This window comes from Stenotrophomonas maltophilia (assembly GCF_006970445.1).
GTDB lineage: Bacteria > Pseudomonadota > Gammaproteobacteria > Xanthomonadales > Xanthomonadaceae > Stenotrophomonas > Stenotrophomonas maltophilia_AU.
In genome coordinates, this window is record NZ_CP033877.1 from 999,668 (window position 1) to 1,054,622 (window position 54,955).

The 54,955-nt window shown below is 66.6% G+C and carries 55 protein-coding genes, 2 tRNA genes and 1 pseudogene (2 of these 58 cut by a window edge); 29 read left to right on the forward strand and 29 right to left on the reverse strand.

The features are described 5' to 3' along the window. The 13 genes and pseudogenes from EGM71_RS04515 to EGM71_RS04570 form a co-directional block, all read right to left on the reverse strand. Positions 1–1,477: the 5' portion of an ATPase, T2SS/T4P/T4SS family gene (locus EGM71_RS04515; RefSeq protein WP_188488047.1), read on the reverse strand. The gene continues 248 nt to the left of window position 1, outside the view; the window shows 1,477 of its 1,725 coding nt (coding positions 1–1,477); it begins with the start codon at positions 1,475–1,477; its stop codon lies off the left edge, out of view. A 13-nt stretch (positions 1,478–1,490) separates the two neighbouring features. Next, positions 1,491–2,987: a type II and III secretion system protein family protein gene (locus EGM71_RS04520; protein ID WP_188488049.1), complete on the reverse strand. Its 1,497-nt coding sequence runs from the start codon at positions 2,985–2,987 to the stop codon at positions 1,491–1,493. Beyond that, on the reverse strand, positions 2,974–3,768 hold the full coding sequence (gene cpaB / locus EGM71_RS04525; protein WP_188488051.1) for a Flp pilus assembly protein CpaB: 795 nt from the start codon (positions 3,766–3,768) through the stop codon (positions 2,974–2,976). Before cpaB ends, EGM71_RS04520 begins: the two co-directional genes overlap by 14 nt. Next, positions 3,765–3,950 carry a hypothetical protein gene (locus EGM71_RS04530; RefSeq protein ID WP_014036171.1) on the reverse strand — a complete coding sequence of 62 codons (186 nt, stop codon included), beginning with the start codon at positions 3,948–3,950 and terminating at the stop codon, positions 3,765–3,767. Before EGM71_RS04530 ends, cpaB begins: the two co-directional genes overlap by 4 nt. Before the next feature lie 10 nt (positions 3,951–3,960). Next, positions 3,961–4,629 (reverse strand): hypothetical protein, encoded by a 669-nt coding sequence (locus EGM71_RS04535; RefSeq protein WP_188488053.1) that lies wholly within the window; start codon positions 4,627–4,629, stop codon positions 3,961–3,963. Further along, complete coding sequence (locus EGM71_RS04540) at positions 4,613–5,428, reverse strand: TadE/TadG family type IV pilus assembly protein (protein ID WP_188488055.1); 816 nt, start codon at positions 5,426–5,428, stop codon at positions 4,613–4,615. Before EGM71_RS04540 ends, EGM71_RS04535 begins: the two co-directional genes overlap by 17 nt. 15 nt (positions 5,429–5,443) lie before the next feature. Beyond that, complete coding sequence (locus EGM71_RS04545; RefSeq protein ID WP_075675203.1) at positions 5,444–6,229, reverse strand: hypothetical protein; 786 nt, start codon at positions 6,227–6,229, stop codon at positions 5,444–5,446. Then, positions 6,226–7,605 carry a hypothetical protein gene (locus EGM71_RS04550; protein WP_262975132.1) on the reverse strand — a complete coding sequence of 460 codons (1,380 nt, stop codon included), beginning with the start codon at positions 7,603–7,605 and terminating at the stop codon, positions 6,226–6,228. The genes EGM71_RS04545 and EGM71_RS04550 overlap by 4 nt, the downstream gene beginning before the upstream one ends. Positions 7,606–7,608: 3 nt before the next feature. After that, positions 7,609–7,755 (reverse strand): annotated as a pseudogene (locus tag EGM71_RS20980) (hypothetical protein); the annotation flags it as partial. Positions 7,756–7,867: 112 nt separating this feature from the next. Further along, on the reverse strand, positions 7,868–8,140 hold the full coding sequence (locus EGM71_RS04555; protein ID WP_014036176.1) for a hypothetical protein: 273 nt from the start codon (positions 8,138–8,140) through the stop codon (positions 7,868–7,870). A gap of 538 nt (positions 8,141–8,678) precedes the next feature. Continuing rightward, entirely contained in the window at positions 8,679–9,686 is a 1,008-nt protein-coding gene (locus tag EGM71_RS04560; RefSeq protein WP_223224536.1) for an OmpA family protein, read from the reverse strand. Between the two features lie 44 nt (positions 9,687–9,730). Continuing rightward, entirely contained in the window at positions 9,731–10,072 is a 342-nt protein-coding gene (locus EGM71_RS04565; protein ID WP_032958217.1) for a hypothetical protein, read from the reverse strand. A gap of 448 nt (positions 10,073–10,520) precedes the next feature. Further along, positions 10,521–10,613, reverse strand: a tRNA-Ser gene (locus EGM71_RS04570). Positions 10,614–10,774: 161 nt separating this feature from the next. Between EGM71_RS04570 and dnaX the strand changes: the two genes are divergently transcribed. The 4 genes from dnaX (at position 10,775) to EGM71_RS04590 (ending at position 14,279) form a co-directional block, all read left to right on the forward strand. Then, positions 10,775–12,814 (forward strand): DNA polymerase III subunit gamma/tau, encoded by a 2,040-nt coding sequence (dnaX, locus tag EGM71_RS04575; protein ID WP_188488061.1) that lies wholly within the window; start codon positions 10,775–10,777, stop codon positions 12,812–12,814. Between the two features lie 6 nt (positions 12,815–12,820). Continuing rightward, the gene (locus tag EGM71_RS04580; protein ID WP_004154630.1) at positions 12,821–13,141 is read left to right on the forward strand and encodes a YbaB/EbfC family nucleoid-associated protein; all 321 of its coding nucleotides are present in this window, start codon (positions 12,821–12,823) and stop codon (positions 13,139–13,141) included. A 111-nt stretch (positions 13,142–13,252) separates the two neighbouring features. Next, complete coding sequence (recR, locus tag EGM71_RS04585) at positions 13,253–13,852, forward strand: recombination mediator RecR (protein WP_049443379.1); 600 nt, start codon at positions 13,253–13,255, stop codon at positions 13,850–13,852. A 67-nt stretch (positions 13,853–13,919) separates the two neighbouring features. After that, positions 13,920–14,279, forward strand: a complete 360-nt coding sequence (locus EGM71_RS04590; protein ID WP_014036181.1) for a histidine triad nucleotide-binding protein — start codon at positions 13,920–13,922, stop codon at positions 14,277–14,279. Between the two features lie 89 nt (positions 14,280–14,368). On the opposite strand, the gene EGM71_RS04595 is transcribed toward EGM71_RS04590, so the two are convergent. From EGM71_RS04595 to EGM71_RS04610, 4 genes are read right to left on the reverse strand one after another with little or no spacing between them, the layout of a single operon-like run. Beyond that, positions 14,369–14,887, reverse strand: a complete 519-nt coding sequence (locus EGM71_RS04595; RefSeq protein WP_188488064.1) for a Slp family lipoprotein — start codon at positions 14,885–14,887, stop codon at positions 14,369–14,371. Then, a complete protein-coding gene (locus EGM71_RS04600) occupies positions 14,884–16,833 on the reverse strand; it encodes a transglutaminase TgpA family protein (RefSeq protein ID WP_188488066.1) in 1,950 nt (649 codons plus the stop codon). Before EGM71_RS04600 ends, EGM71_RS04595 begins: the two co-directional genes overlap by 4 nt. Continuing rightward, on the reverse strand, positions 16,826–17,749 hold the full coding sequence (locus EGM71_RS04605; RefSeq protein WP_188489745.1) for a DUF58 domain-containing protein: 924 nt from the start codon (positions 17,747–17,749) through the stop codon (positions 16,826–16,828). The genes EGM71_RS04600 and EGM71_RS04605 overlap by 8 nt, the downstream gene beginning before the upstream one ends. Before the next feature lie 23 nt (positions 17,750–17,772). Then, positions 17,773–18,726, reverse strand: a complete 954-nt coding sequence (locus EGM71_RS04610) for an AAA family ATPase (RefSeq protein WP_053496073.1) — start codon at positions 18,724–18,726, stop codon at positions 17,773–17,775. 42 nt (positions 18,727–18,768) lie between these two features. Between EGM71_RS04610 and EGM71_RS04615 the strand changes: the two genes are divergently transcribed. After that, positions 18,769–20,604: a glycosyltransferase family 39 protein gene (locus EGM71_RS04615; protein ID WP_188488068.1), complete on the forward strand. Its 1,836-nt coding sequence runs from the start codon at positions 18,769–18,771 to the stop codon at positions 20,602–20,604. A 103-nt stretch (positions 20,605–20,707) separates the two neighbouring features. Here EGM71_RS04615 and EGM71_RS04620 read toward each other — a convergent pair whose 3' ends face one another. Continuing rightward, positions 20,708–21,277: a Maf family protein gene (locus EGM71_RS04620; protein WP_188488070.1), complete on the reverse strand. Its 570-nt coding sequence runs from the start codon at positions 21,275–21,277 to the stop codon at positions 20,708–20,710. A 113-nt stretch (positions 21,278–21,390) separates the two neighbouring features. Between EGM71_RS04620 and EGM71_RS04625 the strand changes: the two genes are divergently transcribed. The 14 genes from EGM71_RS04625 to EGM71_RS04690 all read left to right on the forward strand — a co-directional run bounded on the left by EGM71_RS04625 (position 21,391) and on the right by EGM71_RS04690 (position 32,858). Beyond that, positions 21,391–21,900 carry a YceD family protein gene (locus tag EGM71_RS04625; protein ID WP_100439456.1) on the forward strand — a complete coding sequence of 170 codons (510 nt, stop codon included), beginning with the start codon at positions 21,391–21,393 and terminating at the stop codon, positions 21,898–21,900. Positions 21,901–22,007: 107 nt separating this feature from the next. After that, entirely contained in the window at positions 22,008–22,202 is a 195-nt protein-coding gene (gene rpmF / locus EGM71_RS04630; protein ID WP_004154640.1) for a 50S ribosomal protein L32, read from the forward strand. A gap of 91 nt (positions 22,203–22,293) precedes the next feature. Beyond that, positions 22,294–23,271, forward strand: coding sequence for a beta-ketoacyl-ACP synthase III (locus EGM71_RS04635; RefSeq protein ID WP_188488072.1), 978 nt, complete (start codon positions 22,294–22,296; stop codon positions 23,269–23,271). Between the two features lie 77 nt (positions 23,272–23,348). Next, complete coding sequence (locus tag EGM71_RS04640) at positions 23,349–24,131, forward strand: serine/threonine protein phosphatase (RefSeq protein ID WP_188488074.1); 783 nt, start codon at positions 23,349–23,351, stop codon at positions 24,129–24,131. A 160-nt stretch (positions 24,132–24,291) separates the two neighbouring features. Further along, entirely contained in the window at positions 24,292–25,236 is a 945-nt protein-coding gene (gene fabD / locus EGM71_RS04645; RefSeq protein WP_014036190.1) for an ACP S-malonyltransferase, read from the forward strand. An 81-nt stretch (positions 25,237–25,317) separates the two neighbouring features. Beyond that, positions 25,318–26,061, forward strand: coding sequence for a 3-oxoacyl-ACP reductase FabG (gene fabG, locus EGM71_RS04650; protein WP_049421577.1), 744 nt, complete (start codon positions 25,318–25,320; stop codon positions 26,059–26,061). A 152-nt stretch (positions 26,062–26,213) separates the two neighbouring features. Next, positions 26,214–26,453 (forward strand): acyl carrier protein, encoded by a 240-nt coding sequence (gene acpP / locus EGM71_RS04655; protein WP_005415509.1) that lies wholly within the window; start codon positions 26,214–26,216, stop codon positions 26,451–26,453. A 143-nt stretch (positions 26,454–26,596) separates the two neighbouring features. After that, entirely contained in the window at positions 26,597–27,859 is a 1,263-nt protein-coding gene (gene fabF / locus EGM71_RS04660; protein ID WP_188488076.1) for a beta-ketoacyl-ACP synthase II, read from the forward strand. 92 nt (positions 27,860–27,951) lie between these two features. Continuing rightward, positions 27,952–29,316: an aminodeoxychorismate synthase component I gene (locus tag EGM71_RS04665; protein ID WP_188488078.1), complete on the forward strand. Its 1,365-nt coding sequence runs from the start codon at positions 27,952–27,954 to the stop codon at positions 29,314–29,316. A gap of 305 nt (positions 29,317–29,621) precedes the next feature. Continuing rightward, positions 29,622–30,683 (forward strand): endolytic transglycosylase MltG, encoded by a 1,062-nt coding sequence (mltG, locus tag EGM71_RS04670; protein ID WP_188488080.1) that lies wholly within the window; start codon positions 29,622–29,624, stop codon positions 30,681–30,683. Continuing rightward, the gene (gene tmk, locus EGM71_RS04675; protein WP_053448942.1) at positions 30,680–31,345 is read left to right on the forward strand and encodes a dTMP kinase; all 666 of its coding nucleotides are present in this window, start codon (positions 30,680–30,682) and stop codon (positions 31,343–31,345) included. The genes mltG and tmk overlap by 4 nt, the downstream gene beginning before the upstream one ends. Continuing rightward, positions 31,342–32,298, forward strand: coding sequence for a DNA polymerase III subunit delta' (locus tag EGM71_RS04680; RefSeq protein WP_049443390.1), 957 nt, complete (start codon positions 31,342–31,344; stop codon positions 32,296–32,298). The genes tmk and EGM71_RS04680 overlap by 4 nt, the downstream gene beginning before the upstream one ends. Beyond that, positions 32,295–32,648, forward strand: a complete 354-nt coding sequence (locus EGM71_RS04685; RefSeq protein ID WP_005412452.1) for a PilZ domain-containing protein — start codon at positions 32,295–32,297, stop codon at positions 32,646–32,648. The genes EGM71_RS04680 and EGM71_RS04685 overlap by 4 nt, the downstream gene beginning before the upstream one ends. Positions 32,649–32,783: 135 nt before the next feature. Further along, positions 32,784–32,858: transfer RNA gene (locus EGM71_RS04690), tRNA-Val, on the forward strand. A gap of 85 nt (positions 32,859–32,943) precedes the next feature. Here the strand turns inward: EGM71_RS04690 and EGM71_RS04695 are convergent. After that, positions 32,944–33,507, reverse strand: coding sequence for a hypothetical protein (locus EGM71_RS04695; RefSeq protein ID WP_188488082.1), 564 nt, complete (start codon positions 33,505–33,507; stop codon positions 32,944–32,946). A 62-nt stretch (positions 33,508–33,569) separates the two neighbouring features. Next, complete coding sequence (locus tag EGM71_RS04700) at positions 33,570–33,977, reverse strand: hypothetical protein (protein WP_032127757.1); 408 nt, start codon at positions 33,975–33,977, stop codon at positions 33,570–33,572. 566 nt (positions 33,978–34,543) lie between these two features. Here EGM71_RS04700 and EGM71_RS04705 point away from each other — a divergent pair. Continuing rightward, positions 34,544–34,924, forward strand: coding sequence for a tautomerase family protein (locus EGM71_RS04705; protein WP_188488084.1), 381 nt, complete (start codon positions 34,544–34,546; stop codon positions 34,922–34,924). A gap of 34 nt (positions 34,925–34,958) precedes the next feature. Here the strand turns inward: EGM71_RS04705 and EGM71_RS04710 are convergent, their stop codons facing one another. After that, positions 34,959–36,056, reverse strand: a complete 1,098-nt coding sequence (locus EGM71_RS04710; protein WP_188488086.1) for an XVIPCD domain-containing protein — start codon at positions 36,054–36,056, stop codon at positions 34,959–34,961. A gap of 41 nt (positions 36,057–36,097) precedes the next feature. Further along, entirely contained in the window at positions 36,098–36,673 is a 576-nt protein-coding gene (locus tag EGM71_RS04715) for a hypothetical protein (RefSeq protein ID WP_188488088.1), read from the reverse strand. Positions 36,674–36,914: 241 nt separating this feature from the next. On the opposite strand from EGM71_RS04715, the gene EGM71_RS04720 reads away from it, so the two are divergent. The 3 genes from EGM71_RS04720 to EGM71_RS04730 all read left to right on the forward strand — a co-directional run bounded on the left by EGM71_RS04720 (position 36,915) and on the right by EGM71_RS04730 (position 41,095). Further along, entirely contained in the window at positions 36,915–37,310 is a 396-nt protein-coding gene (locus EGM71_RS04720) for a DUF2946 family protein (RefSeq protein ID WP_188489747.1), read from the forward strand. A 129-nt stretch (positions 37,311–37,439) separates the two neighbouring features. Further along, positions 37,440–39,578, forward strand: a complete 2,139-nt coding sequence (locus EGM71_RS04725; RefSeq protein ID WP_188488090.1) for a TonB-dependent receptor — start codon at positions 37,440–37,442, stop codon at positions 39,576–39,578. Between the two features lie 11 nt (positions 39,579–39,589). After that, a complete protein-coding gene (locus tag EGM71_RS04730; protein WP_188488092.1) occupies positions 39,590–41,095 on the forward strand; it encodes a PepSY domain-containing protein in 1,506 nt (501 codons plus the stop codon). Between the two features lie 9 nt (positions 41,096–41,104). Here the strand turns inward: EGM71_RS04730 and EGM71_RS04735 are convergent, their stop codons facing one another. Both EGM71_RS04735 and EGM71_RS04740 read right to left on the reverse strand, forming a co-directional pair. Continuing rightward, positions 41,105–42,238: an MFS transporter gene (locus tag EGM71_RS04735; RefSeq protein WP_188488094.1), complete on the reverse strand. Its 1,134-nt coding sequence runs from the start codon at positions 42,236–42,238 to the stop codon at positions 41,105–41,107. 11 nt (positions 42,239–42,249) lie between these two features. After that, positions 42,250–43,026 carry a DeoR/GlpR family DNA-binding transcription regulator gene (locus tag EGM71_RS04740; RefSeq protein ID WP_188488096.1) on the reverse strand — a complete coding sequence of 259 codons (777 nt, stop codon included), beginning with the start codon at positions 43,024–43,026 and terminating at the stop codon, positions 42,250–42,252. Between the two features lie 159 nt (positions 43,027–43,185). Between EGM71_RS04740 and smqnr the strand changes: the two genes are divergently transcribed. Then, positions 43,186–43,833 (forward strand): SmQnr family pentapeptide repeat protein, encoded by a 648-nt coding sequence (smqnr, locus tag EGM71_RS04745; RefSeq protein ID WP_049469250.1) that lies wholly within the window; start codon positions 43,186–43,188, stop codon positions 43,831–43,833. 3 nt (positions 43,834–43,836) lie between these two features. Here the strand turns inward: smqnr and EGM71_RS04750 are convergent, their stop codons facing one another. Continuing rightward, positions 43,837–44,511: a class I SAM-dependent methyltransferase gene (locus EGM71_RS04750; RefSeq protein ID WP_188488098.1), complete on the reverse strand. Its 675-nt coding sequence runs from the start codon at positions 44,509–44,511 to the stop codon at positions 43,837–43,839. A gap of 87 nt (positions 44,512–44,598) precedes the next feature. Continuing rightward, a complete protein-coding gene (locus EGM71_RS04755; protein ID WP_188488100.1) occupies positions 44,599–45,297 on the reverse strand; it encodes a glutathione S-transferase family protein in 699 nt (232 codons plus the stop codon). Between the two features lie 115 nt (positions 45,298–45,412). Here EGM71_RS04755 and EGM71_RS04760 point away from each other — a divergent pair, with 115 nt between their 5' ends. Further along, entirely contained in the window at positions 45,413–46,357 is a 945-nt protein-coding gene (locus tag EGM71_RS04760) for a LysR substrate-binding domain-containing protein (protein WP_188488102.1), read from the forward strand. Here EGM71_RS04760 and EGM71_RS04765 read toward each other — a convergent pair. Then, complete coding sequence (locus tag EGM71_RS04765) at positions 46,296–47,675, reverse strand: PLP-dependent aminotransferase family protein (RefSeq protein ID WP_188488104.1); 1,380 nt, start codon at positions 47,673–47,675, stop codon at positions 46,296–46,298. The two genes, EGM71_RS04760 and EGM71_RS04765, sit on opposite strands and share 62 nt — an antisense overlap. Positions 47,676–47,807: 132 nt before the next feature. Here EGM71_RS04765 and EGM71_RS04770 point away from each other — a divergent pair, with 132 nt between their 5' ends. The 3 genes from EGM71_RS04770 to EGM71_RS04780 all read left to right on the forward strand — a co-directional run bounded on the left by EGM71_RS04770 (position 47,808) and on the right by EGM71_RS04780 (position 50,626). Further along, complete coding sequence (locus tag EGM71_RS04770; protein WP_188488106.1) at positions 47,808–48,671, forward strand: DMT family transporter; 864 nt, start codon at positions 47,808–47,810, stop codon at positions 48,669–48,671. 156 nt (positions 48,672–48,827) lie between these two features. Next, positions 48,828–49,709 carry an SDR family NAD(P)-dependent oxidoreductase gene (locus tag EGM71_RS04775; RefSeq protein WP_188488107.1) on the forward strand — a complete coding sequence of 294 codons (882 nt, stop codon included), beginning with the start codon at positions 48,828–48,830 and terminating at the stop codon, positions 49,707–49,709. 38 nt (positions 49,710–49,747) lie between these two features. Beyond that, the gene (locus EGM71_RS04780; RefSeq protein ID WP_188488109.1) at positions 49,748–50,626 is read left to right on the forward strand and encodes a LysR family transcriptional regulator; all 879 of its coding nucleotides are present in this window, start codon (positions 49,748–49,750) and stop codon (positions 50,624–50,626) included. Between the two features lie 13 nt (positions 50,627–50,639). On the opposite strand, the gene EGM71_RS04785 is transcribed toward EGM71_RS04780, so the two are convergent. After that, positions 50,640–51,539: a LysR substrate-binding domain-containing protein gene (locus EGM71_RS04785; protein ID WP_188488111.1), complete on the reverse strand. Its 900-nt coding sequence runs from the start codon at positions 51,537–51,539 to the stop codon at positions 50,640–50,642. 107 nt (positions 51,540–51,646) lie between these two features. On the opposite strand from EGM71_RS04785, the gene EGM71_RS04790 reads away from it, so the two are divergent. Then, on the forward strand, positions 51,647–53,164 hold the full coding sequence (locus EGM71_RS04790) for an MFS transporter (protein ID WP_188488113.1): 1,518 nt from the start codon (positions 51,647–51,649) through the stop codon (positions 53,162–53,164). On the opposite strand, the gene EGM71_RS04795 is transcribed toward EGM71_RS04790, so the two are convergent. Then, positions 53,148–54,955 carry the 3' portion of a TonB-dependent siderophore receptor gene (locus EGM71_RS04795; RefSeq protein WP_188488115.1) on the reverse strand. 280 nt of this gene lie beyond the right edge of the window, so the window shows 1,808 of its 2,088 coding nt (coding positions 281–2,088); its start codon lies off the right edge, out of view — the gene reads right to left on this strand; its stop codon occupies positions 53,148–53,150. The genes EGM71_RS04790 and EGM71_RS04795 overlap by 17 nt on opposite strands.

The window sequence follows — 54,955 nt, forward strand, 5'->3', positions numbered from 1 at the left end:
GGTGCACGATCAGGTCCACCGCGGACGAGATCTGTTCGCGCACCACCGTCATCGGCAGTTCCATGCCGGACATCATGACCATCACTTCCAGGCGCGACAGCGCCTCGCGTGGATTGTTGGCATGGGCGGTGGTCAGCGATCCTTCGTGGCCGGTGTTCATGGCCTGCAGCATGTCCAGTGCTTCGCCGCCGCGGCACTCGCCGACCACGATGCGGTCCGGGCGCATGCGCAGCGCGTTGCGCACCAGGTCGCGGATGGAAATGTGGCCCTTGCCCTCCATGTTGGGAGGGCGCGCTTCCAGGGCGACCAGGTTGGGCTGCACGAGCTTCAGTTCGGCCGCATCCTCGATCGTGACGATGCGATCGGTATCGGGAATGAAGTTGGAAAGGATGTTGAGCAGGGTGGTCTTGCCGGAGCCGGTGCCGCCGGTCACGACGATGTTGCGCCGTTCGCGCACCGCAACGATCAGGAACTCCAGCATCGGCTGGCTGAGCGAGCCGAACGTGAGCAGGTCCTTTCCTTCCAGCTTTCGCTTGGCGAACTTTCGGATGCTGATGCTCGGGCCGCGCAGCGCCACCGGCGGAATGATGGCGTTGACGCGGGAGCCATCCTTCAGTCGCGCATCGACCATCGGCGAGCTTTCGTCGATACGGCGGCCGAGGGGCGTCACGATGCGCTCGATGGCAGAGAGCACCGCGCGGTCACTGGTGAAAACAATGGGGGACCGTTCGATCCTGCCGGCACGTTCAATGAAGATCTGGTCGTGCGCGTTGACCATGATTTCCGTCACCGTCGCATCGTCGATCAGGTCTTCCAGCGGGCCCAGGCCGATGGCCTCATCGAGCACTTCCTTGGCCAGCCTGCGCGGGTTGATCGTCTTGGGAAGCTCGGAAAACTCCCGTTGCATCACTTCATCGATCAGCTTGATGGTGGCGTTGCGCAGTGATTCATCGTCCATGCTGCGCACATCCAGCCGGCGCAGGTCCATCTGCTTGACCAGGGAGGCATGCAGCTTTGCACGATAGACGGCCATGTCCGGCGGCAGCTGCTCCGGTCGTGCCAACTGGCGTTCGTTGGATGGCTGCGCCGGTGCCGGTACCGGCGTCGGCGCGGACTCCACTGGCGCGTCGTTGGCCGCGCCTGCGTTGAAACTACCAGCGTCGGCGATGGGTTCGGCCGGAGGGTCATCGTCCACCACCTGCAGCAGGTAGTCACCGATCTGCACGCGGTCACGGCTGGTGAGCGGGCCACGGCTGCCTTTGACCTGTTCGCCATTGACCAGTACCGGCGAGCGGCCTCCCAGGCTTTCGATGAAGATGCCCTGATCCTCGCGCTTCAACGCCGCATGGCGTTGGGCGATGCTCCAACCCTGCAGGACCACCAGGTTGCCGTCGCCGCGGCCGATCCCGCATTCACGGTGCAGGCAGCGGACACGGCGCTGGTCGCGGTTGGGTGTGTCGATGAGGATGTTGAACATGCGCCGGCTCCGGTTACTGCACGAAATTCTTGTTCCGGCGCGGCATGGCCTGCTGGCCGCGCTCCTGGATCTGCCGCGCACGCTCCAGGCCATCGAGGTTTTCCTGCGAGCTCGGTGTCACGACGCGCGGGGTAACGAACATCACCAGCTCGGTGCGATTGCCACGAAAACCATCGGAGCGGAACAGTTTGCCGAGGATCGGGATATCGCCCAGCAGCGGCAGGCGCTTGGCATCCTGCTGCGCGCTGGAGTCGATCAGCCCGGAGATCACGATAGTTTCCCCCGCGTGGACATTGATTTCCGACTCGGTGCGGCGGGTGGTGAAGCCCGGCACGCCCTGTACCGTCACCGTCGGATCGACACGGCTGACCTCGGCCAGGATGCGGGTGGAGATGTCCTGGTTGAAGTTGACCAGAGGCTCGATGTCGAGCTTGATGCCGTATTCCTTGTAGTCGACCGTGACCTGGCCGAAACCCTGCGGAACCGGGATCGGCACTTCGCCGCCGGCCAGGAACTTGGCCTGCCCGCCGCTGCGGGCACTGAGCTGAGGCGAAGCAAGCAGGAACGCCTTGCCCTTGTTCATCATCAGGTTGATCGTCGAGCCGATCTGTGTGGCGATGCCAAAGAAGGCCTGGGTTCCCTGCAGCTTGTTCGGCAACAGCACGCCGTTGGCCGGGCTCTGCTCAGGGGTCATGCGGTAGTAGTTGTTGTTGGTGAAATCCTTGACGATGCCGGCGATCGGGCCACGGATGACGTTGTCCCACTGGATGCCGAGTTCTTCCAGCGCATTGCTGTCGAACTCCATGATCTTCACGTCCATCTGCACCATCGGGCGCATGCCGACCGGGTCGGCGGTGGTGAAGTTCAGCACCGTCGGATAGATCTTCTGGATCGCATCGATGCGGCTGCCGATGCCTGGGTTGATGTCCTGGCCGGTAATGACCACACGGTCGGCGACCGCATGCACATTGATCTTTTCCACGTCGGCCAGCAGGGTACGGATGGTCTCGGCCAGGCTGACGGCATCGTTCTCGGAGATGTCCACCTGCACCTGCAGCTGCTTGCCGTTCTGCAGCCACAGGTGGACCGTGGTGGAGCCGGGCTTCATGCCCATCATGATCAGGTCACGCGGGCCGACGTTGGTGACTTCGAGCATCTCGCCACTACCGACGGCCACGCGCTTGAGTCCGCTGGGCAGCGTGTAGACGGCAGCCTGGCCGGCATAGATGCGGGCGCGGGTGGGTAGCGGCACCGCAGGCATGGCCGATGCGCTGGTGCGATAGGCGGGATCGGCAACCGGCGCCGGGAAGGCGCTCTGCCCGCCCGGTACCGGTGCATGGTTGGTGCTTGCCTGGGGCTGTGCCTGGACGGCGGGGCGCGGTGCGACCGTAATCGGCACCGGGGTCAGCTGGGTGCCAGTGGTCTGTGCCACGGCCAGCAGTGGTGCGGTGGCAACAGCGATGGCCGCGGTGGCGGCGATGAGGCTGCGGATTCCATTATTGCTGCGCATTCGTCGACCCTTTGCCCCCAATGATGAATTGCACGCCAGCACGACCCTGCGTGCCGTTGCCGAGCAGTTCCCTCTGCGTCATGCCACTGAGGCCGAACGCACCACGATCCTCCACCTGGCGAAGCATCACCCGCATCGAACCCGCCTTGGCGGCGACCGTGAGTCGCTGCGCCTGCGCCGGTGTCAGTTCCAGGGTGATGTTCGAATAGCCCTGCTGGTCTTCCGAGGCCGGCGTCTCGCCGACGCGGTTGCCGGTTGCCAGTACGTTGATGTCCTCAAGCAGCGGCAGCACCCGGGCGCCGGTCTGTTCCTGCTCGACGGTGAGCAGGATGTCGACATGGTCACCGGGGGCGATCATTCCGGAGATCGAGTTCGTCTCGTCCACCTGAAGGGTGTAGCCCACGTTGCCCTTGGCGATCACGCGTGAGAACTGGTCGTACAGCGGTACCAGTGCACTGGCACCCAGCGGTGCACCTTCGCGGATCGGCGCGCGCAGCATGCGGCCGCTGTACTCGGACACATTGTCCGGCGTGATCGCATCGGCAGGCGGCAGGTCGGCGGGGACTTCGCGCACTGCAAGGTCGCCAACGGTGACGATGCTGCCCGGTTCCATGTCGGTCTTGGGCACGGCCACCGGCACCATTTCCACCGGCGGGGCGGCACGCTCGTTCACCGCCTTCTGCACGTAGCGCACGGCGACCAGGGCCGCGAACAGGCCAAGGGCGAGGGCGATGATGATGAAGACGACGTTGCGGTTGGCTTTCAGCGGGAGCGCCTTCATACGACTCCCATCGACAGCATGTAGGTGAACCCCTGGTACGCCTTGCGCAGTGAAGCGATCAGCTCGAGCACGATGTTCGGCTCGGCGACCAGGACCAGGACACCGACGGAAGCGACCACGGCGTACTCGATCAGTGCGGCCCCGCGCTGGCGGCGTAGGGACGGTGGAATGCGTTTTCTCATGGCGGTGGTCTCAGTGCTGCGACTGGTTGACGACAATCGAGGTTCCCTGCTCGTGTCGGTTGAAGGTCATGGTCATTTCCTGGCTGCCCTTGCTGTAGCGGACAACGCACTGCAGCGCGATCATCGAACACCCTGCTGGGCCGGAACTGCGGCTCCAGCCATCCGCTGGGAGGCGGCTGGCGTAGAAGGCATCGGTCTGGAAGGGAGACAGCGTGCTTTCCATGGACAGGCTGCGCCCGGGCGTGTCCAGGTAGGTGATGTCATTGATCACCTGCGTTCCGGACGGCTTCGGGAAATCGGCGCCGGCCGCCGCATCGGGCTTGCGCTTGAGCAGGCGTGTAATGCCGATCTGTGACTGGCTGCCACTGCCCTTGGCCGATACCTCGATGGTCACGTAGTGCTCGCCGTGTGCATGGCCGATCACGGTCTTGCCGCCGACCTCGTTGATCACGGTCTGCCCGGGCCATTCGCGGTTGTAGTAGCTGACGATGGACGACACCGGCAATGTGGACGTGAAGCGCGAGATGCGCATGGGCAGGCCGTTGTAGAGCATGTCCTTGGCCACCCACTCGCTCTGCGCACCCTCGGGCTCGGGAATGTCGGGCCAGGACGCGGCCAGCGCAGGCCAGGCGAACAGCAGCGCGGCCAGTGCCGCCAGGATGTCAACGCGACGGCGCATAGGCAGGCAACTTGTCGACAGGCACCACGTCGGGCGCGATGTAACCGGGATCAAGCCTGCTCAGCGTCCCGATCATCGGGATGCCGGAGAGGCCGTCAAAGGCCTTGGCGACGCCCGCCATGTGCTGGGACGGCACCAGCGGCTTGACCTGCGCGATCACCGAGCGTGACGAGTTGACCTTGAGCCCGGAGCCGGCGGCATTCCACGGGTCGGCCAGTACCACATGGGTGGCCTGCAGCTTCAGGCCCAGCGAATCGAAGGGTTCCAGGTAGGCAGCAGCACTGCCATTGGCACTTTTCAGATCCTGCACATCCAATCGCAGCTGGGCCTGGGTCAGGCCGTTGCGGTTGGGCGGGAACGAACCGAACATCGAGGTCACGTCGCCGATCTTCTTCATCATGCCGCCTGCCGACGTGCTGGTGTAGGAGACCAGGGCGAGGTCACCGCGCCGTACCAGCGGCTGGTTGGAGAAGGTGTTCATCAGAACATCGCCGACGGCTGCATCGCGTGCGCCGGTCTGCGCCTGGCTGACGATGGGGTCGTTGGCGCGCCCGAAGTAGCGGTCGACGGCGAGATCGCGCTGGCGGCCGCTGGCCGGCAGTTTGTAGTCCGGTGATACGGTGGCTTCCCAGGCGATCGCGCGCGCGGCCTGCTGGGTGGCCTGGCGGGCGTGGATGTACTTGGCGAGGATCGGGATCAGCAGGAAGATCGGCACCAGCACGGCGCAGAGCACTGCGACTTCGGTGAGACTCTGGCCGCGCTGGCGACGCGCGCCGCGGAATGGGCGTTCCCTGTCCATGGCTACCTCAGCAGGTCATCGTTGGGAGGACGGTTCGCGCGGTACCTCGAGGTCGCCGCGTTCAAAGGGCTGGCCCACCGTCATGCGCTGCGTGGTCAGGCGGGTGCCATTGCCGTCCAGGGGTTCCTGTTCCAGGACAATGGCGTAGCGGCTTGGCCGGTAGTCGTTCAGCGCACCGGGAGTGAAGCCCCAGCTGGCACCGGCCGACCACACGCACTGGCTGAACCGTCCGTTCTCATCCTTCCACGCGTTGCACGGTTGGCCGGCGACCCTGCGGTTGCCCGCGCGCTGGAAGCCCGGCGAGGCGGTGCCTTCGTCGGCCTCGGCGGCAAAGCGGGCGAGTCCGTCGCTGTCGGCAGGCGACTGGCTGCGCTCTCCGGTTGCCAGATCGACCTGCTCCACGCCGGAGGCGCTCTGGGTCTCCTGCAGGCCGGTGGTCTCCAGGCGGAACTGGCAACTGGTCGAGGGGCCATCGTTGAGCAGGCGCCACTCGCGGGTACGGAACACTTCTTCTTTGCTGGAAAGCCAGGCTTCGTAACGGACGGTCCCCAGGCGGGCGACATCGGCGTCTTCCAGTGCGCGGGTCGGCAGCCCGGCCGCCTGGCAGTCGCTCAGTGCCTGCTGGTAGCTGGTGCGTGCCGCATTGCGGCCATCCACCAGGGTCTCGGCGATCTGGTCAAGATGGATGCCAGGCATGTTTTTGGCAGCGGCCGGCTCACCGTTGTCCGCCGCGCTGCCACAGCCGCTGATCAGCAGTGTGGCGATCGACAGGTGCAGGCGATTGAATACAGCAAACGTCATGGCATCAGGGCTCCGGCTGCCGCCAGGGCAGCCTTGGTGGTGGCATCGGTCTTGACCAGTCGCGCCTGCCAGTAAGGGCTGAACAGATTTCCGGTCTCACGCTTGCGGTCATCGCGGCTGAACATGCGCAGCTGCACCGGGCGGTCGAAGAACACCTGTGCGGAGGAGAGCGCCGCGATCTTGTTGTTGGCCATCTTGTCCGGCAGTTCCATCTGCGAGCCGGCCGGGGCGCCAATGCCGGCGCCTGACGTGGTGCGCGCGCTGGTGCCGGCGGTCTCGGCATAGATGGTGAAGACCGGGCCGACCTTGTCGCGGTCACGGTCATTGTCGGCGTAGGGCTGCAGTGCCTGCCCGGCCTTGACGTCGTGATAGTCGCGCAGGCCGTTGTAGCCGGTGAAGAAGGCCTTGCGATGCTGGCCATTGGCGAAGCGGACATTGGCATCCTGGCTGCGGTCGACAATCCACGCCGCGCCACGATTGCGGCGCACCGCTTCGCCATACGGGCGGTAGCGGCGGCGGTCCCAGTCCGAGTACCAGCCGTTGCCGTTGCCGAAGCCATTGAGGAAACGCTGGTTGCGATAGCTTTCCACGGCCTGCGCGCCACCCCAGCCGACCGGAATATCGATATCGGGAAGCGGCCATGGCAGCGGGAGCTCGACGGCCATGGTGTCCAGCGCTGCCCATCGGTTGTAGTCGACCATGTCGGTGCCGCCGGACTGTACCAGGAAACCGAGGAAATCATCGCTGCGGCTCTTGCTGAAGCCATCACGCGATTGCATCACCACATTGCGGAAGCGATCGGCACCCTGGCGCTGCGTGGCCGAGCCACCGTTGGCGGTGCGGGGAATGCTGTAGCGCTGCAGCAGGCGGTTCTCGGCCGTGGCCAGCTGCGTGCCGAGCACCGCAGTTCCGATGGTGCCCAGCTGTGCCTGCGGTGAGTTCCGCTGCAGCACATCCTTGGCGATGGTGTAGCTGTCCAGCCGCGATACGCCTTCAATGACGAGCTGCACCGAGGCAGCGAACATCATGTTGAGCTTGTCGATGGCGATGATGGCCGCCTGCGCGACAGGCTGGAACGTCTGGCGGGTGACCTTGAGAATGCGTTCGGCGACCTTGAAGGCGGTTGCCAGTGCCTTGAACACCACGCCGATGTAGGGAATGGCGGAGAGCACATCCAGCGTGGTGCGGATGACGATCGACGTGGTGTGCATCTGGTTCAGCCACGAATAGAGGCTGATCGTCTGTGCCACGGCCACTTCGTTGGCAACCCGGGCACGGTTCATGTAGGCCGCGTAGTTCAGTGCGCGTGCCTGCTGGATCGCAACGCTGTAGGCGGCTGCGTCCGCCGCGTTGACCAGCTCCACCTTCTTGTTCACCACCTGCCCCGTGTTGAACAGCAGGACAATCCCGATGCACAGAACCAGAATGAGTGCCAGCCCGAGAACCATTGCTTGGCCGGCGACCGTTCGGTGGCTGGAAACGCCCCGGGCCGCACGGCTTCGTGCCAAAGCCAATGCGCTGCGCATAACGAATTCCTGGGCCGGAGGCCATGGCTGCCCGTCGCGCGCCGCGTGCGGTGCGCGCAGGGAGATTATGCTGGGAGGGCCCTGGCGGCTTCATGCCGCCAGGGCTGGGGTATTACTTGTTCTTGTACGCGTCCATGCCCTTGGTCTTGTCAGCTTCCTGCTGGGCGCTGTTGGCCTGGTTCTTGGCGCGGTTGATCGACTGCGTCGCGCTCTGGCCGGAAAGTTCTTTCGACATGCCTGCCACCTGGCTGCGAACCGTGCCTCCGAAGAAGGTGACGGCTCCGATCGCGGCAATGGCGATCAGCGCGGTGATGATGATGTACTCGGTCATGCCCTGACCGGCCTGCTTACGGGAAAAACGGATGTGACGACGGCTGCGTTCCATGTATTTCCTCCTTGATGGCAGGAATCCTCCCGGGTGTGCGGGATATTCGGCGTGTCCGCTGGGGGATCCTGATTAATGGCAGGGCGAGGTAAAGACAGGAAGCTCACACCCTGGTTCGTCGAAAATTTGTCGCTTGTTCGAGAACGGGGCCAAGCCTATCGACAGAAAATTGACGATACAAGTCAGGTTTTTCCGATATGCAATGAAATATTTGAAAATGTGATGTGCATTGCAGATTAACAATTGCCTGCACATAATCACGTCAAATTTGAGCTAGATGCACCCATTTTCGGTGAAGAAATTAACATTCAACTGACACATTTATGTCACGCGGGTGGCCGGGCGTGTCGGAATTCTGGCGCGTTCCGGTGGCGCGTGGAGAGCCCCGTTCGTATTGAATTCGAACGATGGATTCGAATGTATTTACTTCGCCGGATCTGCAATGAAACGAATGGCCGCGCGGCGCGGAAAAGAAAAAAGCACATGCAGGGCATGTGCTTTCTCCGGAGTGCTTCAGCGCAGTAACGTCGTGGTGATATCAGCGCTTGACCAGCTCCACGCGACGATTGGCACGACGCCCTTCTTCGGTTGAATTGTCGGCGACCGGCTGGCTCTGGCCATAGCCTTTGGCCGTCAAGCGATCAGTGGCGACTCCGCTGCCGACAAGACGCGTGCGTACCGACTCCGCACGCGCTTGCGAGAGCGTTTGATTGTGCGATTGGCTGCCACTGTTGTCGGTGTGCCCTTCCACGGAAAGACGAAGCTGTGGGTCGGCCTTCAACAGCTGGGTGACCTGTGCGATCTGTGGTTCCGAATCGGGCAGGATCTCGGCGGCGTCGGTTGCGAAGTTCACCTGGATGGACACCTTTCCACTGCTGTCCAGTGCCTGTTTCAGGGTGTCCGCTTCAATGACCTTGGCCGTGATCTGCACCGGCTTTGTCTCTGCGACGAGCAGGCCACCGGAGTTTCCACCCGAGCCCAGGTGAATCCAGATATCGCGATCTTCGCGATGGATGACATAGGTTTCTGCGGGTTCGTTGTAGATGTCGCCGATGCCACCGACATAGGTGGTCGCCGCCTTGCTGTTGCCGATGTCACGCGATGCATCGGCAGGAATGGTGCCGGAGAAAATACGCTTGCCACCCAGGGCCTCGACCAGGCTCTGCACATTGCGGCTGAGTTCCAGCTGCGAATACGGGTGATCTCTGCTGCTCTGCAGTACCGACGAATGAACCTTGCCTTCAATCCACTCCACACGATCACCGGTCCAGAACGGTACACGATCGAATTCGCTGTCTACGACATCCTGGCTGGTGTAGCCCTGTGGCAGACCGAGATAGGGGAAGCTGCCGATGGTTGCCTGCGATACGGGCAGCTCGGCAATATTGAAGGCTGCGGCCTTCTGGCTTCCATCCGCGGCCGAGGCAGCCTGCGGTGATGGTTCGGCTGCGGCGCCGGAAGGTGCGGCCGGGGAAGCGCCACCTTCTGCGGGCGCTTCGCCAGCGCGCTTGCAGGCACCCAGTGCCAGCACCAGGCTGGCGGCCAACAGGCTCGCACGCACTGCGGACATCGTCGATCCATGCTTCTGCATCATGAACGCACCTGCTTCATCAATTCGTTGCAGACTTCGCTGGTGGGCTTGTACTGGCCCTTCTTCCAGGCATCGGTGATCTTCTTCTGCGTCTGCGCTTCGGCCGTGTCATACGCCTGGTCGAAGCCTGCTTCGGCACCGAATACGGTTTTTGCCTGCGCTTTATGGCTTGCGCGCAGCTTGGCGGCCTGTTCCGGGGTTGCACCGCACGCCAGGGCGTTGCCTGCATGCGTGCCTCCCAGTGCGCCGAACTGCGCCGCACCGCCGCCTTGTGCGACTGCGGTGCCGCTGCCGATCAGCAAGGCGGAGGTGATCACTAGCTTCGTCATGAAATACCGCATGTTGATGTTCCTCATCCGGCCCGTTAGCGGGCATCAATCCCCTGTGGCCCGAGCATAGCAACAGGCAGTGAGTGCCAGCGTGTCGTTGCATCACCATGGCACGGCCAGTGGTCAGGGCGTGGACAGGAGGGTGGGCGGCCGTGACGTGGAGCAGATCCTGGCGTTGGACGGCCGTCGAACGTGGAAGCGGGGCGGTCGGCCGGGCATCCACGCATGGCGTGGATCTACTGATGGGTCTGACGTCCCTGCATGGCGGAGATCCATTGATGGATCTGGAGCAACAAGCCCCTCTGTTGAGGGGCTGCCCCGACAGGGGCGGGGAGAGGCCGGCAAGGGGAGGGGCCCGAACGTTGCTCAGCAACGTTTGGGGCGAAGCGCGCGCAGCGCACTTCGCGTCCCCAGCCAGCCAAATAAAAAAGCCGCCCAGAGGGCGGCTTCTTCATTTGTCTGGCGGAGAGAGGGGGATTCGAACCCCCGAAGCGCGGTTTAGACGCTTACACACTTTCCAGGCGTGCTCCTTCAACCACTCGGACACCTCTCCGGATCCCTGCCATCGGCAAACGCCTCAGCAGGGGCGCAGATTCTAGCGGGCGGCGCGGCCGGACACAAGCACCCCGATCAACGGCGTATCCATGGCCATGGGGGGCGAGGGGGCTGGACAGGCGTGGCACAATGGAACATCCGATGGAAAACGGTGGCCTGATGTCCTATCTCGTCCTTGCCCGCAAGTGGCGTCCGAAGCGTTTTGCCGAGCTGGTGGGCCAGGAGCATGTGGTCCGTGCGCTCAGCAATGCGCTGGACAGCGGCCGGGTCCACCATGCGTTCCTGTTCACAGGTACACGTGGCGTGGGCAAGACCACCATCGCGCGCATCTTCGCCAAGTCGCTGAACTGCGAGCAGGGCACCAGCGCCGACCCGTGCGGCCAGTGCGCGGCCTGCCTGGACATCGACGCCGGCCGCTACATCGACCTGCTGGAAATCGACGCCGCGTCCAACACCGGCGTGGATGACGTGCGCGAGGTGATCGAGAACGCGCAGTACATGCCCTCGCGCGGCAAGTACAAGGTCTACCTGATCGACGAAGTGCACATGCTGTCCAAGGCGGCGTTCAATGCGCTGCTGAAGACGCTGGAAGAACCGCCGGAGCACGTGAAGTTCCTGCTGGCCACCACCGATCCGCAGAAGCTGCCGGTCACCGTGCTCAGCCGCTGCCTGCAGTTCAACCTCAAGCGCCTGGACGAAGATCAGATTCAGGGCCAGATGACGCGCATCCTGGCGGCAGAAGAGATCGAGGCCGACGGCAGCGCCATCGTGCAGCTGTCCAAGGCCGCCGATGGCAGCCTGCGCGATGGCCTGTCACTGCTGGACCAGGCGATCGCCTATGCCGGCGGCGCGCTGCGCGAGGACGTGGTGCGCACCATGCTGGGCACCGTGGACCGCACCCAGGTGGCGGCGATGCTCGATGCGCTGGCCGAGGGCGATGGCCCGCGCCTGCTGCAGGTAGTGGGCGCGCTGGCCGAATTCTCGCCGGACTGGAGTGGCGTGCTGGAAGCACTGGCCGAAGGCCTGCACCGCATCCAGGTGCAGCAGCTGGTGCCGGGTGCCGCTGCCGCGGAAGGCCTGGATGTCGCGGCATTCGCCGAACGCTTGCGCCCGGAAGTGGTGCAGCTCTGGTACCAGATGGCCTTGAATGGCCGCCGAGACCTGCCGCTGGCGCCGAGCCCGCGTGCGGGCTTTGAAATGGCGGTGCTGCGCATGTTGGCGTTCCGTCCGGCCGCAGCGGTACCGCCGGTGCCGAAGGCCGTCGACGGTGCGGTGGGTGGCACGCCGGGCGGTAACGCTGCCGGTGGTGGCGCCGGTGCCGGTAGCCACGAAGCGACGCCGGCCGCGGCCGCCGCTTCGGCCAGTCCGGCCGCGGAGGCGCAGGTGGCCGCTCCGGTACAGGCAGCACCGCGCGAACCTGAACCCGAACCTGAGCCGGCCCCGCAACCGGAACCGGATCCGACGCCTGAGCCCGAGCCGGTTCCGGTGGAAGAGCCCGTGGCACCGCCGCCGGTGAAGGCAGAGGCGGAGGCCCCGGCGTCCGCCATCGCTGCAGAGTCAGGCGATGACCTGCCGCCGTGGGCCACCGAGGAAGCCGAGGCGCGTGATGAGGCCCTGGCGGTCGAGATGGCTGGCCCGGACGCCGCCATGGTCGCGCCCTGGCATGAACCGCCGGCGCCCGCCACGGTCCCCAGCGAGCCTGTGCCGCCGGAGCGCCCGTTCCGCGCCGAAGGCATTGCCATTGCACCGGCTGAACCGGCCCCGGCGCGTGATGCGGCGCCTCAGGAAGGTGTCAGCGAGCTGGCCACTGCCGAAGACTGGCTGGACCTGGTCGCCAACAGTGGTCTCAGCGGCCCCTCGCGGCAGCTGGCTGCCAACGCCGCCTTCATCAGCTGCCAGCACGGCACCTTGAAACTGGGCCTTTCGCCCGGATTTGAATACCTGCGTTCGGAGCGCGCATTGGCTGCCCTGGGCGAGATGCTGCAGAAGGCCCTTGGCCAGGCGCCGAAGATCGTGGTCGAGACCGTGGAAACCGAGCACGTTCCGGCCGAGACCCTGCACCAACGTGCCGATCGCCAGCGTGGCGAGCGGCAGCAGGTGGCAGAGGCTGTTTTCATGGACGATCCGGAAGTGCAGGTGCTGATCCAACAGCACGGTGCCCGGGTTGTTTCCGATTCCATCCGTTCTTTTGACGAGTAAGACACTATGCGCGGCAATATCGCCCAACTGATGCAGCAGGCCCAGAAGATGCAGGAAAACCTGCAGAAGGCCCAGGAAGAAATCGCCAAGATCGAAGTGACCGGCAGTGCCGGTGGCGGCATGGTCAGCGTGACCCTGACCGGCGCCAAGGAATGCCGCAAGGTGCGCATCGACCCGTCGCTGGCCAGTGACCCGGAGATGTTGGAAGACCTGATCGCCGCCGCCTTCAACGATGCGTCGAACAAGATCGATGCCGAGTCGAAGTCGAAGATGGGTTCGGCCACCGCCGGCATGCAGCTGCCGCCGGGCATGAAGCTGCCGTTCTGATTTCTGGCGGGGCGCCTGTTGCTGCAGGCGCCCGCTGCAACCCTCAGTCGAGCATGGCTCGGCTCCATACGTAGCTGTCGAGCCTGCTCGACGCCATGAAAGCATGAAGCCGTGTCCGCACCCCTGCTTGAACAATTGATCGACGCACTGCGGGTGCTGCCTGGCGTCGGCCAGAAGACCGCACAGCGCATGGCCTACCACCTGCTCGAGCGCGAGCGCGAAGGTGGCCAGCGACTGTCCGAAGCCCTGGCGTTGGCGGTGGAGCGCATCGGCCACTGTGCGCAATGCCGCGACTTCAGCGAAACCGAGCTGTGCCCGACCTGTGCCAACAGCAGCCGCGAGCGCAGCCAGCTGTGCGTGGTCGAATCGCCGGCCGACCGACTGGCCATCGAGAACGCCACCGGCTTCCGCGGTGTCTACTTCGTGCTGCAGGGCCGGCTGTCGCCGCTCGATGGCATCGGCCCGCGTGAGCTGGGCCTGGAACAGCTGGAGCAGCGGCTGGCCGAGGGCGAGGTGCAGGAGCTGATCATCGCCACCAGTGCCACCGTCGAAGGCGAAGCCACCGCGCATTACCTCGCGCAGCTGGCACGCGCGCGCAAGGTGCAGCCCAGCCGGCTGGCGCAGGGCCTGCCGCTCGGCGGCGAGCTTGAATACGTTGACCGCGGCACGCTGTCGCACGCGTTCGGAACGCGCAGCGAATTCCGCGATTGAGCGCCACCCGGGCATCGCCCGGCGCGGCCGGCCTACAATGCGGAAGACACTCCCGCCGAGGCCGACCATGAGCAACGAAACTCTCTTCAGCAAGATCATCCGTCGCGAGATCCCGGCCACCATCGTCTACGAGGACGACGAGGTGCTGGGCTTCAAGGACATCGCACCGCAGGCGCCGGTGCACGTGCTGTTCATTCCGAAGAACGAGATCATCCCGACCCTGGACGACCTGCAGCCGTCGCAGGCGCACCTGATCGGCAAGCTGGCCCTGGCCGCTGCCGAATACGCGCGCCGCGAGGGTTTCGCGCAGGACGGCTACCGCATCGTGATGAACTGCCGCGAGCATGCCGGGCAGACCGTGTTCCACATCCACATGCATCTGCTGGCGGGTGCGCCGCTGGGGCATTTCGGTACCCCGGGGCGTTGAGCGCTGGGCGTCCGCGTACGGTGTGGATCCACCAAATGAGAAAAGGCCGCCCGAGGGCGGCCTTTTCCGTCATGCCTGTGCGGTGGCGATCACCACCAGCCCCAACGGCCGTAGCCACCCCAGTACGGGCCCGGGCCCCACGGGCCATAGGGGTAGGGCACCACATCGACCTGGCGCTGTTCCGGCCACAGGTAGATCACATCGGCCGACAGCTTCGGCAGGCGATAGTCGTACTCGCCGATGCGGGTGTTCTGGTAGCCGTCGATCTTGCCGATGAAGGTCACGTCGCGGCCGGCTTCAAACACGGCCGGGTCGTAGAAACCGGCGCGGCAGGCAATGAAGCGGCCGTCGCTGGCGTCGGACGAGGTGGTGTTCGGGCGGCCACTGGCGTTGAGCGGGCGCGAGATCATCTGGAAGCAGGTCTCGCCCTGGCCGGGCTTGGTTTCGATGATGCGACCGCCCCAACGGACCGGCGTGCCGACCTGCTGGGTGGCGACCGAGTCGCGCGGGGAAACCAGGCTGAACTGTCCCTGCAGCGGCTTGGGGGCCGTGGCGCAGGCCGACAGGGCCAGCGTGGCCACAGCGGTGAGGAGGAACTTGGTGTTCATGGGGAGGCTCCGGAAGTCGGGCGATGCCTGCGCAGGTCCCGCAATAATGAAGCGAGGTCGGTGCAAGTTCCAGCGTAACGCGCGTCGGCGAAACGCTGGCTGAGTGCGAGCAGGGCTGGATCAGGGCGCTGGGCGTGTACCCGTCGAGACCAGTCGCGTGCGGTCTCGTGGGGCGCGCGGGCCAGGCCAAGGCGCGCATACCGCCGCCCGAGCCGGTGCCAGGCGCGCAGCAGCGGGTCGCGCTCGCGCTCGCCGCGGGCCAGTAACCAGGCCATCCACGCCAGTGCCAGCAGGGCGGCGGCCACGAAGCCGGTCACCAGCTGCGCCGGCCCGAGATCATCCATCCCGAACGGCTTCAGCAGTTGCTGCTGGCGGCGTGCGTCGAAGGACAGCACCAGGTCGTTCCAGCCGCGGCGCAGCCAGTCGCCCATCTGCCCCAGCTGCAGCCAGCGCTGCTGCAGCGGGGTCTCCGTGCCGGCCTGCAGGCGGTCGTCCAGCGTGTCCAGGATGCGTTCCGGCGCCACGGCCGCAGTCGGGTCGACCCGGACCCAGCCGCGCTGCGGCAGCCAGACTTCGGCCCAGGCGTGGGCATCCATGCGCCGCACCACCCAGTAGTCGCCGATGCGGTTGCGGGTGCCACCCGCGAAGCCGGTCACCACCCGGGCCGGAATGCCGGCGTTGCGCATCAGCACCACGAAGGCCGAGCTGAAGTGCTGGCAGAAGCCTGCCTTGTAGTTGAACAGGAAATCGTCGACCGGATCCCGTCCCGCCACCGGCGTTTCCAGCGTGTAGGAGAAGTCGCGGGTGATCCATTGCAGCGCACGGCGGACGATGGCCTCGTCGTCGTCGCCAGCCTCCTGCCGCCATTGCTGTGCGAGCTGGGCGGTGCGCGGATTGAAGCCGGGCGGAATCTGCAGCGCGGCGCGGCGCAGGTAGGGGGACAGATCGGTGTCGAACCGTTGCGGAGGTGCCGAATGCAACCGCCAGCGGCTGAGCGCGGACAGCGTGCGGTCGCTGCGCAGGCTCATGTCCGCATCAAAGCTGCTGCCCTCCGGTGCGCGGCTGGGCAGGTCCAGCGCCACCAGCAGGCGACGGTCGGTGGGCTCGTAGTCGATCTGGTAGTCCCATCCCTGTGCGGCAGCTTCGACCACCGGGGCGGGGCGCCGGGCCGTCGCGCGATCGCGGCTCCAGCGGTGGCCGTCGAACGACGTCAGCACCGGGCCGCGCCAGTAGCGCTGCGCGGGCTCGGGCACCGCACCGAAAAACTGCACGCGCAGCGCCGGGGTGTCGTCGGCCATCAGGTCCAGCCATTGGTCCGGCGCCATGCTGTCAGCCAGGCCCGGTGTACCTACCGCTCGCTCGGGTACGCCCCACAACGGCGTGGACAAGCGCGGGAACAGCCAGAAGCAGGCCAGGGCCAGCGGCAGGCCGATGCCCAGCAATCGGCCGACACCACGCAGTTGCCCGTGCAGCGGCAGGCGAGGGCTGTGGCCCTCGTCCTGGGCCAGGCGTTGCAGCGCCAGCAGTGCGGCAACCGCGGCCAGCGCCGCCAGTCCGGTGGTCAGCGGTCCCTGGTCGAGCAGGAAGGCCGCGAACGGCGAGAACAGCGCGAATCCCAGCAGGCTGCGTGCATCGCGCAGGCTGCGCAGTTCGCTGGACTTGATCGCCAGCATCGCCGCCAGCAGGGCACAGCCGGTATCGCGGCCCGGCCGCACCATGCCCATCTGCCAGACGATGGTGGCCAGCATGGCCAACACCAGCAGCAGGCGAACCGGCATCGGCAGCACCCGCCGCCACGAAAGCGCAGCGGTCAGCACGGCGGCGATCGCGATCACGATGGCCAGCACCGGCGGCAGCTGCAGCAGCAGTGGCAGCAGCGCCAGCGCTGCGCTGGCCAGGGTCCAGCTTCGGGCGTTGCGATCGAGCAGGACGGCAGGCTCAGTCATGGGGCATCAACGCCAGTGCGCGCAGGCACAGATGGTGGTGGCTGGCGCCCTGGCCGGGGCCGAACGGTGGATGGGCCGGAAGCAGCAGCGTGTAGCGACGGCCTTCGCGTTCGGCCATGTCGACCCAGCGTGCCAGCCGCGCGATGCGCGCTTCATGGCCCAACGGTGCCAGCGTGCGCCAGTCCAGTACCACTTCGATGCCGATCGGCTTCTCGTACTCGCGTACCAGCAGGCTGTCGCGGCGTGCCGAGTGTTTCCAGGCAATGCTGCGCGGGGCGTCGCCGGCACGATAGGGGCGCAGCTGGTGCAGCTCATCGCCACTGGCATGGGCGCGGGTGTGCAGTGGATCGCTGCCACTTTCCGGAAGCGACGGTGCCAGTGCCTCGGCAAGTGGATAGACCAGCAGTGGCTGCTCCGGCCACACCCACGACCATGCCCGCACCAGCCCCAGCGGCTGCGTGCTCGACAGGCGGATGCGGGGCAGTTCCAGCCAGCCGCGGCGCTCGCTGGGGACATCCAGTTCCACTTCGCCGCGACCGTGTGCAGGCAGTGTCACCCAGGTCTCGCTTGCGCCCAACTGGAGGTGCAGCCCATGGCGCGCGCGCGGGTCGCGCAGCGAAAGGTCCACGCGCAGGCGCAGGGGATGCCCGGCCGGTACCGGTTCGGCGGAGATTGCATCGATCTGTATGCCGGACAGCTGCAGGTGCGCGGCGATGGCGCTGGCGATCGCCGCGGCGGCCAGCAACAGGGCCAGCAGCAGGGCCGGGTTGTTGTTGTAGTTCAATGCGCCCAGCAGCATCGCCGACAGCAGGGTGGCGACGAACAGGCCGAAGCGGGTCGGCAGTACATAGATGCGATGGCGATCCAGTCGCTGCGGCAAGGCTTCGGGCCTGCGTGGGCGTGCCAGCAGCTGCATGCGTGCCCAGCGTGTGGCCACCTTCAGTCCACCGCGACGGTCTGCAGGATCGCCCGCGCCAGTGCCGGCCCGGAGCTGGATTCGGCCTCGGCCACCAGGCGGTGGCCGGCCACGGCCACGAACAGGGTCTGCACGTCTTCGGGCACCACATGCCCGCGGCCGAGCAGCAGTGCATGCGCCCTGGCGGCACGCAGCAGGGCCAGTCCGGCGCGCGGTGACAGGCCCACGCGTACACCGGCGTGCTGGCGGCTGCGGGTCAGCAGTGCCTGCACGTAGTCGATCAGTGCGTCGCTGGCATGCACCTGGCCAACCGCTTCACGCAGCGCACGCACCTGGGTGTCGTCCAGCTTCGGCACGGCGCGTGCGATCAGGTCGCGGCGATCGCTGCCACGCAGCAGCTCGCGCTCGGCCTGCGCGCTCGGGTAGCCCATCGCCAGCCGCAGCAGGAAACGATCCAGCTGCGAATCCGGCAACGGGAAGGTGCCGGACAGATCGACCGGGTTCTGCGTGGCGATCACGAAGAACGGGTCGGGCAGCGGATGCGTCTGTCCATCCAGGGTGACCTGCTGCTCGGCCATCGCTTCCAGCAACGCGCTCTGCGTGCGCGGCGGTGCGCGGTTGATCTCATCGGCCAGCAGCACGTGGGTGAACACCGGCCCCGGGTGGAACTGGAACTGGCGGCTGCCGGCCTCGTACACGGAAACGCCCAGTACATCCGCCGGCAACAGGTCGGAGGTGAACTGCACGCGCTGGAAGCTGAGGCCGAGGCTGCTGGCCAATGCATGTGCCAGCGTGGTCTTTCCCAGGCCAGGCAGATCTTCGATGAGCAGGTGGCCGCCGGAAAGCAGGGCGACAAAGGCCAGCCTGACTTCCGGCACCTTGCCCAGCACCAGTGCGTTCACCTGATCCTGTGCCTCCCGCAGGGCCTGGCGCAGTTGATCGGTTAGCATGCTGGGATTGGGGGACGAGGCTGGCATGATCGTCTCAGGTCTGGAATCCACTCGATTATCCATAGAGCAATGCAAGGCGAACAGCGCGCGCGGACAATTTTTCTCTGGTTGTGGACGCTGATCACAGCGGCCAAGCTGGTGGTGGCCGCGCGCCTGCCGCTGTTCGTCGATGAGGCGTTCTATTGGCAGGAAGGCCAGCACCTGGCCGCTGCCTATTCCGACCTGCCGGGGCTGACGGCGTGGCTTGCACGCCTGGGCGTGGAGATCGGTGGCCATCACGTACTCGCATTGCGCCTGCCGTTCCTGGCCATCGGTGCGCTGCTGCCGTTGCTGGTGGTGCGCATCGCCACACGCTGGTTCGGCAACGTGGCCGGTTGGCAGGCGGGCAGCCTGACCCTGCTGATGCCACTGTCGGCCACGCTGGGCCTGCTGGCGGTGCCGGATGTGCCGATGGCACTGGCCGCGGTGATCTGCCTGCATGCAGGCGCACGCCTGCTGCACAGCGTGGATGCGTCGTCGGCGATGAAGCTGGCGCTGGGCCTGCTGATCGGTGCGCTCAGCCACTACCGTTTCATCGGTGTCATCGGTGTCGGTTTCATTGCGCTGCTGGCGTTGCCGCAGGGTCGCCGCATGCTGGCCGACCCGCGCGTATGGGTGGCGCTGGCGGTGGGTGTATTGGCCTGGCTGCCGTTGCTGGCGTGGAATGCAGACAACCATGATGCCGGCCTGAAGTTCCAGGTGGTCGAGCGCCACCCGTGGACGTTCGAGTGGGAGGGGCTGTGGTTCCTGGTGATCCAGCCGATGCTGGTGACCCCGATCCTGTGCATCGCGATGTGGAAGGTCGCCCTGGCGGGTACCCGCAGTGGCGGTGGTGCGCGGGTGCAGTGGCGCTATTTCGGCCTGGTGGGCGGGGTGTCGACGCTGGGCATCTTCCTGCTGGGCTTCTTCACCGATGTCGAGCGGATCAGTTTCCATTGGCCGCTGCCGGGCTACCTGGCGCTGCTGGTGGCCGTGCCGGTGGTCCTCAACGGCTGGCCGCGCTGGCTGCGCCGTACCGGCTGGTGGCTGGCGGCTGCAGGCACCGTGCTGGCCTTTGGCTACTACCTGATGGCGTCCACGCCGGCGCTGCGCGAGCAGATGGCTGGCAGCAAGTATTACCCGCGCAACTTTGCCGGCTGGCAGCCACTGGCCGTAGCGGTGCGCGACGAACTGCGGCAGATGCCGCCGGGCACGCGTGTCCTGGCGGGCAACTTCAAGGTCGGTGCCGAGCTGGGCTTCCAGCTGGGCAATGGTGATATCGAGGTGTTGCCGCATCCGCTCAACGACAAGCATGGGCGGACCGCTCAGCTGGCGCAGTGGGGCCTGCTGCACGAGGGCCCGCGCAGCGCGCCGATGCTGCTGGTGTTGTCACCCAGCGACCAGCGCTACCGCGATCTGCTGGCGCGCTATCACGCCATCTGCGAGCAGGTGGGGCCGCTGCCGGCGCCGCGCGTGGTCAGCAGCGATCATGGTTTCCAGCGGTTCCTGCTGTTCCGGCTGCCGGTGCAGCGCGCGCAGGGGTCATGCGTGACGCCGGCGATGGCCTGGCTGGATGCGCCGTCCAACGGTGAAACGGTCTCCGGAACACTCGCCATCAAGGGCTGGGCATTCAAGGATGGCGTCGGGTTGGCGCGCATCGAAGTGCTGGTCGACGGCCGTCCGATCGGTGATGCCCGTTACGGGCGCGTGTTCGACATCCGCCAGGCCTGGCCGGACAGTACCGACCCGCAGCATCCGGCGGTGGGCTTCGACGCATCGCTGGATACCACCACGCTGGCGCCTGGGCGGCATTGGCTTGGCCTGCGCCTGCACGGGCGCGACGGCAGCGTCGAGGCGTGGCAGGAGCAGCCGTTCGAGGTTCGGTGAGGCCCTCTGGTCCTGTAGAGCCGAGCCGATGCTCGACTGCTTCTGATTCAGATGGCAGGCAGCCTCGAAAAAAGGCAGCCGAGCATGGGCTCGGCTCTACAGTTCAGGGCACCGCGTACCCGGCCTGGCGCAGCAGTCCGCACAGCGCGATCAGTGGCAGGCCGACCAGCGCGGTCGGGTCGCGGTTGTCGATTGCCTCGAACAGGCTGATGCCCAGGCCCTCGCACTTGAAGCTGCCGGCGCAGTCCAGTGGCTGCTCGGCGGCGACGTAGCGGGCGATTTCCTGCGGGCCCAGCACGCGGAAGCGCACTTCGGTCAGATCCAGGGTGGCGAGGGATTCTCCATCCCGCCTGAGACTGATCGCGGTGTGAAAGCGCACCGTCTGCCCGGACATCGCCGCCAGCTGCGCGCAGGCCGCCTGGACCGTGCCGGGCTTGCCCAGCGGCTGGCCGTTCAGGTCGGCTACCTGGTCCGAGCCGATTACCCAGGCGCCCGGATGGCGGGCGGCCACGTCGGCGGCCTTGGCGGCGGCCAGGCGGGTGGCCAGGGCCAGCGGAGCCTCCCCGTTCAAGGGAGTCTCATCCACGTCCGGACGTGCGCAGTCGAAGGGCAGGCCCAGCCGTTCCAGCAGTTCGCGGCGGTAGCGGGAGGTGGAGGCCAGGACCAGTGACATGTGACAATACCGGGGCAGGGCGCGGCAGTCTGGCCCGTCCATGGCGCCAGCAGCAAGTCCTGTAGGGCGGGCATTTGACAGCGGGCGGTGCGATCCTTAGTATTCAGCGGCTTATGTCCGCGAACGTGCCCGAAACGCTGGATGCCTGGCGGATGGTTGTAGCGCGAAGGCGCTTCGACGGCCAGGTCTCCCTGGCTGAATTGACCCGCCTGCAGGGGTTGGTCGCAGATACCGACGGCGAGTGTGTCTACTCGCTTGAATTCGGTCGCGACGACGTCTTGCGGGTATCCTATGTGGAACTGACCATCGACACCGCGTTGCCGCTGACCTGTCAGCGCAGCATGCAGCGATTCCTGTTGCCGGTGAAGATGACCCAGAGGCTTGGCCTGATCCGCGACGAGGACGAGGAATCGTCCCTGCCGGAGGAATACGAGGCGTTGCTGGTGCCGGAAGACGGCCAGCTCCGCCCGCTGGACCTGGTCGAGGACGAGTTGGTGCTGGCGGTGCCTGTGGTGCCGCTGTCGCCCGACGGTGAGGCAGTCGACAAGGACTGGGCACCGAGCGAAGAAGAAACGAAGAAGGCCAACCCGTTTGCGGCGTTGGCAGCACTGAAGAAACAATAGCAGCCGGATTGTCGTCGGCGGCTGCGGCGAAAGCGAAAGTGTGCTGGGCGCTGGCGTCCTGCGCGACGATACGACGAAGCAAATCGAACCGAGTTTGGAGCAATCCCATGGCTGTGCAGAAATCCCGTGTCACCCCGTCCCGCCGCGGCATGCGTCGTGCCCATGACGCCCTGAGCGCCAAGCAGCTGTCGACCGACCCGACCACCGGCGAAGTGCACCTGCGTCACCACATCACTGCCGACGGTTTCTACCGCGGCAAGAAGGTCATCCAGACCAAGACCTCGGCCGTCGAAGAAGATTGATGTGCCGGGAAGGCCGCTGCCTCCGGGCAGCGGCCTTTGCCTTCTTTCCCGGGCGTGCCGGTGATCGGCGGCCCGCGCAACAGGAAACATGATGAGCAAGCGGATCTATTCGAGGATCGCGGGCACCGGTAGCTATTTGCCGGAAAAAGTCCTGACCAACGCCGACCTGGAAAAAATGGTCGAAACCTCGGATGAGTGGATCCAGTCGCGCACCGGAATTCGTGAACGGCACATCGCGGCCGAAGGCGAAACCACCAGCGACCTTGGCTACAACGCCGCTCTGCGCGCGCTTGAAGCCGCAGGCATCGATGCCTCGCAGCTCGACATGATCGTGGTCGGCACGACCACCCCTGATCTCATTTTCCCGTCCACCGCGTGCCTGATCCAGGCAAAGCTCGGTGTGGCCGGGTGCCCCGCCTTCGACGTCAACGCAGCCTGTTCCGGCTTCGTGTTCGCGCTGGGCGTGGCCGACAAATTCATCCGTTCCGGCGACTGCAAGCACGTGCTGGTGATCGGCACCGAAACGCTGACCCGCATGGTCGACTGGAACGATCGCACCACCTGCGTGCTGTTCGGCGATGGCGCCGGCGCTGTCGTGCTCAAGGCCGACGAAGACACCGGCATCCTCAGCACCCACCTGCATGCCGACGGCAGCAAGAAGGAACTGCTGTGGAACCCGGTCGGCGTTTCGACCGGCTTCAAGGACGGCGCCAACGGTGGCGGCACCATCAACATGAAGGGCAACGACGTGTTCAAGTACGCCGTCAAGGCGCTGGACTCGGTCGTGGACGAAACCCTGGCTGCCAACGGCCTGGACAGGTCCGACCTGGATTGGCTGATTCCGCACCAGGCCAACCTGCGCATCATCGAAGCCACTGCCAAGCGCCTGGACATGTCGATGGACCAGGTCGTGGTGACCGTCGACAAGCACGGCAACACCTCGTCCGGTTCGGTGCCGCTGGCGCTGGACGCTGCCGTGCGTTCGGGCAAGGTCGAGCGTGGCCAGTTGCTGCTGCTGGAAGCCTTTGGTGGCGGCTTCACCTGGGGTTCGGCCCTGCTGCGCTATTGATAGTGCCAGTTACGACAATGTGAAGCTTTGTCGTTGCGGCCCCTCTGGGGCCGTAACGCGTTTAAGGAGGACCTGTCATGGTTGAGCCCATCGTCATCGAAGGGCAGCGCGCCTGGCTGAAGCAGTACGGCAAGGGAAGCCGAGCAATGGCCCTGGGCCTGCTCAATTTTGTTGCCCGCCGTTTCCATCTCGATGCCCTGCGCCCGCCGCCGCACCGCGGGGGTGACGCCGCACGCGAAACCGAAGCCCGCCGCCTTGCAGAACTGCAGGCGCAGGGTGTGAACGTGCCTGACGTGCTGGGCACCGGCCATGCCGCCCTGGTAATCGGCGACAACGGCAGCTCGTTCAGTACCTGTCTGCGCGAAGCCGACGAGGCCGGTCGCGATCGGCTGGTGATGGCGGCGATGCAGGCGATTGCCGAAGCGCATGCGCGCGGCGCCTATTTCGGCCAGCCATTGCCGCGCAATCTCACCTGGGATGGACAGCAGGTCGGCTTCATCGATTTCGAGGAAGACCCGCTGGAAGTGATGGATCTGTCCGAAGCGCAGGCCCGCGACTGGCTGATGTTCGGTTATGGCGTGGCCAAGTACTACGCCGACCGCCCCGAGCACCTGCAGGCGATGATGGCCGAGGCGATGGGCGAGGCCCAGGCGCCGGTGCGCGAGCACGTGCACGCGGTCAGTGGCCGCCTGCGCAGCCTGGCCCGGGTCTGCATGAAGCTGGGCCGCTCAGCGCGCGCGCTGGCCCATTCCATCTTCATTGCCCACGGCGCCAGCACCGCTGGCGTGTTGATGCTGGTGGGCCTGTGCGTGGATTTCCTCGCCGACGGCGATCTGGACGTCCTGCAGCTGTTCTGCTGATGGCTGACAGGGGTCAGATCCCTTTTCCCGTGGAAAAGGGATCTGACCCCGTCGCGCTTGCCCGGCCGCGCTCCATACGCCTGCATACGCGCACGTACAGACGACACAGCGGATTCGCCCTTATCATGGCCTGCTTCGATTGCAACAAGCGGATGACCGCGTGACCGTATCCACCCTCGCTTTTGTCTTCCCCGGCCAGGGCTCGCAGTCTGTGGGCATGGTGGCCGAGCTGGCTGAACTGCATCCGCAGGTGCGTGAAGCCTTCACCGAGGCATCCGATGGTGCTGGCGTCGACCTGTGGGCGCTGTCCCAGGGTGGCCCGGAGGAAATGCTCAACCGTACCGAATACACCCAGCCGGCCCTGCTGGCCGCAAGCATCGGCGTGTGGCGCGCCTGGAACGCCGTGGGCGGTCCGCGCCCGTCGGTGCTGGCCGGCCACAGCCTGGGCGAGTACACCGCCCTGGTCGCCGCGGGTGCGCTGAGCCTGCATGACGGTGCGCACCTGGTGCGCCTGCGCGGCCAGCTGATGCAGGAAGCCGCACCGGCCGGCGTCGGTGCCATGGCCGCCGTGCTCGGCGCCGAAGACCAGCTGGTGCTGGACGTTTGCGCCGAAGCCGCAGGCAGCCAGGTGGTGGTGCCGGCCAACTTCAATTCGCCGGGCCAGATCGTGATCGGTGGCGACGCCGACGCGGTCGACCGTGCGCTGGCGCTGTTGGCCGAGAAGGGCGTGCGCAAGGCGGTCAAGCTGGCCGTCAGCGTGCCCTCGCACACCCCGCTCATGCGCGAAGCCGCCAACCGGCTGGCCGAAGTGATGGCCGGCCTGTCCTGGCAGGCGCCGCAGCTGCCGGTGGTGCAGAACGTCGACGCCCAGATCCACAGCGGCATCGACGCGATCCGTACCGCGCTGGTCCAGCAGCTGTACCAGCCGGTGCAGTGGACCGGTTGCGTGCAGGCGCTGGCCGCGCGCGGCATCACCCAGATCGCCGAGTGCGGCCCGGGCAAGGTGCTGACCGGCCTGGTCAAGCGCATCGACAAGGCCATCGACGGCCGTTCGTTGGCCACGCCCGGCGACTTCGAAGCCGCCCGTGAGGCATGGTCGGCCTGATTTCCCTGTTCCTGCCGACCGTACCGGTGGCCGCTGCAAGCGGCACGGGTGCGGCGGCCGTCCCAGCCTGAGGAAAACATCATGAGCAAGCCCCTGCAGGGTGAAATCGCACTGGTCACCGGCGCCAGCCGTGGCATTGGTGCCGCCATCGCCGATCTGCTGGCCGCCCAGGGCGCCACCGTCATCGGCACCGCCACCACCGAATCCGGCGCTGCCGCGATCGGTGAGCGCCTGGCCGCCCACGGTGGCCATGGCCGCGCACTGAACGTCACCGACGCTGCCGCGCTGGATGCCGTGCTGGCGGACATCGCCAAGGAATTCGGCCCGATCTCGATCCTTGTCAACAACGCCGGCATCACCCGCGACAACCTGCTGATGCGCATGAAGGACGAAGACTGGGCGTCGATCATCGACACCAACCTGACCAGCGTGTTCCGCACCAGCAAGGCGGTGATGCGCGGCATGATGAAGGCGCGCAAGGGCCGCATCATCAACATCGCATCGGTGGTGGGCGTGACCGGCAATGCCGGCCAGGCCAACTACGCCGCGGCCAAGGCCGGCATCATCGGCTTCAGCAAGTCGCTGGCCAAGGAAATCGGTTCGCGCGGTGTCACCGTCAATGTTGTCGCACCTGGCTTCATCGACACCGACATGACCAAGGCGTTGCCGGAAGAAGCGCGTACCGCGCTGATCAACGACATCGCCCTCGAACGCCTGGGTTCGCCGGAGGACATCGCCCATGCGGTGGCCTTCCTGGCCGGCCCGGCTGCCGGTTACATCACCGGCGAAACCCTCCATGTGAACGGTGGCATGTACATGCCGTAAGCAAGGGGCGCAGGGATTGCGCCGCAAGTGGTTGATCTGCGAAGCTTTTTGCTGCAATGCAAGGCCGCGCCGGTTTCCACTACACTATCCCACGGCCATCGCCATTGATGGCGACCACTTTTGAACCACAACTCCATCTGGAGCGAGATCCCATGAGCACCATCGAAGAACGCGTCAAGAAAATCGTCGTCGAACAGCTTGGCGTCAAGGAAGAAGAAGTCACCAACAGCGCATCGTTCGTCGATGACCTGGGCGCTGACTCGCTGGACACCGTTGAGCTGGTGATGGCCCTGGAAGAAGAATTCGAGTGCGAGATCCCGGACGAAGAAGCCGAGAAGATCAGCACCGTGCAGGCCGCCATCGACTACATCAAGGCCCACGTCAAGGCCTGATGTCAGACGGCAGTGCGCGCGCGGGCCTACGCTCGCCGCGCACCGCACCCCATGGGGCCGCTGTTGCGGCCCCGTGTGTTTGAGCATCACACCGAAGCAAACCGAGTTGCCCGTTGAAATCATCCGGGTCAGGAGAATCAGCAATGAAGCGTCGCGTCGTCGTAACCGGCCTGGGTATCGTCTCGCCGTTGGGCAATGATCTGGCCAGCAGCTGGGAAGGCATCACCCATGGTCGTTCGGGCATCGGTCCGCTGACCAACGTTTCTGATGCCTACCTGGATCGGTTCACCACCAAGATTGCGGGTGAGGTCAAGGGATTCGACATCACCGCCGACAACGAACTGTTCGGCAAATTCCGGGTCAGCGGCAAGGATGCCAAGAAGATGGACCCGTTCATCCATTACGGCCTCGGTGCCTCGTTCATGGCCCTGCACGACTCGGGCCTTGAGATCACCGAAGCCAATGCCGAGCGCATCGGCGCCATCGTCGGCGCCGGCATCGGCGGCCTGCTCGGCATCGAAGAGCAGACCATCGAGTTCCACGAGGGCAAGAAGATCTCGCCCTTCTACGTGCCCAAGACCATCATCAACATGCTGCCGGGCCAGCTGAGCATCATCACCGGCCTGAAGGGCCCGTCGTTCTCGGCGGTGTCGGCGTGCGCGACCTCGAACCATTCGATCGGTACCGCGATGCGCATGATCCAGTACGGCGATGCCGACGTGATGGTGGTTGGCGGTGCCGAGCGTGGCTCGTCGCCGACCGCGCTGGGTGGCTTCTGCGCGATGAAGGCCATGAGCACACGCAATGACGCTCCGGAACAGGCCTCGCGCCCGTGGGACAAGGACCGTGACGGCTTCGTGCTGGGCGACGGCGCCGGCATCCTGATCCTGGAAGAGTACGAGCACGCCAAGGCGCGTGGCGCGAAGATCTACTGTGAACTGGCCGGCTTCGGCGCCAGCTCCGACGCGTACCACATGACCGCACCGAGCGAGAACGGCGAAGGCGCCGCGCGCTGCATGGCCATGGCCATGAAGGACGCCGGCGTGACCCCGGAACAGGTCGGTTACCTCAACGCGCACGGCACCTCCACGCCGCTGGGTGACCTGGGCGAGACCATGGCGATGAAGACCGCCTTCGGCGACCACGCCTACAAGATGATGGTCAGCTCCACCAAGTCGATGACCGGCCACCTGCTGGGCGCTGCCGGCGGCGTGGAAGCAATCTTCTCGGTGATGGCGCTGCAGGACAACGTCATTCCGCCGACCATCAACCTGCAGCAGCCGGGCGAAGGCTGCGACCTGGACTACGTGCCCAACGAAGCACGCCAGGCCAAGGTCGACGTGGTGATGTCCAATGGCTTCGGCTTCGGCGGCACCAACGGCACGCTGATCTTCAAGCGCGTCTGACCGAGGTGTAGCGTCGGGCCATGCTCGACGCCGCGTTCTACGGAGCCGCCGCAAGGCGGCTTCCGTGCATCTGAACTCCCGAACTGGCTGCCATGACCCACGCACCTCTGATCCACCCGCTGCCGCACCCGATCGATCTGCTGGTCCTGCAGCAGCACGACCCGGCGCGCTTTCCGCTGCTGATGGAATCCACCGCCTCGGGCACCGCCCAGGGCCGCTGGAGCCTGCTGCTGGCCGCGCAGGGCGATTGCCTGCGGCTGGATGCCGATGGCCAAGTGCGCGACCAGCACGACGCGGTACACGCTGGCAGCTTCCTGCAGTTGCTGGATCGCGCCTGGCAGCACGAACGCCTGCCGCACGACGGCAGCCACAGCCTGCCGTTCCGCGGCGGCTGGGCGTTGATGCTGGACTACGAAGTGGCCAGCCAGATCGAACCGGTGCTACCGGCGCGTGCGCGCGAGGACGGCCGCCCGACCGCGCTGGCGCTGCGCTGCCCGGCCGCAGTGCTGCACGACCATCACAACGATGCCAGCTTCGTCATCGCCGAAGCCGGCGAGCAGGTGTTGCTGGATGCGCTCGTGGCACTGGCCTCGGCCGCGCTGCCCGAAGCCGGGCAGGGCTGGCAGCCGCCGCAGTCGGTGGGCGAGGATGCGCCGCAGCGCTTCACCGACGGCGTGCGCCGGGTGATCGAATACCTGCGCGCCGGCGATGTGTTCCAGGTGAACCTGTCGCGGCGCTGGAGCGCACAGTTCGCTGCGCCGGTCAGCCCGCAGGCGCTGTACGCGCAGCTGCGCCGTGCCAACCCGGCACCGTTCGCCGGTCTGTTCAGCGCGCACGGCCGCCATGTGGTCAGTTCCTCGCCGGAGCGGCTGGTGTCGGTGCATGCCGGCTACGCGCAGACCCGCCCGATTGCTGGGACGCGTCCGCGCTTCGAGGGCGACGATGATGCCGCGCGCATCCAGGAGCTGGTCGGCCACCCCAAGGAACGTGCCGAGCACGTGATGCTGATCGACCTGGAACGCAACGACCTGGGCCGCATCTGCCTGCCCGGCACCGTGGTGGTCGATGAGCTGATGACGGTGGAGAGCTACGCCCATGTGCACCACATCGTCAGCAACGTCAGCGGCCACCTGCGCCCGGAGGTCACACCCGGCGAGGTGATCGCCGCCACGTTCCCCGGTGGCACCATCACCGGCTGCCCCAAGGTGCGCTGCATGCAGATCATCAGCGAGCTGGAGCAGGTGCCGCGCGGTGCCTACACCGGCGCGTTCGGCTGGCTGAACCGCGATGGCGACCTGGACCTGAACATCCTGATCCGCACCGCCGAAGTGGATGGCCACGAGGTGAGCTTCCGCACCGGCGCCGGCATCGTGGTTGATTCGGACCCGGACAAGGAACTGGACGAGACCCGCGCCAAGGCCCGCGGCCTGCTGCGCGCATTGGGCCAGCAGGGGTAGGCGTATTCCGGTGGTGCCGGCCAGCGGCCGGCAACCTCATGCACCCATGATCCGCGCGATTGCCGGCCAGCGGCCGGCACTACCGGTACCAGTGGGGCCATTGTTCGGGTGGGTGCCGACCGTTGGTCGGCACGGAGTCCTCCACGGCCGTTCATCCACGCATGGCGTGGATCTACTGATGGCCGTGCCGGATAGGGCTCTTGGTGGGTGTCGACCGTTGGTCGGCATGGAGGCGCCACCCCGGTCATGACCCCAATCCACCGGCACGGTATCCTGCACGACGGAATCGAGTTCAGAGGTAGTCCATGGCGGGAGCCAAGCGCGGGTGTCTGTTCGTGGTAACGCTGGTGGTGGTGCTGGCCGCCGTCGTGGCCGGCGCGGGCGCGTGGTTCTTCTACCAGCAGACCCGGTTCGCCGATGCCCCGATCACCCCGACCGCCGAGAGCATGGTCATCGCCAGTGGCGATGGCATGAACAGCGTGCTGCGCAAGCTGCGCGATGCCGGCGTGGACGAGGGCCAGGACACCCAGTGGCAGCTGCTGGCGCGCCAGCTCGATGCGGCCGGCAAGCTGAAGGTGGGCGAGTACGCGCTCAGCGCCGACCTGACCCCGCGCGAGCTGCTGCTGCGCATGCGCGCCGGCAAGGTGCTGCAGCACCGCGTCACGATCGTCGAGGGCTGGAACATCCGCCAGCTGCGTGCCGCGCTCAAGCGCGCCGAGCCGCTGCTGCACACCACCGACAATCTTGATGACGCGGCGCTGATGCAACGCCTCGGTTTCGGTGGCCAGCATCCGGAAGGCCGCTTCCTGCCGGAGACCTACGTCTACCAGCGCGGCGACAGCGACCTGGACGTGCTCAAGCGTGCCCACGCCGCGATGGAAAAGGCGCTGGATGAAGCCTGGGAAAGCCGCGCGCCGGACCTGCCGATCAACACGCCCTACGAACTGCTGACGATGGCGTCGATCATCGAGAAGGAAACCGCGCTGGCCAGCGAGCGCCCGCAGATTGCCGGCGTGTTCATGCGCCGCCTGAAGATCGGCATGCGCCTGCAGACCGACCCGACCGTGATCTACGGCATCGGTGCCGCGTATGACGGCAACATCCGCCGCCGCGACCTGACCACCGATACGCCCTACAACACCTACACCCGTGCCGGCCTGACCCCGACCCCGATCGCCATGCCCAGCCGCGATGCGCTGATGGCGGCCGCGCAGCCACTGTCGGGCGACGCGCTGTACTTCGTCGCCGTCGGCGATGGCAGTGGCGCGCACGTGTTCTCGCCCAGCCTGGACCAGCACAACGCCGCAGTGGCCCGCTACCTGCAGCAGCTGCGTCAGCAACGTACCAAGGAGACCCCGGCGCAATGAGTCCCGCGCTGCTTCGCCACCCGCGTTTCGTCAGCCTGGAAGGCGGCGAGGGCGCAGGCAAGACCACCGCCATCAATGCCATCCGTGACTGCCTGCGCAGCCACGGCCACGAGGTGGTGCTGACCCGCGAGCCGGGCGGTACGCCGCTGGCCGAGCGCATCCGCGGCCTGGTGCTGAAGCCCGATGCCGAGATCGCTGCCGAACCGCTCAGCGCCGAAGCCGAGCTGCTGCTGGTGTTCGCCGCACGTGCGCAGCATGTGCGCCAGGTGATCCAGCCGGCACTGCAGCGCGGTGCCTATGTGTTGAGCGATCGCTTCACCGATTCCAGTTACGCCTACCAGGGCGGTGGCCGCGGCCTCGATCCGCAGTGGATTGCCGACCTGGAGCGCCGCGCCGTCGGTCTGCTGCCGGGCCTGACCCTGCTGCTGGATGTGGATGTGGCCGTCGGCCGCGCACGCGCCAACGGGCGCGATCTGTGGCCGGATCGCATCGAAAGCGAACAGGACGATTTCTTCCAGCGCGTGCGCGCCGTGTTCCGCAGCCGCGCGCAGCAGGACCCGCAGCGCTTTGCGCTGATCGACGCCGGCCAGGTGCAGGAACGCGTGGCGGCCGATGTGGTCGCGCGTGTCGAGCGCTGGCTGCAGGATGGGGAGGGCGCATGAGCACATTCTCGCCCTGGCAGCAGCGCGCGTTCGATCAGACGGTTGCCGCGCTCGATGCCGATCGGCTCGGACACGGCCTGCTGATCTGCGGCCCGGCCGGGCTCGGCAAGCGCGACGTGGCGTTGGCCCTGGCCGACCACGTGCTGGCGCGCGGCGATGCCGCGCATGCCACGCGCACGCGCCAGCTGATCGCCGCCGGTACCCATCCGGACCTGCAGCTGGTCAGCTTCATTCCGAACAAGAGTGGCGACAAGCTGCGCACCGAGATCGTGATCGAGCAGGTGCGCGAGATCACCAACAAACTGGCGCTGACCCCGCAGTACGGCGTGGCGCAGGTGGTGATCGTCGACCCGGCCGATGCGATCAACCGCTCGGCGGCCAATGCGCTGCTGAAGACGCTGGAAGAGCCGCAGCCCGGCCGTTACCTGTGGCTGATCAGCAGCGACCCGGCGCGCCTGCCGCAGACCATCCGCAGCCGCTGCCAGCGCCTGGAATTCAAGCTGCCGCCGCAGCACGAGGCGCTGGCCTGGCTGCAGCAGCAGGGCCACAGCGAAGCATCGGCGCGCGAAGCGCTGGACGCCGCGCGCGGCCATCCCGGCCAGGCAGACAACTGGCTGCGCGAAGATGGCCTGAGCCTGCGCCGCGACGTGGGCCGCGAGCTGGAACAGCTTGCCGCCGGCAAGACCGGCGCGGTGGAGCTGGCGCAGAAGTGGTGCGCCGATGACAACGCGGCGCTGCGCCTGCGCTTCGCTGCCGACCTGGCGCTGGCCCAGGCCAGCACCGATGCCTTGACCACGCCGGAGCGATTGCACAAGCTTGCAGCCTGGTTCGATGCGGCCAACCGCACCCGCGACCTGCTGCGCACCACGGTGCGTGCAGACCTTGCGGTGGTCGAGTTGCTGCTGGCCTGGAACAAGGTGAACGAGCGGCCTGCCGCAAGGGGAAATCGATGAGTGCCAGCAACGCCCGCCAGGGCATCCTGTCCCTGGCTGTGAAGGACAAAGCCGCGCTGTACAGCGCGTACATGCCGTTCGTGAAGAATGGCGGCATCTTCGTGCCCACGCCCAAGCGCTACTTCCTGGGCGACGAGGTGTTCCTGCTGCTGACGCTGCCCGATTCCAGCGAGCGCCTGCCGGTGGCCGGCAAGGTGATCTGGGTGACCCCGGCTGGTGCGCAGGGCAACCGCACCGCCGGCATCGGCGTGCAGCTGGCCGACGGCGCCGAAGGCGAGGGCGTGCGCCACAAGATCGAGACCCTGCTGGCCGGCCTGACCGGCTCGGACAAGCCGACGCATACGATGTGAGGCTGCGCGCGCGGGGCCTTTCTGTAGCGCCGGGCCATGCTCGGCTGCATGCCCCGAAATGCCCGTGAACACGAATGTGAAAAACTGTTGACGGCCTCTGAAAAGCCCCTATAATGAGCGGCTCAGCAACACACCGGGCGGTTAGCTCAGCGGTAGAGCATTGCCTTCACACGGCAAGGGTCACAGGTTCGATCCCTGTACCGCCCACCATGTTGCAGAACGAAAAAAGCCTCCAGCAATGGGGGCTTTTTTGTTGCCTGTGATCCAGCAGGATCAGCTGGATGCGCACACCGTTTCAGCCGTGTCCGTCCAGCAGCTCGCGCGCAATCATCGACGTAGCATCCAGCAGGTCGTGGCCGCTGCCGGCCTGCACCACCACCGCCAACAGACTACGGCCCACCTCGGCATTGCCGCTGGTCAGCTCCATCTCGCCTTCAAAGCACAGGTCGGCCAACCACTCGTGGGCCTGTTGCAAGCCTCGCTTGCGGACGCGGCGGAACTCCGCGAGCAGCTTCGCCTGGCCGGCTTCCTGCTCACCATCGGCAAGCAGGCCGATGGCACCGCCGTGCGCGGCGCGCCAGATGGCTGGCAGCGGGCGACCGTTCGCGTCCACCACGTCCGCCGAGAACTGCGCGCAGTACATTTCGTAGCGCTTGCCCGCTGTGCTGCGGGGCACGATGCCGGCCTCGGCCAGCAGGCGTTCGGCTTCATCCAGTTTGCTGAACTTCAAGCGCAGCAGTGCAGGGCGGCTCAGGTGTTGTGCCAGCGCCTGCTGGTTGGCGGTGAACCAGACGTTCCAGCCCACGGCTGCGCGGCCTTCCAGTGCGGCTTTGAAGTACTCCAGGTGTTCGGCGTCCATTGCGGTCTCCTGCGGTCTCCTGCGCTCCCTGCGGGATTGTAGAGGGAGCATATCCGGGCCGGTCAGGCGTCGCCGCCGGAGAGGCAATGGTGTGCCTCGCGCACCAGTTGTCGTGCGGCCACGATCAGTCCGTCGATATGGAAGGCGCCCAACTGCTCGTTCGGACCGCCTTCGTTGCGCGCCCGGTCGGCGGCCTGCAGCAGATCGAGCAACGCCCCGAGCCCAGACAGCGAGCGGCGCAATGAAGCGTGATTGCCGGCACCGAGGGTGAGGTTGTTGCACGGCTGTCCGTCATCACCGTCGGCACGGTTGATGGCATTGAGGCAAGTGAAGAAGGTGGCCGACTGCGCCGGCAGGTTCTGTTCGTTCAGGGCGCACTCGATCTCGCGTGCGAGGTCCCCGGGCACGTCGGCTGCGACGTCGCCGATAAGCGCGTGCAGGCGGGGATGGATGGCTGTGCGGTTGGTCATGGCGAAACCCTCACTGGCGTAGGGCCACCTTCCAAAGTGAAGGTGGCGGACGGTGCGGGTTGGCGTACCAAGGCAAACAAGCTTCAGGGGAGAAGAATGCCTGGCGGATCTGGCGATCCCCACGCACCGGCCGCCATTGAGGGCAGTCGGTGCATTCTCTCTGCTGCGATTGTTCTTGCAGCCCCTAAATCTTGTTTGTTTATTCGAGACGCCAATCCCGGCCAAGGCGTCTTGCCTCGGCGCGGCGATCTTCAAGCCGGGCAATCACATCGGTCTGTAAGGAAAATTCTCAACTGTCCCTAGGCAGGCCAGGCGTTTCCCGTTGTGTGTCGTCCAACACCCGCGAGTAGTGCCGCCCATCACTGATGGCGCACATCGCCGCCCCTACCGACCGTGCATATGACGACTCCGGAGGGCCACTGCCACGGCAATCGCGTCACCCCGCGCGGCGGAGGCGGGACCATGCCACGCATGGGGCCAGAGGGTTCCATCCCTGCGCTGTCCCGCCGCCCCGGGCAGGCGTAGTCTCAGCCCGTTGCCGTGCCCATCCACTCTGGAGTGCCACCATGCCGCTCGCCCGTATCGATCTTCGCAAAGGTAAATCAGCCGACTACCTGCAACGCGTCGGCGAAACCATCTACCAGGCCATGCGCGCGGTAGGCGTGCCGGAGAATGATCGCTTCCAGATCTTCCAGCAACACGAGCCGGGCACGCTGATCTACGACCCCGGCTACCTGGGCGTGGATCGCACCGATGACTTCATCTGCATCCAGATCACCTGGAACGAGGGGCGCACGCTGGAGCAGAAGAAGGCGTTGTACGCCGGCATCGCCGATGGACTGCACGCGGCGGTGGGTATCCGCCGCGAAGACGTGTTCATCAATCTGGTGGAAGTGAAGAAGGAGAACTGGTCCTTCGGGAACGGTCAGGCGCAGTACGTGAGTTGATGCGGGAACAGTGTCTGCGCCCGACGCGGTTTGGTCAGGCCATGCGCGGCGATGCCTGCTGTTGTGCCTGTTGCTCGTCCTGCACCAGCCGGCTTGCGTCGCGGGATTGCTGCTGCACGTTGGCCTGCTGATACAGCGTATCGGCGTCGCCCAGCTGCGTATCGAGCAGGGACAGACGCTGGCGATTGGCGGCCGGGTCCGGCGAGGCGGTGTCGCCGTTGCGATGCAGGAATACGTAGCCGGGTACCTCGGCGGTGCTGTTTGAACTGAATGCCACGTGCAGCGTGTCCTTTTCGCTGAAGCCGGCCTGCACCGCCGCGTGGGTCAGATGGCCGGCCAGGCGTTCATGCTCCTGTCCGGGGGGCAGTCCCTGCTGTTCGCTGGCCTGGGCGAGTGCGGTGCGCACCTTCTGGTCCAAGGCATGAAGGCTGTGCCCCGGTGCGCGCGCGTCCGCAGCCAGACGCTCGCCCAAGGGGCCATCAATGCCATCGGTTTCGCTGAGCAGACGCTGCTTCAAGCTGCGCTCGGGCAGGGGATGAGTGATGGTGCGGTTGAGTTCGCTGTTGGGGAAAGGGGGCTCAATGCTGTCCACGCCATGGATGTTGCGCAGCGGACGATAGCCGTCCTTGCCCTGTGACTGGACGCCCAGCGGAATGCGGACATCGGGCAGCAATTGCCCAACAGGGCCGCCGATGCTGTTCACGTCCAGGCTCTGCTTGCGCTGGATACCCGCATGATTCAATGCGCCCCAGGTGAAGTCCACGCAGTTGTGACGCACGTCGGCATAGTGCTTGCTGAAGCCGTGCGCTACTGGATCGTCGCCGAACGCTTTGAGCTTGTTGTACTGTGCTTCGGTGATTTCCAGAGAGCGCGTGTAATGCGGGTTCTTATAGGTCTTTGCATCGTTGTCCACGATGTCACCTGGGCCGTTCATGCTGCCGTGCTCGATCGGTGCAAAGCCGTAGCTTGCCGGATCCTTTCCCGGTGCTCGAAGGACGTAGAACATGTGTCCCGGCCCGGACGTCTGCGCCGAGCCATCAGGATTGCGCAGCGGTTGCTGCGTAACGGGGTGGAGAAGCGGTGTTCCCGGTGCCGCAATGACGATATCGACGATGTAGCGTGGCTTGTCCATGTGCGTGGTGATCCTCCTGGAAGGTGTACGAAGGCGCTGCGCTACTTGGCGAGCGGACGCGATTCGTGAATCAGTATCTTGGCGCTTGTGCCACGAAGTGGTGCGATGTCTTCAATCGTGCTGATCTGTACGCGGTAGCGACTTTGCGCCTGCAACGGCAGCAGCGCGACATGGAGTCGATAGGCCCCATCGCTGCCTCGCTGGGTCTGGGCGTAGTTCAGACCCTTACCGCGGTGCCAGTCTGGCAGAGGCTGGCCAGATTGCGACTGTGCGATCTGATACGCGTCGGGGCTTGCCAGCGGCTGCCAAGTGCCGCCTGACCATTGCTGAAGTCCTACGCGTAAAGGAATGTGCAGGTCGCGCGGAGAAGCAGTGTCTGGTGATGGGGGAACGTGCTGCAGATCCAACTCCACCGCATATGTACGGTAGCTGGCAAAATTGCGCGCCGTGGTTTCGAACTCGAACTGCACCTGCTGGCCGGGCGCGTCCACGGCGATGGGCTGTGAGAGTTCCAGTGGCTCTGGCGGTAGGGGCGGCCCCTTGTCGGCGCAGGCGGCAAGCAGCGCGGTCAGGCCGAGGAGGCTGATGCGCAGCCGGTGTGTGATGCGGGTGGTCATGCGGATCCCTCTGGCTCCTTGCCGTGACCATCTGAACCCTAACGTTGGCGAGGCGGAGCCTGCAAGCGCCGGGACCGCGGTGCGGTGCATTCACATGTCGCCGCCGGAGGCGAGCCCCTGCGTCACCGTGTCGCAGGGGGTAAACCCTGAACGGGGTCCAAGGTTGACCGTGGGCCCGTAGAATGGCGGCGTGCGCCGTTCTGCTCTCCACCGCCGGTTCCAGGCCCTGGCATGGCTTGCCATGCTGCTGGTGCTGCTCGCCCCGCTGGTGAGCCGCTGGCTGGCGCATGGTCACGTGGCTGCCGCTGTACCGGTGGCGGCGATGGACCACGCAATGCACGCAGAGCATGCGCAGCACGCGATGGAAGGGCACCACGACCATCACGCGATGGCGATGCCGCACGGCGAGGTCGCAAAGAAGCCGCCCGCCGATCCACACGCCGATCATGAGATGGGCGTGGACTGCGATTACTGCCTGATCGCTGCACGGCTGATCACCCTGCTGGTGGCGGCAGTGCTGCTGTTGGCGCCGATGGCACCGGTGTGCCGCGCACTGCGCGGTGCGGTGCAGACGTTGCCGCAACGGATCAGCGGCACATTGGGAGCGCGTGGGCCGCCAGCCATGATGGCCGCCTGAGCCGCACGCGCGTTGCATTGATCGTTTTTCCATGAGGTTGCCGGCCACGGCCGGTGCCCGCACGCGCGTGTTTGTCCCTTTCTGATTGCTGCCCTGCCATTGCGGGGTGGCCTTGCATGCCGTGAATAAATGAAAACGAACCCCAACTCCGCGCGCCTGCGCCGGGCGACGCTGCCTGTCCTGTGCGCGTTGCTCCTGCATGCCGCGCCCCTGCTTGCCGCCGACGCGGCACCCCCGACCACGCTGGATACCGTGCGGGTGGTCGATACCCGCAGCGGCGAGCTGTCTTCCACCGCCAGCGCAGGCTCTGCGTTGGGCCTGAGCGTGCTGCAGACACCGGCCAGCCTGACGGTGATTTCGCGCGAGCAGCTGGAGCAGCGCGGCGACAGCAACCTCAACGATGCGATCAGCCGGGCAGGTGCGATCAGTGCCATGCCGCACCCGGGCAATGGCCTGAGCGCGCTCTCCAGCCGCGGCTTCACCGACGGTGCCTCGGTGATGCGGCTGTACGACGGGCTGCGTCAGTACGGCGGCGTGGGCATCACCTTCCCGTTCGATACCTGGTCGATCGAGCGCATCGAAGTGCTGCGCGGGCCGGCGTCGGTCATCCATGGCGACGGTGCGATCGGCGGCGTGATCAACATCGTGCCGAAGAAGCCCTCGCGCGGTGCCATCGAAAACGAGATCAGCCTGACTGTGGGCAGCGAGGACACCGCGCGGCTGGGCTTCGGCAGCGGTGGCGCGCTGACGCCCGAGCTGGCCTACCGGCTGGATGTGAGTGGCAACTACAGCGGTGGCTGGGTCGACCGCGGGCGCAACAGTGACGCGACGTTCTCCAGTGCATTGCTGTGGCAGCCGCGTGCGGACCTGCAGCTGACCCTCACCCACGCGCAGGGCTACCAGCAACCGATGCGCTACTTCGGCACGCCGCTGGTCGAGGGCCGCCAGCTGGAGGCGCTGCGCCACCGCAACTACAACGTGGACGACAGCGAGATCCGCTATCGCGACCGCTGGACCCAGCTTGATGCGCTGTGGACACCGAACGCGAACGTGGAATGGCGCACGCGCCTCTACCAGATCGACAGCCAGCGCGACTGGCGCAATGCCGAGGCCTATGTCTACAACCGCGCTACCGGCTTGATCGATCGATCTGGCAATACCGAGATCACCCACAACCAGGACCAGACCGGACTGACCTCGACGCTGCGTGTGCAGGGAACGGCGGGTGGCCTGCAGAACAACTTCGCGGTGGGCCTGGACGCCAACCGCGCGCACTTCAAGCACACCAACAACACCTATGCCGGCAGCTCGGGCCCGGTCGATCCGTTCGATCCGGTGCCGGGCCAGTTCGCCAGCGACGCGCCGAACCTGCCGCGCTACCGCAACCGTGCCGAGCAGTACGCGTTGTTCATGGAGGACCGGCTGGCGCTGAGCGAGCGCTGGTCGGTGCTGGGTGGCCTGCGCCACGACCGCGCGCGCATTGATCGCACCGATCTGATCAGCGGCCAGAATGCGTTCTCGAAGACCTACAGCAGCACCGGCTGGCGTGCAGGCACGGTATTCGCGCTGCAGCCGACGCTGAGCCTGTATGCGCAGTACTCACAGGCGGCGGACCCGGTCAGTGGCCTGTTGATGATCAGCCCGGCCAACGGCGCGTTCGATCTTGCCAAGGGCCGGCAGATCGAGGTGGGCCTGAAGCAGGCCTTCGACGGCGGCGAGTGGACGCTGGCGGCGTACCGCATCCGCAAGACCGGGCTGCTCAGCCGCGATCCGCTGGTACCGGATCGCCGGGTGCAGGTGGGCGCGCAGACCTCGCGCGGTATTGAAGCGTCCTTGAACTGGAACTTCGCGCCGCGCTGGTCGCTGGATGCCAACGCGACGGTGCTGAAGGCCGAGTTCGAGGACTTCCTGGAAACCACCGGGTCGCCGCCGATGCTGGTGTCGCGTGATGGCAACGTGCCGCCGAACGTGGCCGAGCGCCTGGCCAGTGTGTGGTTGAGCTGGCAGTTCGCACCGGACTGGAGTGCGGCGGGTGGCGTTCGCTACGTCGGCAAGCGCTATGCCGACAACGCCAACACATTGGAACTGCCCGGCTATAGCACCACCGACCTGGCACTGACCTGGCAGGCGGCACCGCGCACGCGGCTGTCCGCGCGATTGTTCAACGTATTCGACAAGACGTACTACGCCACCGCGTACTACACCAGCACGCAGTGGTTGCTGGGTGCGGACCGGCGCGTCGAATTCACCGTCGACCATCGCTTCTGAGGACGCGCATCATGTCGCTGCGATCCACCGCCAAGCGCTGGACCTACCTGGTGCACCGCTGGCTGGGCATCGGCGGATGCCTGCTGATGCTGCTGTGGTTTGTCAGCGGCATGGTGATGCTGTTCATTGGTTACCCGAAGCTGACACCCGGTGAGCGGCTGGCGGCGTTGCCGGTGCTGGGTGAGGCCCGCGATCTGCAGGGGCTGTCGATACTGCCTGCCGCCGTGCAGGCCGAGCCGGAAAGCGTGGCGCTGACCACGCTGCGTGGCGAGCCGGCGTATGTGGTGCGCAATGGCAGCAACGTGGGCGCCTGGTCGGCGTACACCGGCCAGGCCCTGCTGCCGGTGTCGGCACAGCGTGCCGAAGCGTCCGCTGCACAGTTCGCCGGCGGCCAGGCCTTCGTGGGTGCGATGCGCGTGGACGAGGACCGCTGGACGCATTCGCGTGCACTGGATGTGCATCGGCCGCTGTATCGGGTGGAGGTGGGCGGTGCACAGCCGGGCGACCTGTATGTGTCATCGCGTACCGGTGAAGTCGTGCTGGACGCCCCGCATGTGCAGCAGCGCTGGAACTATGTGGGCGCCTGGCTGCACTGGCTGTACTTCCTGCGTATGCAGTCGGTCGACCCGGTGTGGACGTGGGGGGTGATCGTGCTGTCCGCACTGTGCACGTTGGCGGCGGTCAGCGGCATCGTGGTGGGCGTGTGGCGCTGGCGTTTTCGTGGGCACTATCGTTCCGGTGCGAAGACGCCGTACGTCGAGCCGTGGATGCGCTGGCACCATCTGATCGGGCTGGTGGCTGCGGCCTTCGTGTTCACCTGGATCTTCAGTGGGCTGATGTCGATGAATCCGCTGGGGGTCTTCAGCAGCACGCGTGAAGCGATCGACAGCGGGCGCTATCGCGGTGGCGCGGTGACGGTGGATGGCGCACTGGGTGAGCCGGCGAAGCTTATGGCGGTGGCCGATGCTGGGCGCTTCCGGCCGGTGGAGATCCAGTGGCGACGGATCGGTGGCGAGCTGTTCGCGGTGCTGCTGGATGGGCAGGGCGAGACCTGCATCGTGTCCAGCGGCAATGGGCACTTGCAGGTTGCGCGGTTGCTGCCGGCAGCGTGGCTGCAGCAGAAGGTGCGTGCGCTGTCCGATGCACCAATGCAGGATTTCGTGGTGCAGCAGGCAGCGGATGCCTACTTCTATCCGCGTGCACCGGAAGCCATGAACGGCGCAGCGGTTCGCCGCTTCCCGGTGGCGGTGGTGGACTTCGGCGATGCCGAGGCGACGCGCGTCTATCTCGACCTGGCTACCGGCGATCCGTTGTTGATGATGGGGCATCGCGAGCGGGTCGGGCGCTGGTTGTTCTACTTCCTGCACAGCTGGGACCTGCCGGCGATGCTGCGCCAGGAAGGTGCCCGGCTGGCGGTGTTGCTGCTGCTGAGCGCTGCTGGCACCGCGCTGTGTGCCACGGCGACGGTGATCGGCTATCGGCGTTTGCGGATGAAGCTGCGGCGCAGGCGGCGCTGATGCCCTGGACTACACCCGCAGCCAACGCGTGGACACGGCCACCAGCAACAAGGCCGTGGCCACGCCGATGAAGGCGGCGATCAGGCCGAAGTGGTTGGCAGCAAATCCGATCAGCGCCGGTCCGGCAAGGATGCCGGCAAAGCCCAGCGTGGAAACGGCGGTGATGGCCAGCGCGCCAGGCATGCGGGTCTGGTGGCCGGCCAGCGAGAACAGCGCGGGTGCGATGTTGGCGCAACCGAGGCCGACCAGCACATAGCCGATCAGCGACGCCTGCCACGGCGTGACCAGGGTCAGTACCAGTACGCCCGCGGCGGCGAGCAGTGCGCCGAACACGATCGCGCGCTCACGGCCTACGCGCGCCACCAGTGCATCGCCGAACAGGCGCGCCACGGTCATGGTCAGGGTGAAGGTTACATAGCCGATGCCGGCGAGGCTGGCATCGACGCGACGCACATCGCTGAGGAAGACCGCGCTCCAGTCCAGCATCGCGCCTTCACCGAGGAAGGCGACGAACGCCAGCACGCCGATGAACAGCACGATGCCATGCGGCAGGGCCAGCATCGGTGTGTCGTGTGGCATGCGTTCGCTGTGCCAGTGCGCTGCCGACAACAGCATCACCAGCAGCATGGCGCCGACGCCGATCAGCACGGATGCCAAGGGAGGCAGCTGTGCGGACAGCAGCACGGTCATGGTGGCCGCGCCGAGGAAGCCGCCGATGCTGAAGAAGGCGTGGAAGCCGGACATCATCACGCGCCGTGCTTCGCGCTCGACGATGACGGCCTGCACGTTCATCGTGCAGTCCGTCGCGCCCACGGCGGCGCCGAACACGAACAGCACCAGCCCCAGTGACCAGGCCGAACCGGCCAGCGCCAGGCCGGGCACGGTCAGGCAGATCAGCAGGCTGCTGGCCACCATCACCCGCCGGCAACCGAGGCGTGCGGCGAGAACGCCGGACAAGGGCATTGCCAGCAGCGAACCGGCACCGAGGCAGAGCAGCACCAGCCCCAGCGTGGCGTCGTTGATCTCGGTGCGTGCCTTTGCGAACGGCACCAGGGTGGCCCACAGCGCGGTGGCGAAGCCGGGAATGAAGAACGCAGCGCGGGTCGCGTGCTGTTCGGCACGCGCGCGGTTGGCAAGGGACATGAGCGGTACGGTCAGGGGGGAGTGGGGTGTACCGCGATGCCTGCGGCGCGGAAGCGTGCCGCCAATGCGGGGGGCGCGGTGGTGGTCAGCACCAGGTCGTCGATCTCGTCCAGGCTGGCGATCTGCCAGTTGCCGCGGGCACCCAGCTTTTCGGTGGTGGCGGCGACGATGACACGACTGCTGCAGGCCACCATCGCGCGCTTCAGCGTGGCTTCTTCGGCATCCATCGCCCACACGCCGGTGTCGCCGTCCACCGCGCAGGGGCCGGGCAGGTACACGTCGGCACGCAGGCGCTGCACCTGGGCCAGTGCTTCTGCGCCGACCGCACCACCGCCACGGGCCAGGCGCCCGCCGATCAACTGCACTGAGGTGCCTTCAAGCAGGCTGGCGGCCGTGGCGATCTGTGGCGCGTTGGTGATCACCGTCAAGCCGAGGGCGGCCGGCAGCTGCTGGGCGATCGCAAGGTTGGTTGAACCGGCATCGAGCAGCACGACCTGGCCGGGTTGCAGCAGCGCGCAGACGCGGGCGGCCAGTTCGGCCTTGTCGCCGCGATCGCGGGTCAGGCGCTCGCGCAGCGGGCGTTCCTTGGGGGGCGGCAGCACGGCGCCGCCGTAGACGCGCTGGCACAGGCCTTGGGCGGCCAGTTCGCGCAGGTCGCGGCGGATCGAATCTTCAGAGACGGCATAGCGGCGCGCCAGTTCGGCGGCGACCACGCGGCCCTGCTGGCGCAGTTCCTCGAGGATCTGCCGGGTGCGCTGGGCGGGGAGGGGGCTGGGATCGGAGCTCATGTCGCAAGTCTGCACGTTCGTGCATTAACGTGCAACAACGTGCATGTGGGGTTGGGGGACACACTGCGGCTGGACTGCTGGTGAATTCGCCCGCGCCCACGTCTATGGATCGCCCTCGCGGCCCGGCATGATGGCGGGGCACTTGGCATGGAATCCCTGATGTCCCCCACCGTTCACCGCAAGCTGCGCATCGGCGCGGACCAGTACACCGGCCAGAAGGTGGTCGACCAGCAGTTCCACGAATGCGATTTTTCCGGCGTGGACCTGACCGCCACCGAGTTCATCAACTGCAGCTTCTACGATGCCGACAGTCGCGCCGGCTGCCGCTTCAACGGCGCCACATTGAAGGAAGCCAGCTTCCGCAGCTGCGACATCAGCATGTGCCACTTCAATTTCATCAAGGCGCTGGGCCTGGAGATCAGCGAGTGCCGCGCGCAGGGCGCGGATTTCAGCAACGCCAGCTTCATGAACCAGATCACCACGCGCAGCTGGTTCTGCAGCGCCTTCATCAAGAAGTCGAACCTGCGCTATGCCAATTTCTCGCGGGTGACGCTGGAGAAATGCGAACTGTGGGAAAACCGCTGGGATGGTGCGAACGTGAGCGGCGCCAGCTTCGCCGGCTCGGACCTGTCCGGCGGCCAGTTCGAGGGCATCGACTGGAACAGCGCCAACTTCACCGACTGCGACCTGACCAACTCGGAGCTGGGTGAGCTGGACCTGCGCAGCACCAACCTGCGCGGCGCCACGCTGGACGTGCAGCAGGTGGCGCTGTTGATGCAGCGCATCGGCATCACCGTGGTGCCGTAGGCATCACCCGGCGTAGGCGACCCAACCCTTGAAGCTGAAGCCTGCATAGAACAGCTCCACGCCGTCGAAGCCGGCCTCCTGCAGCAGCGCCACTTCCTGTTCGGGGGCCAGCAGCGGCAGCCGCTCGGCAATGGCGTCGATCGCGCGCTGTGCATCGGCGTGGGCAACGCCCGAGGCTTCGGCGAACGCTGCGTAGCGCTGCAACCAGCGCAGCTTGCCGGCCAGATCCTGCGGCACGCTGTGGTGGGCCACCACCAGCGGCGCACCGGGCTGCAGGCGCCGGTGCAGCTCGCGGAGCGTGTGCAGGCGCTGCGCGGCGTCAAGGAAGTGCAGGGTCAACAGGCAGCTGGCACCGTCGAAGCGCACGTCCGGGGCATCGTCGATGTAGCCTTCCAGCAGTTCGACGCGTGCGTTCAACGGGCCCAGTGTCTGCTCCGCCAGGGCCAGCATCGGCGCGGCCGGGTCCACGCCCAGCAACTGCCAGCCCGGCTGCGCCTCGGCGAAGGCTTTCAGCTCCAGCCCGCCCCCGGCACCCAGCACCAGCACGCGGCCCTGTGCGGGAACGCGTTCGGCCAGCAGCAGGCGGCTCATCTGCTGCAACGCGAGGAAACCGGGCACCTGGCGCAGCGGTGCTTCGGAATAGCGGGCCACCGCCTGCGGATCGGAGAACGTGGACATGCGCGGATTCCTGCGGCGGGGGACATACCACTGTAGCGCGGCGCGCAAGGGGCATTGCGCGCCGCTGCCGCACAGGCAGGGCAGGGCTCAGGCCGCCGCGGCCCCAAGCACGTCGTGCAGTTGCACCTCGCCGAGGAAGCCGCCGCTGCTGGTTGCCGGCCGCTGCGCTTCAACGGCGTGGGCGAACTGCACGCCTGCGTCGTCCTGCAGGCGCTCGAACAGCTGCTGCACCCTGGGGAACTCGCGGCGGTCGACCACTTGGTGGTAATCGTTCCAGCGCGCGATGCCGGCGAAGTAGGCGTCGGCGAAGCTGCGCTGCTCGCCCAGCAGCCAGGGGCCTGTGCCGATCATCTGCTCCAGCGCCTGATGGGCGTGGCGCACCTTGGTCGTGCCATAGGCACGCAGCGCCTCGCCTTCATCGCCTTCCGCATGCTCCAGTGCGTGCCAGAGTGGCGCGTAGGCACCGAAGAAGCTGGTGTTGAGATAGGCCAGCCGGTGGTTGAGACGATCAAAGCCAGACGTGCCCTGTGCGAAGCCCAGCCCCTGCGCGATGCCCTTCGCGGCCAGGTGGTTGAGGATGGCCAGGCTCTCGCTGAGCTGTTCGCCCTGCGCAGTGCGCAGGGTCGGTGTTTCGCCCAGTGGATTGAGGCGACGGTAGTCTTCGCTCTGCACCTGGCCGGGCATGTCGATGCGGCACAGGTGATACGGCTGGCGCAGCCATTCCAGGGCGACGATGGAGCCGAACGAGCAACCCGAGGGCACGCCGTAGAAGAGGATCGGGGTCATGGCAGGTTTCCGGTTCAAGCCGCGATGCGGCGGGTGAGGAAAGCGTGCCTGCGTGGACATTGCCACGGAAGTAGTTCGAATGGCATCCTGAAGTCCACATTTGTGGACGTTGCGCATGCTCAACCTCAACGATCTGGCCCTGTTCGTGACCGCAGTGGAGCAGGGCGGGTTCGCTGCAGGCGGGCGCCATCTGGGCCTGCCGCGCTCGACGTTGAGCAAGCGTGTGGCGCTGCTGGAAGAACACCTCGAGGTGCGGCTGCTGCAGCGCAGTTCGCGCCGCTTCGCATTGACTGAGGTCGGTCAGGAGTTCTTCGAGCGTGCACGCGCGGCGTTGTCTGAGGTAGAGGCGGCCGAGGCCATTGTCCGCGACCGCCAGGCCGAACCCAGCGGCACCGTGCGCATCAGTGCTTCGATTCCGGTGGTGCAGGGCGAGCTCGCCGCATGCCTGCCTGCACTGGCCCGCCGCTATCCACGGCTGCGCATCGAAGTCGAAGTGAGTGATCGTTTCATCGATCTGGCGCAGGAAGGCATCGACATCGCCTTGCGCAGCCATTTCGGTCCGCTGCCGGATTCCGGGTTGGTGCAACGCTCGCTGGGTAGCGAGCGCATCGTGCTGGTGGCGTCCCCTGGCTATCTGGCGGCCGCGCCGGCAGTGGATACGCCCGAGCAGCTACGCGCACATGCCGGCCTGCTGACCGCGCGCCACGCAACGCGCTGGACGCTGCACAGCGCCGACGCCCGCACCGTGCAGGTGGAGCCGCAGGTGGCGCTGGTCGGCAATGAGTCGCAGCTGCTGATCGCGGCGGCCGAGGCGGGCCTCGGCATCACCGTGTTGCCGCACGGCCTGTGTGCTGCGGCGATTGCGGCCGGCCGCCTGCAGCAGGTCCTTCCGGCATGGCATGCCGGCGAAGTCACCACCAGCGTGCTGCTGCCGCATCGTCGCGGCCTGCTGCCGGGCGTACGCGTGGTGGTGGATGCGCTGGTCGCGCATTACCAGCTCAACGCAGCGCCCGCGCCAGCACCTGCCAGATCCGTGCGTCCTGGCACTGCGATACGTTGAAGCGCAGATAGTCGGCCGCGCGCTGCGACTGGCTGAACGCGTTGCCCGGTGCCAGCACGATGCCTTCGCGCAGGCACTGCCGCGCCAGCGCGGCGGAATCGCGGCCATCCGGCAGCTGGCACCACAGGAACAGGCCGGCTTCCGGTTGCAGCCACGGGGTGATGCCCAGCGTGTGCAGCTTGCGCAGCGTGTGCCGGCGCGCATCGGCCAAGCGCGAACGCACCGATTGCATGTGGCGTCGGTAGCCACTGTCGGTCAGCGCGATGTGCATCAGTTGCGCGGCCAGATGGCCACCGCCGAAGCTGGTTGCCAGCTTCAGGTCGGTCAACGCTTCGATCCAGTCATGGCGTGCAGCGATGTAGCCGCAGCGCGAAGCTGCCGACAGCGTCTTGGAGAAACTGCCGACGTGGATCACACGTGACAGCCCGTCGAGCGCGGCCAGCCGCGGCGCCGGCTGCAGTTCGAAGTCGGCGAAGATGTCGTCCTCGACGATGATCAACTCGCTGCGTTCGGCCAGGCCCAGCAGGCGGTGCGCGGTGCTGGCCGAAAGTACCGCACCGGTCGGGTTGTGCAATCCGGAATTGGTGATGTACAGCCGCGGCGAATGGTCCTGCAATGCACGTTCGAACGCTTCAAGGTCCGGGCCGGTGGGCGTGTACGGCACACCCACTGCCTGTACCTGGTGCGCCTTCAGCAGCGCGTGGTAGTTGAAGTAGCTCGGGTCATCGACCAGTACGCAGTCGCCGGGCTTGAGCAGGAAACGGCAGATCAGGTCGACCGCGTGCGTACCGGATTCGGTCAGCAGGATCTGCTCCATCGGTGCATCGATGCCCAGCGTCGCGCTGCGCCTCTGCAGCAGCTGGCGCAACGCGGGCAGCCCGAGTGGGCCGGCGTAGTCGACCAGATGGACTGCATCGGCACGCGCCAGCCGACGCAGGCCGCGGCGCATGCCATCGTGATACAGCCAGTTGCTGGGCATCCAGCCGCACCCCGGCTTGAGGTGGCCCGGCGGGGTTTCCAGCGATTGCCGCGACACCCACAACGGATCCACCGCGCGGTCCAGCCGGGGTTCCATCTCGGCCAGTGCCAGCGGTGCGGCCGGCCCGCTGACGTAGAAGCCGGATCCTGCGCGCGCACTGATCAGGCCTTCGGCCGCCAGGCGCTCGTAGGCTTCGACCACCGTGGAGACCGACACCCCCATCGCTGCTGCCTGCGCGCGCACCGAAGGCAGGCGGGAGCCGGGGCCATCCACCCGCGCGGTGATGCGGTTGCGGACGGCCTGGATGACCGATTCGATGCGGGTAAGCGGACGTGGCATGGCAGCACTGTAGTGGAAGTGTGGGCAGTACAGTTCTTTGCGACTGTACTGGATTGTAGCTGGGGCGGTTCCGCTCTGGATGCTTCCATACAGGCTCCGCCAGGCGTCGCCTGGCACTTCAGGATCACAGGCGTGGAACGGTCGGCGAGTGGTTGGATCAATGGCTTCATTGGTGTGGTGATCTTCGCGGGCTCATTGCCGGCCACCCGGCTGGCGGTATTGCAGCTGGATGCGGGGTTCGTCACTGCCGCACGCGCCACCATCGCCGCCGTGCTCGGCCTGGGCCTGCTGCTGATGCTGCGCCAGCCGTGGCCGCGGCGCGGTGACCTGCCTGGGCTGGTGGTGGTCAGCCTCGGCGTGGTCGTCGGCTTTCCGCTGCTGACCGCGCTTGCGCTGCGCCATGCGTCATCGGCGCACACCATCGTGTTCCTTGGCTTGCTGCCGCTGAGTACGGCCGTGTTCGGCGTGCTGCGCGGTGGCGAACGGCCGCGCCCGGCGTTCTGGTTGTTCTCGTTGCTGGGCAGCGCCTGCGTAGTGGGCTATGCAGTGCGCAACGGCATCGAGGCGTCATTGCAAGCTGACCTGCTGATGCTGGCAGCCATCGTGGTGTGCGGGCTGGGCTATGCCGAAGGCGGCCGGCTGGCCCGTCATCTGGGCGGCTGGCAGGTGATCAGCTGGGCGCTGCTGCTGGCATCGCCGGTGATGCTGCCGTTGGCAGTGCTGATGCGCCCGGCTTCGTTCACTGCGGTCGGTGCCTCGGCGTGGTGGGCGCTGGGCTACGTGGCCGTGTTCAGCATGCTGATCGGCTTCCTGTTCTGGTACCGCGGGTTGGCGCAGGGCGGCATCGCCGCTGTCGGCCAGTTGCAGTTGCTGCAGCCGTTCTTCGGCCTGGCCCTGGCCGCGCTGCTGCTGCACGAATCGGTCAGCCTCAGCATGGTGCTGGTGACCGTGGTCGCGGTGATCTGCGTGGCAGGCGCCCGCCGCTTCAGCCGCTAGGAAAAAGGGGACGGAGGGGATTAAGTCGTAATCGTCCTGCTGTGCCTGAAACGACTTAATCCCCTCCGTCCCCTTTTTCGGTGATAGCGCGGGCGTATCGTGCGCTGTGGTCAATGGTATTGGCCGCAACCTGGGTACTTGGCCGAAGCTGTGCAGATGCAGCCGATTTCCCGAATTTCCTTTGAAGGCCAGGTTGGCCTGGTGACGGGTGCCGCCGGTGGACTGGGCCTGGCCTACAGCCGCCTGCTGGCCGAGCGCGGTGCGCAGGTGCTGATGCATGACGTCGGTGCCGGTACCGATGGCCGAGGCGCTGACCCGCAGCGCATCCTGCGCAGCGTCGATGTGTTGCGGGCGCGGGGTCTGCCGGTGCAGGCCGCAAGCGGTCCCATCGACCATCGCGACGGTTGCCATGCGCTGGTGCAGGAGCTGCTGCAGACGCACGGGCGCATCGACTTCCTGATCCACAACGCGGGCTGGGTCGAGTACCAGCCGCTGGAAGCGGTCGAGGACGAGGCGCTGGAGCAGATGCTGTGCCTGGCGGCGAAGACGCCGTTGTGGCTGGCGCAGGCGGCGTGGCCCGCGATGCGTGCGGCCGGCGGTGGCCGCATCGTCATCACGACGTCCGATCGCGCGCTGTATCCCCAGTACGCACAGCGCGGACTGTCCGCCTATGCGATGGGCAAGCTGGCCGCGCTTGGCCTGGTCAATGTGCTGGCGCTGGAAGGCGCCGAGCATGGCATCGTGGTCAACGCGGTTTCGCCGGTGGCGAAGACCCGCATGTGGGGCATCGAAGGCGAGCCCGACGAACTGCATCCGGAAGCTGTTGCGCAAGGGGTGGCCTATCTGGCATCCACGCGCTGCCAGGAGGGTGGGTGGGCACTGCGTGCCAGCAACGGGCAGTTCCATGCACTGCGCCTGCAGGAAGCCGAGCATGTGGCGTACCCGCGCGATCTGCGTGCGGTGGTTGCTGACAGCATCGAATCGGTCGCACTGCAGTGGCCGGCCATTGCCCGCGCCAGTGTGGACGCGCGCAGCTGACGGCGTACCCTAGGCAGGTTCCCACTGCCTGCACCGAGATGATCGACCTGCGCCTGCTTCGCCAGTTCGTGGCCGTGGCCGAAGAGCTGCATTTCCACCGCGCCGCAGCGCGCCTGCACATGTCGCAGCCACCGCTGACGGCAGCAATACGACGGCTGGAAGACGAACTCGGAAGTGAACTGATCGTGCGCGGCAACCGCACCCTGGGCCTGACCGTGGCCGGGCAGACGCTGCTGGTGGAGGCGCGGGCAACGTTGCAGCAGGCCGAGCTGGCGCTGCAGCGCACCCGCGAGGCTGCAGCGGGGCAGTCCGGCAGCCTGCGCGTGGGTTATGTAGGCAGTGCACTGTATGGGCGCCTGCCTGGCCTGATCCGCCGCTTCCGCCAGCAGTACCCGCAGGTACAGCTGCACCTGCAGGAAGCCACGTCGCGCCAGCAGCAACTGTGGCTGCGTGAGCAGCGCATCGACGTCGGCGTGCTGATTCCACCGATTCCCGCCGCCGAGCTGCTGCTGCACGACTTCGACCACGATCGCCTGGCGATTGCGCTGCCGCGTGCACATGCGTTGGCCGATGCGCCGGAGGTCAGTGTGGCGATGCTGGCCAACGAACCGTTCGTTTCATGGCCGGCGGGCGAGGGCATCGGCTTCCACGCGCAGGTGCTGGGTCTGTGCACCGTTGCGGGCTTCACCCCGCGCGTGGTGCAGGAAGCGCAGGGCATGCATGCGGTGTTGTCGCTGGTGGCGGTGGACGCTGGCGTGGCAATCGTTCCAGCCAGCATGGCGAGCTTCCGCCCGCAGGAGATCGTCTATCGCGTGCTGGAGAGCGAAGCCGCCCGTTTCGCCCTGCAGTTCTGCGTGCGCCCGGAATCACCGTCGCCGGTGCTGGACAATTTCCTGCAGACGGCGGGTGCGAACTGATCTGGTGGATCCGCTACGCCTCGTCGCCGCGGAACAGGTTGGCAACGGCATAGTCGATGAACACCCGCAGGCGTGCACTGGGATGGCGCCCACCGGGCCATAGCAACGAAAACTGCCCCTGGTGCGTGGGCAGCGCAGGCAATACCCGTTGCAGGCGGCCATCGGCCAGCGCGTCAGCGGCGAGGAAGTCAGGCATCCAGGCCAGGCCCATGCATCCGATCGCCGCGGCCAGCACGGCTTCCATGTTGTTGCAGGTCATCGCCGTGGGAAGCCGCGCCCCGGCATCGCCTTCGATGCCCGGCAGCTGCCACGGATGCAGCTTTCCGGTGGTGGGGTAACGGAAGCGCAGCGCGGTATGCATGCGCAGGTCGTCCACATCGCCGGGCGTGCCGTGCGCCTGCAGGTAGCCCGGCGCGGCACAGAGGATGAAACGAAAACCGCCCAGCCGCCGTGCGGTCAGGCTGGAATCGGCCAGTTCACCACTGCGTATCACCGCGTCGAGACCTTCGCTGACCACATCGACGATGCGGTCGTTGAAGTCCAGTTCCAGCTGTACCCGCGGGTAGCGCTGCTGGAAGCCGGGCAGCACCGGCAGCAGGAAGCGGTAGCCGATGGTGGGCAGGCCGATGCGCAGCAGTCCGCTGGGGGCGTGCTGTCGCTGCGCCAGATCTGCCTGCGCTTCGGAAAGTTCGTCCAGCGCACGCCGGCAGCGCTGCAGCAGCAGTTCGCCTTCGTCGGTGAGGTGCACGCGGCGGGTGGTGCGCTGGAACAGGCGCGTGCCCAGGTCGAGCTCAAGGCGGGCGATGCGCTTGCCGACGGCCGAGGCTGACAGGCCGAGTACGCGGGCCGCACCGACGATGCTGCCTGCCTCCGCGGTGCGGACAAAGGCGAGCAGGGCGGAGATGGAGTCCATGGAGAGCATGATTGCGGAATGGTTGGCCGTAATCAACGTCCATCGAGCCTGTTTTTCTGGAATAGCGGCCTGTCCATCATCAATGCCCCTGATGGATGGAGGCCCGTATGGCCCCGGATTCGATGCTCCCTGTACCTGTCCGCGCGCAGCAGCGCTGGGCCCTGCTTGCGGTCTGCCTTGCCGCGCTGGCGTTGCCGTTGTCCTTTTCTGCCGGTGCAGTCGCGGTGCCGGCGCTGGCCCGTTCCGCAGCGGCATCGCCCACCGCGTTGGCCTGGGTGACCAACGCCTTCATGCTTGCCTTCGGCAGTCTGTTGCTCGCTGCAGGCGGCTTGGCCGATCGATATGGCCGTAGGCGGCTGTTCCTGCTGGGCACGGCGGGCTTCACCACCGCCACCGCCGTCGTCTGCCTTGCACCCTCGCTGCTGTGGCTGGATCTGGCGCGCGGGTTGCAGGGTGTTGCCGCTGCAGCGGCGTTGGCATCCGGCACGGCCCTGCTGGCACAAGCCTGGCAGGGGCCGGCGCGTGCCCGGGTCTTCGCCCTGCTGGGCACGACGTTCGGCACGGGGCTGGCGTTGGGGCCCCTGCTCGCGGGCCTGCTGTTGCAGGTACTGGGATGGCGCAGTGTGTTCGCCGCGGGCGGTGTGCTGACGTTGGTGGCCTTCGGCCTGGGCGCGCGCGCGTTGCCTGAAAGCCATGGCGAGCGCCGACGGCTGGATATCGGCGGCATGCTCAGTTTCAGCCTGACGCTGGCGGCGTTGACCCTGGCCCTGCTGTGGCTGGGCGAGTTCGGCCTGCATGCCGTGCGCGGGCAACTGGCGCTGCTGGCGACGCTGTTGTTGGGCGGGGTGTTCGTCAGCATCGAACGGCGGCACCCAGCACCGTTGCTGGACCTCTCACTGTTCTCGCAACCGGCGTTCCTCGGCGTCCAGCTGCTGCCGGTGGCGACCTGCTTCGGCTACGTGGTGTTGCTGGTCGTACTGCCCCTGCAGCTGCTCGGCGTACATGGACAGAGCCCGACACAGGTGGGGCTGCAGATGCTGGCCCTGTCCGCACCCATGCTTGTGCTGCCCTTGCTTGCCGCGCGCTGGGCGGAGCGCGTGGGAAATGCGCGGCTGTGCATGCTGGGCCTGCTGGTGTGTGCCTCCGGCCTGTACCTGCTGTCGCGGGAGGCGTCGCACCCATCGCCCTCGCAGTGGGTACCGTTGCTGATGCTGGTCGGCGCAGGAACGGCGTTGCCGTGGGGGCTGATGGATGGGCTGTCGGTGAGCGTGGTACCGGTGCAACGTGCGGGCATGGCCGCAGGCATCTTCGGAACCGTGCGGGTGGCCGGCGAAGGCATCGCGTTGGCTGCGGTGACTGCACTGCTCGCGCTGCTGATCGGTCGGCAGCTGCAAGGGGCTTCGCCCGCGTCGTTGGCGCGTGCCGGCGCTTATCTGGCGAGCGGGTCCCTCGCGCAGGCTACGGCGCTGCTGCCGGGGATGAGCGGCGAGCAGCTGCAGCAGGTCAGCGCCGAGGCGCTGGCACTGCTGCTGCGTGTACTGGCGCTGCTGACCGCCGCATGCGCGGTGCTGTTGCACCTGCTGCTGCGGCGGCCAGCGTTGACGGTGATCAGAACCGGTAGCTGATGGTGCCGGTCACCACGCGCGGATAACCTGCGAAGCAGTCGCCGAAGGTACGGCACGGTGCGTAGTAGCGCTTGTCGGTGAGGTTGGTGATGTTCAGGGCCATCGTCCAGTCGGTCACCTGTACTTCCAGCAGTGCATCGGCCAGCGTGTAGCTGGGGGTGATGATGCGCCCGCCGTTGCCCAGCGAGACCGTGTTGCCGACATGGCGCACGCCCAGGCCCAGGCGCAGGCGTGCGGCATCGTCCAGCTGGAAGCCCTTGGACACCCAGGCCGAGGCCAGGTCCTGCGGGGTGTCGTTGAGGCGCTGGCCGACTTCCAGCGCGAAGTTGCTGCGACTGACTTCGGCCTCGTTGCGGGCGAGCGCTGCCGTCACCGTGAGGTCGTTGGCGAACCGGAACTGGCCTTCCAGCTCGATGCCCTTGGAGCGGATCTGCCCGGTCTGCACCACGTTCAACACGTTGTCCGGGTCGTTGGTCTGCCGGTTGGTTTCGGTGATGCGGTACGCCGCCATCGTCAGCAGCAGGTTGCGTGCCGGTTGCCACTTGATGCCAGCCTCGCTCTGGCGGCCGCGCATCGGCTTGAAGGCCTGGCCGAACAGGTCCTGGCCGGTAACCGGCAGGAACGATTCGCTGTAGCTCAGGTAGGGCGACACCCCGGCGCCCAGTTCGCCGATCAGGCCGGCGCGATAGGTGGTGGCGTTGTCGGTCTGGCTGGGCTGGCCCTCAGTCTTCGAGCGTGCATGGTCACGCCGCGCACCGAGCACCAGCGACACGCGGTCGGCCCAGCGGATCTGATCCTGCACGTACAGGCCCAGCTGGGTGGAGGTCTGGTCGGGTTGGCGTTCCCAGCCACGCACGGTCGGCGCCACCGAGACCGGCGCGTAGATGTCGATCGGCGTGCCGGTGGCATCCAGGCGCTGCAGTTGCTCCTTGTACTGGCTGTAGTCGACGCCGGCCAGCAGCAGGTGCTGGAAGGCGCCGGTGGCGAAATCGAACTGCAGCGCGTTGTCGGCGCTGAGGATCTGCACGTCCGGGCGGGTGCCATAGGCCGTGCGATTGACCACGCGACGTGCGGCGTCGATGAACGGATCGGCCGGGTTGCTGTAGCTGTCCACATACATCTGCTGCAGCGTTGTTCTGCCATCGATGTAGCGCACGGCCGAGCGCAGGCTGAGCACGTCGTTGAAGCTGTGGTCGAACAGTGCGGTCAGGCTGTAGACGCGTGAATCGATGCGATCGAAGTCGCGGTCGCCGATGAAGGTGGAGGGATCCAGGCGACGCCCGGGTGGCGCCAGCAGGGTTGCGGCCAGCGGCAGGAACTGCTGGCTGGAGCCAGTCTTGTCATGCTGGTAGCTGGCCAGCAGGGTCAAGGTGCTGCGTTCGCCGCGCCAGCTGATCGACGGTGCCAGGTAGACGCGGTCATCCTTGAGCGTGTCGGTCTGCATGTTGGAGGCGCGTACCAGCCCGACCAGGCGACCGGCCAGGGAGCCTGCCTCGTTCAGTGCGCCACCGACGTCACCCTGCAGCTGCCTACGATCGAAGCTGCCCAGCTGCACGGCGAGCTCCCCGCGTGCCGCACCGAAAGTGGGGCGCTTGCTGATGGCGTTGATGATGCCGCCGGTCGCGCCAGCGCCGTACAGCACCGAAGACGGTCCGCGCAGCACTTCCACCCGCTCCAGGCCGTAGATCTCCGGTCGCGCGAGCGGGCTGAAGCCATAGCTGCGACGCAGGCCATCCACATACTGCACCGGGTCCAGGCCGCGTACCGACGTAGCGTCGTTGCGGGTATCCA

What these genes read in the sequence shown, in the direction of transcription:
- EGM71_RS04520 (WP_188488049.1), bottom strand. Translation starts at nt 2,987, where the DNA reads ATGCGCAGCAATAATGGAATCCGCAGCCTCATCGCCGCCACCGCGGCC.
- cpaB (WP_188488051.1), bottom strand. Translation starts at nt 3,768, where the DNA reads ATGAAGGCGCTCCCGCTGAAAGCCAACCGCAACGTCGTCTTCATCATC.
- EGM71_RS04530 (WP_014036171.1), bottom strand. Translation starts at nt 3,950, where the DNA reads ATGAGAAAACGCATTCCACCGTCCCTACGCCGCCAGCGCGGGGCCGCA.
- EGM71_RS04535 (WP_188488053.1), bottom strand. Translation starts at nt 4,629, where the DNA reads ATGCGCCGTCGCGTTGACATCCTGGCGGCACTGGCCGCGCTGCTGTTC.
- EGM71_RS04540 (WP_188488055.1), bottom strand. Translation starts at nt 5,428, where the DNA reads ATGGACAGGGAACGCCCATTCCGCGGCGCGCGTCGCCAGCGCGGCCAG.
- EGM71_RS04545 (WP_075675203.1), bottom strand. Translation starts at nt 6,229, where the DNA reads ATGACGTTTGCTGTATTCAATCGCCTGCACCTGTCGATCGCCACACTG.
- EGM71_RS04555 (WP_014036176.1), bottom strand. Translation starts at nt 8,140, where the DNA reads ATGGAACGCAGCCGTCGTCACATCCGTTTTTCCCGTAAGCAGGCCGGT.
- EGM71_RS04565 (WP_032958217.1), bottom strand. Translation starts at nt 10,072, where the DNA reads ATGCGGTATTTCATGACGAAGCTAGTGATCACCTCCGCCTTGCTGATC.
- dnaX (WP_188488061.1), top strand. Translation starts at nt 10,775, where the DNA reads ATGTCCTATCTCGTCCTTGCCCGCAAGTGGCGTCCGAAGCGTTTTGCC.
- EGM71_RS04580 (WP_004154630.1), top strand. Translation starts at nt 12,821, where the DNA reads ATGCGCGGCAATATCGCCCAACTGATGCAGCAGGCCCAGAAGATGCAG.
- EGM71_RS04590 (WP_014036181.1), top strand. Translation starts at nt 13,920, where the DNA reads ATGAGCAACGAAACTCTCTTCAGCAAGATCATCCGTCGCGAGATCCCG.
- EGM71_RS04595 (WP_188488064.1), bottom strand. Translation starts at nt 14,887, where the DNA reads ATGAACACCAAGTTCCTCCTCACCGCTGTGGCCACGCTGGCCCTGTCG.
- EGM71_RS04600 (WP_188488066.1), bottom strand. Translation starts at nt 16,833, where the DNA reads ATGACTGAGCCTGCCGTCCTGCTCGATCGCAACGCCCGAAGCTGGACC.
- EGM71_RS04605 (WP_188489745.1), bottom strand. Translation starts at nt 17,749, where the DNA reads ATGCAGCTGCTGGCACGCCCACGCAGGCCCGAAGCCTTGCCGCAGCGA.
- EGM71_RS04610 (WP_053496073.1), bottom strand. Translation starts at nt 18,726, where the DNA reads ATGCCAGCCTCGTCCCCCAATCCCAGCATGCTAACCGATCAACTGCGC.
- EGM71_RS04615 (WP_188488068.1), top strand. Translation starts at nt 18,769, where the DNA reads ATGCAAGGCGAACAGCGCGCGCGGACAATTTTTCTCTGGTTGTGGACG.
- EGM71_RS04620 (WP_188488070.1), bottom strand. Translation starts at nt 21,277, where the DNA reads ATGTCACTGGTCCTGGCCTCCACCTCCCGCTACCGCCGCGAACTGCTG.
- EGM71_RS04625 (WP_100439456.1), top strand. Translation starts at nt 21,391, where the DNA reads ATGTCCGCGAACGTGCCCGAAACGCTGGATGCCTGGCGGATGGTTGTA.
- rpmF (WP_004154640.1), top strand. Translation starts at nt 22,008, where the DNA reads ATGGCTGTGCAGAAATCCCGTGTCACCCCGTCCCGCCGCGGCATGCGT.
- EGM71_RS04635 (WP_188488072.1), top strand. Translation starts at nt 22,294, where the DNA reads ATGAGCAAGCGGATCTATTCGAGGATCGCGGGCACCGGTAGCTATTTG.
- EGM71_RS04640 (WP_188488074.1), top strand. Translation starts at nt 23,349, where the DNA reads ATGGTTGAGCCCATCGTCATCGAAGGGCAGCGCGCCTGGCTGAAGCAG.
- fabG (WP_049421577.1), top strand. Translation starts at nt 25,318, where the DNA reads ATGAGCAAGCCCCTGCAGGGTGAAATCGCACTGGTCACCGGCGCCAGC.
- acpP (WP_005415509.1), top strand. Translation starts at nt 26,214, where the DNA reads ATGAGCACCATCGAAGAACGCGTCAAGAAAATCGTCGTCGAACAGCTT.
- fabF (WP_188488076.1), top strand. Translation starts at nt 26,597, where the DNA reads ATGAAGCGTCGCGTCGTCGTAACCGGCCTGGGTATCGTCTCGCCGTTG.
- EGM71_RS04665 (WP_188488078.1), top strand. Translation starts at nt 27,952, where the DNA reads ATGACCCACGCACCTCTGATCCACCCGCTGCCGCACCCGATCGATCTG.
- mltG (WP_188488080.1), top strand. Translation starts at nt 29,622, where the DNA reads ATGGCGGGAGCCAAGCGCGGGTGTCTGTTCGTGGTAACGCTGGTGGTG.
- tmk (WP_053448942.1), top strand. Translation starts at nt 30,680, where the DNA reads ATGAGTCCCGCGCTGCTTCGCCACCCGCGTTTCGTCAGCCTGGAAGGC.
- EGM71_RS04680 (WP_049443390.1), top strand. Translation starts at nt 31,342, where the DNA reads ATGAGCACATTCTCGCCCTGGCAGCAGCGCGCGTTCGATCAGACGGTT.
- EGM71_RS04685 (WP_005412452.1), top strand. Translation starts at nt 32,295, where the DNA reads ATGAGTGCCAGCAACGCCCGCCAGGGCATCCTGTCCCTGGCTGTGAAG.
- EGM71_RS04695 (WP_188488082.1), bottom strand. Translation starts at nt 33,507, where the DNA reads ATGGACGCCGAACACCTGGAGTACTTCAAAGCCGCACTGGAAGGCCGC.
- EGM71_RS04700 (WP_032127757.1), bottom strand. Translation starts at nt 33,977, where the DNA reads ATGACCAACCGCACAGCCATCCATCCCCGCCTGCACGCGCTTATCGGC.
- EGM71_RS04705 (WP_188488084.1), top strand. Translation starts at nt 34,544, where the DNA reads ATGCCGCTCGCCCGTATCGATCTTCGCAAAGGTAAATCAGCCGACTAC.
- EGM71_RS04710 (WP_188488086.1), bottom strand. Translation starts at nt 36,056, where the DNA reads ATGGACAAGCCACGCTACATCGTCGATATCGTCATTGCGGCACCGGGA.
- EGM71_RS04715 (WP_188488088.1), bottom strand. Translation starts at nt 36,673, where the DNA reads ATGACCACCCGCATCACACACCGGCTGCGCATCAGCCTCCTCGGCCTG.
- EGM71_RS04720 (WP_188489747.1), top strand. Translation starts at nt 36,915, where the DNA reads ATGCTGCTGGTGCTGCTCGCCCCGCTGGTGAGCCGCTGGCTGGCGCAT.
- EGM71_RS04725 (WP_188488090.1), top strand. Translation starts at nt 37,440, where the DNA reads ATGAAAACGAACCCCAACTCCGCGCGCCTGCGCCGGGCGACGCTGCCT.
- EGM71_RS04730 (WP_188488092.1), top strand. Translation starts at nt 39,590, where the DNA reads ATGTCGCTGCGATCCACCGCCAAGCGCTGGACCTACCTGGTGCACCGC.
- EGM71_RS04735 (WP_188488094.1), bottom strand. Translation starts at nt 42,238, where the DNA reads ATGTCCCTTGCCAACCGCGCGCGTGCCGAACAGCACGCGACCCGCGCT.
- EGM71_RS04740 (WP_188488096.1), bottom strand. Translation starts at nt 43,026, where the DNA reads ATGAGCTCCGATCCCAGCCCCCTCCCCGCCCAGCGCACCCGGCAGATC.
- smqnr (WP_049469250.1), top strand. Translation starts at nt 43,186, where the DNA reads ATGTCCCCCACCGTTCACCGCAAGCTGCGCATCGGCGCGGACCAGTAC.
- EGM71_RS04750 (WP_188488098.1), bottom strand. Translation starts at nt 44,511, where the DNA reads ATGTCCACGTTCTCCGATCCGCAGGCGGTGGCCCGCTATTCCGAAGCA.
- EGM71_RS04755 (WP_188488100.1), bottom strand. Translation starts at nt 45,297, where the DNA reads ATGACCCCGATCCTCTTCTACGGCGTGCCCTCGGGTTGCTCGTTCGGC.
- EGM71_RS04760 (WP_188488102.1), top strand. Translation starts at nt 45,413, where the DNA reads ATGCTCAACCTCAACGATCTGGCCCTGTTCGTGACCGCAGTGGAGCAG.
- EGM71_RS04765 (WP_188488104.1), bottom strand. Translation starts at nt 47,675, where the DNA reads ATGCCACGTCCGCTTACCCGCATCGAATCGGTCATCCAGGCCGTCCGC.
- EGM71_RS04775 (WP_188488107.1), top strand. Translation starts at nt 48,828, where the DNA reads ATGCAGCCGATTTCCCGAATTTCCTTTGAAGGCCAGGTTGGCCTGGTG.
- EGM71_RS04780 (WP_188488109.1), top strand. Translation starts at nt 49,748, where the DNA reads ATGATCGACCTGCGCCTGCTTCGCCAGTTCGTGGCCGTGGCCGAAGAG.
- EGM71_RS04785 (WP_188488111.1), bottom strand. Translation starts at nt 51,539, where the DNA reads ATGGACTCCATCTCCGCCCTGCTCGCCTTTGTCCGCACCGCGGAGGCA.
- EGM71_RS04790 (WP_188488113.1), top strand. Translation starts at nt 51,647, where the DNA reads ATGGCCCCGGATTCGATGCTCCCTGTACCTGTCCGCGCGCAGCAGCGC.